Origin of the sequence: Mongoliibacter sp. (assembly GCF_007692705.1) — a bacterium.
GTDB lineage: Bacteria > Bacteroidota > Bacteroidia > Cytophagales > Cyclobacteriaceae > Mongoliibacter.
Genome location: NZ_REBN01000075.1, coordinates 1 through 43,692 on the forward strand (window position 1 = coordinate 1; position 43,692 = coordinate 43,692).

Below are 43,692 nucleotides of genomic sequence, written 5' to 3' on the forward strand. Positions count from 1 at the left end.
ATTCAAACTGCTTTGATCAGTTTTATTTTTATCCTTGGATTTTTTAGAGAAATCCCTGCTTTACAATTACCGGCTGCCTCAAGTTTTATGTTACTGCTTTCTATTTTGACTATGATAGTTGGTGCAGTGGTTTTTTGGCTACGTGAATGGGCAACTCCAGCTGTTCTGGCTACAATAATTTTGTTCAATATATTTTCAAATTCTAATTTTCTAAACAGGCCTCACTCTGCTTTTGGAATGGATTATGAGACAGAGCCTGCAGCTTACAAACTTGAAGCTATTACTCAAACACTTAAGGCTGAAAACCTGGAAGAAGACCGAAACAATACGTTGCAAATCCTTGAAAATTGGAGGTCAAAATTTCCTGAAGACAAAAAACCAAAAATGATTTTTGTGACTACCAGTGGAGGAGGACAACGTGCTGCACTTTGGACTTTAAGGGTGCTTCAGGAGGCAGAACTTGTTAGCGAAGGACAACTTACCAAGCATACTCAATTGATAACCGGGGCTTCGGGAGGTATCATAGGTGCTGCTTTTTTTAGAGAACTCTACCTTCAAAGTCATTTTGTCGAAAATATTAATTTAAATGATGGGAAATACCTAAATCAAATCTCATCTGATAACCTTAATCCCATCATTTTTACTTTGTTGGTAAATGACCTTTTGATAAGGAACCAATACTTTACATATAATGACAGGAGATATCTAAAAGATAGAGGGTATTCCTTTGAGTCACAGTTGAACCTTAACACCAAAAGAGTTTTGGATAAACCCTTGTCAGCCTACATAGAATCAGAGCAGCAGTCCTTGATTCCCATGCTCTTGATTACTCCACTCATTACCAATGACGGTAGGAAGCTCTATATATCTCCCTCGCCCGTGTCTTATATGGGGATTTCTCCAAGCAAGTCAGAAGGTTGGGATGAGAAAAGCCAGGGTGTTGATTTTCAACGTTTCTTTTCAGAAAATGATCCTGGAGGATTGAGATTTATTTCTGCTTTGAGAATGGGTGCAACCTTTCCTTTTATCACTCCTAATATCCAACTTCCATCCAAGCCAAGGATGGAAGTTATGGACTCTGGTTTGTCTGATAATTTTGGGATTCAGGATGCCTTGAAATTCATCCATGTATTTAATGATTGGATTGAGGAAAATACTTCAGGAGTATTATTATTGACCATTAGAGATTCAGAAAAGTTTGCTGAAATAGAAGAAAAACAGCCACTGACCATCATGCAGAAGCTATTCACCCCTCTTAAGAATATCTACATCAATTGGGATAATGTGCAGACGCTTCATAATGAGGTTTCTTTTACGAGAATGAATGAATCAGTGAAATTTCCAATAGAGAGAATAGAATTTGAATATTCTACTTTACAATACCTCAAAGAAAGAGGTCTTGCAGATCAAGAAGGAGCTTTTGACCCCGAAACCCAAGAGATTTTGCGCGCATCACTTAATTGGAGACTGACTGCAAGAGAAAAGAAATCCATTATAGATAACATCAATAGCCCTTATAATCAAAGATCTTTAAATCGGCTTAAGAATTATGAATTTTTGAAGTAATCTTTCCAGAAGCGGCATGTAATTGAGTAATCGTTTAATGGATTAACTGATGAACAAGCATATGACAATTCCTAACCTTTTATTTTTTGATAAAAGTTAAAATGGTTAAATGTTAAAATTTGGGGTTGTCATTGGTACAGAGTCCGGCCTTTTTCTACGGTATTTCCACCCTATTTCAATTTATTTCTACAGGATTTCTATTGTATTTCCATCAGATATCAACCTTATCTCAATCATGTATCTCAACTTCCTCTTCAAATTTTTCCAAAGCTGACGGTTTACCTACTACATAGACAACATCGCCTAATTTAAGCTTGTCGTCTCCTGAAATTTCAGAAATAGTTCTGCTTCCACGCTTGATAGCAACAATATTAACCCCAAGCTTTTCCCTTATTCCAGCCTCTTTAAGTGGGATATTGATTAGGTTTCCAAAATCTCTTTCCACTTTAACTCCCACAAAATTGATTGCTGGAAGGTCAAACTTCACCTTGCTGGCTGTACTTTCACTACCAAGTCTAAACATTTCGTAATTATGTGAACGTACTTCCTCAGTGAATTCCTCAATATCATGTCGAGGGATAAGGTATTTGGTTAAAACCCTGTTGAAAATTTCTATGGAAGTTTCAAACTCTTCAGGAACCACCTCATTGGCTCCCAATTTGTGATTTTCCTCCATTTCGTTGACATACCTCGTCCTCACTATGATATAAGGGTTTGAGGTAATATGGCGAATGGCAGTAATGATTCTTTTGGTAGCTTCCGCATCTGAGATTGCAATCACAGCTACCCTTGCCTTGTTGATATTGACATGTTCTAAAACAGCTTCATTGGCGGCATCCCCAAACATGATAGGTTCTCCCTTGAGACCCTCTTCTTTAACCGTAATGGCATTCATCTCAATGATTGAGTAAGGGATACTTGCTGCCTTTGCTGCGCGTGAAAGATTACGTCCATTGAGTCCATACCCTATGATTACCAAATGGTCTTTCATTTCTTTTTCGACAAACGCCTGGTCTGGCTGTGATTGTTTGTTTTTGTTGAGCCTTCTCTTCAACCTCTGGGGTAATGGTATCACCAAAAGTTTCCGTGTCAGGTCTTCTCTTGATTTAAGCACAAATGGTGTGACTGCCATTGTAAGAATGGAAACGGCCAGGAAATACTGGTAAGTTTCAGGGTCCAAAAGCTCAAATTTCAAACCTTCTTTTGCCAGTAAAAGAGAAAATTCACCTACTTGGAAAATCGAAAACCCAACGATAAATGCATCCTTGGTTTTTTGCCCTATTGCCTTTACAGAGACGAAGATCGTTCCAAACTTTACAACAAAGGTTAGAATGGTTAGTCCCAAAATCACCAGTATGTTGCTGAACAAAAAGGTGATATCGAATAACATCCCCACTGAGACAAAGAAAAAACTTAAAAAAACTTCTCTGAAAGGGAGTATTTTCCCCGTTGCATGATGGCTGTAATCTGATTCTGAAATAATCAAACCGGCCAAAAAAGCACCAAGACCCAGAGAAAGTCCAAGTAGACTTGTTAAATAAGCAACTGCAAAACAGATTACTATAATAGACAGTAAAAACAATTCTTCGTTTCTTGTTTTTGCGATCCTAAATAGGAGTGTTGGAATTATATATTTTGCAGAAACCAAGGTCAATATTACTACTCCTGTTCCTTTGGCTGCCATCAAAAATAATGACCAGGCAATATTATCTGACTCACCTGCCAGCATTGGTGTGAAGAGCATTAATGGGACAATAACGATATCCTGAAATATCAGTATCGCCAATGTGGTGCGACCCGAAATTGAATTAACCTGACCTGCTTCCTGTAATAATTTGAGTACAATGGCAGTACTGGAAAGTGAAAAAAGGAAACCTATAAATACAGCTACCTCCCAATCGAAACCCAAAAAGTAGGATATTAATGTGGTAATGAAGATGGTAATGGAAACCTGTAGTGCTCCTCCGATAAAAACAGCCTTTTTGATTGCCATTAAGCTTTTTAAGGAAAATTCCATTCCTATTACAAAAAGCAATAGAATTACACCTATTTCAGAGAGTATATCTACAGTAGTAGACGCAGCGACTAAAGAAAGTCCATAGGGCCCTGCCAAAGCACCTGTAAAAAGAAAGCCTATTATAGTAGGAATCTTGAACCTCATGAAAACCAAAATCACCAAAGTAGCCAGACCAAAGATCAATACAATGTCCGACAGCATGGGGATTTCCATGGAAGTTAAAATGAACTCAAGCATATAAATTTTCAGGTTAAAGTCGTTTGAAACAACTCTAAAAATACAATTAAAAAATTAAAAATTCCTTTACCATATTCAGGATGCTCATTGTCAGGAATAAAAAATACTTTACCAATCGGAATTTATTCAACCAGAAGTTTGTGAATCGATCAATACTTGAATTATATCTTTACTTCCACCTTTCCAATATTTAGCTTTTCCAAGTTATTGTGGAGGAATCCAGTTAAATTATATTAAGTTGTCAATCAGTATTTTAGGATGCCTGATCATATCAGTCAAACCTGATTTATGTAATCATTAATTAAAAACTTAATTTTTTGTTACGTCTCTTTGTAAAACACTAGTACGCCAACCCAAGCTTTTTGTAAATAAAATGCATTAACCAGGCGGGGCCAATCATCAAAAATTGTAAGTCCTTTAAAAATGAAGGCTTTTTTCCTTCAATCTTATGTCCATAAAATTGAAAAATCCAAGCTAGAATAAATATAAAAATGCTGATGGCCCATAAAGGTATAGGTGAAATTAGTGTAATGAAATTAGCCAAGGCCAGGCAAATGGCAGAAAAGAAAAACATTCCTAAGGCCAATGGTGGGGATAGTGAAACATAATAAAAGAGAACAACTATAAGTGTAATGGTTGCCCAGTTGGCAAAGCTCCCCAAAAAAGGAAGTACATTACTAATCAGATCCGAGGGGATACTGAAAATAAGTCCAACAATGCTGAAAAATATAGCAGGTACACAAATCCAATGTATGGTTTTATTTGTTTCATTTTGATGGCTAAGACCATATTCATATAACAATTCATCAATCTTTCTCATGGCTATCTTGGTGGTTTTTGTTGGATTATCTGTTTGAATTTAATAAATAGGCATGAATTATTATTCAATAAATCGTCATAATGTTAAGTTTTTGGGAAAAGAGGAGTTTTATCAAGTACGATCTTGTGATAATAGGTGCCGGAATCGTCGGTCTTTCCACAGCTATTCAATTTAAAAAAGATAATCCCCAAGCTTCTGTTTTGGTATTGGAAAAGGGAGTGTTTCCCAGCGGTGCCAGTACTCGAAATGCGGGATTTGCGTGTTTTGGGAGCTTGACTGAGATTATAGATGACCTCAAGTCTCTCCCTGTACAGGAGGTAAAAGAGCTGGTGGAAAAACGCCATCGTGGTTTGAGAGCGATCAGGTCAATTTTTGGAGATCAGGCTTTAGGGTACCAAGAAAATGGTGGATTAGAATTGATTAGTTCTAAGGAGGAGAAATACCTGGAGAGAATCGAGTATATCAATACCTTGCTCTTTCCGGTTTTTGATGATGATGTTTTCGAAGTTGAGAATCAACATGAGAAATACGGTTTTTCTGCTAAAGTAAAAGCTGTAGTGAGAAATAAATTCGAAGGCGAGTTGGATTCCGGTAAATTTCTAAATGTACTGTGGGAAACATGTCAGGTTTTTAAAATCAAAATTCTTACTGGTGCATACGTAAAAGAAATAGATCAGGAAAATAAGACCGTAACTGTGAAAGACCCAAGCCATGATTCTTTCATTAGTTTTGAAGCATTGAAAATAGCGGTATGTACCAATGCCTTTACAAGTCAGCTGCTTAAAGGGATAGATTTACAACCTGGGAGGGGGATGGTCATGGTTTCCAGTCCCTTGGTCAAAACTATTCCATGGAAAGGAGCTTTTCATTATGATATGGGGTATGTTTACTTTAGGAATATTGAAAACAGGCTTTTGATAGGAGGGGGTCGAAACCAAGACTTTGATACTGAAAAAACACTGGATCAAGGCATTAATCCCAAGTTAAAGACCTATTTGCTCGACCTTGTCCATGAGGTTATATTACCTGGACAAAAAGTTGAAATAGAACAGGAATGGTCAGGTGTAATGGCTTTTGGGCCAAATAAAAAACCTGTAATAAAACTGGTTTCCGAAGATGTAGGTGTCGCTGTAAGGCTAGGAGGAATGGGGGTAGCCATTGGTTGGCAGACTGCATCCGAGCTGGTAAAAATGCTGCAAAGGCAATGATTTTATAAAATTTTATTAATTTCAATTTTCCATAATTTTCAAAATTGATAAATGGCAGTAAGTCGCAAAGAACCCACAGTACTGGAAGCACTCTTTCCAATATTATTTTTGATAGTCCTTTTGGTAGTCAATATTTTTGTCTTCGGGACTGATGGTCTGTTAGGATCTAATCAGATGGTTTTGGTGATTTCTTCCGGTGTGGCAGGCTTGGTGGCAATTTTCCGCTTGAAAATAAAATGGGGAGCTTTGCAGGATGGAATTGTCCACAGTATCAGTGCAGCGATGTCAAGTATACTTATACTATTACTCATTGGAGCATTGGCTGGTACTTGGTTATTGAGCGGTATAGTTCCAGCCATGATTTATTATGGCTTACAGATATTAAACCCTACAATATTTCTAATTGCAGCTTGTATTGTCAGCGCTATTGTATCTATAGCAACAGGTAGCAGCTGGACGACAGTAGCCACAGTAGGAGTGGCATTGTTGGGTATTGGGAAGGCTCTTGGTTTTGGAGAGGGTATAATTGCTGGAGCAGTACTTTCCGGAGCTTATTTTGGCGATAAAATGTCCCCGCTTTCGGATACAACTAACCTAGCTCCGGCTATGGCTGGTACAGACCTTTTTACGCACATAAGGCATATGACCAAGACTACGATACCTTCTATTTTGATTACGCTGGTAATATTTGGAGTGATCGGGTTTACTACAGGTGCACAGGGTTCCGTTGGGCAGGTGAAAGAAATCTCAACAGTAATTTTGGAACAATTCAACATCAATGGCTGGCTGTTTTTAGTGCCAGTTTTGGTAATATTGATGATAGTTAAAAAAGTTCCGGCAGTTCCGGCGCTTTTGGCAGGAGCTTTATTGGGTGGAGTATTTGCTATTATTTTCCAGCCTGGAGTTATCCAGACTATTGCTAATGAAGAAGGTGTATCGTTTCTGTATATGTCATATAAAGCTGTGATGATGTCATTATATGGAGAAATAAGTATCACCACTTCTAATGCTGTTGTCAATGAATTGTTGGTCACCGGAGGTATGGCTGGCATGTTGAATACAATATGGCTGATAGTGTGTGCAATGATTTTTGGGGGTATTATGGAGGAAAGTGGTATGCTGAGGGTGCTTGCAGAGGCGATAATTGAAAAAGTTCATTCTGTGGGTTCTTTGATTGCTTCTACCGCTGCGACCTGTGTGTTTTTCAATGTTACTACGTCAGACCAATATCTGGCGATTTTGGTTCCTGGAAGGATGTATGCAGACATTTATAAGAAAAGAGGGCTTAAAGGGGAAAATCTTAGCCGGACTTTGGAGGATAGTGCTACTGTAACATCGGTATTGATTCCTTGGAATACCTGCGGGGCAACTCAGGCTTCTGTATTGGGTGTGGCTACCCTGACTTATGCACCATATTGTTTTTTCAATATCATATCCCCTTTTATGACCATACTTTTCGGGTATCTAAAGCTAGGTATCAATTATTACAATGAAGAAGAAATGGAAGAAATCAGAAAAGAATTGGCAGTATGATCCAAAAAAAAATCAGTAAAGAAGAAGTAAATGAGCTTCCTCTAGGCCAATTTGAAGGGGAAATAATTTTGGTGGAAACAGATGAGCAAATTCAGGAAGCTGCGGATGAGCTCAGTCGTCACTCCCTGATTGGATTTGACACAGAAACTAGACCTTCCTTTAGAAAGGGGGTACAATATCAAGTGTCCTTATTGCAATTGGCGACATCAGAGGTAGCTTACCTTTTTCGTTTACATCAAATTGGATTGCCACTTTCTATTAAGCGGATTCTCGAAAGTAAAAGAATAGTCAAGATCGGAGCAGCTGTTTTGGATGACTTGAGAGGTCTTAAAAAAATTTCTGTAGGTTTTCAACCCAATAGTTTTTTTGACTTGAATGATGAATTAAAAAAAGTCGGTTTTCATAACGTTGGAGTCAGGAATCTCTCTGCGATGGTGTTGGAAGTGAGAATTTCTAAATCAGAGCAGGTTTCAAATTGGGAGGCACCGGAATTGACAGAGAAACAAATGCTCTATGCTGCCACAGATGCATGGGTCTGCTTGGAAGTTTACAAAAAACTTCAATACCAGGGGTATTTGGATGATTTATTCAATAAATAAAAAACTCAATCAAAAATCTTTACATGACCTAACGCGGATAGAAGCTCGAATTTTTCCAATATTCGCTTGAAGTCACTTTCTCTGATTTCTATTTCCATAGAGCACTTTAAAGCCAACTCCTGATTTTTGATTTCAAGATCATGCTCCTTAATGATCCTCATAATTTCATTCATTTCAGGATATTCGAACTCCAGAGAAATCTGCTTGCGCACAATTTTTTCGATTATTTCGGAATGTTGAATGGCTTCTGCAGCAGCACTTTTATAAGCGTTGATAAGACCACTCACGCCCAGCTTTGTACCTCCAAAATACCGAACTACGACTATTAATATGTCTGTTAGATTAGCAGATCTTATTTGGCCCAAAATGGGGTCACCAGCGGAGTGGTTGGGCTCACCATCATCATTTGCGCGGAAGACTTCCATTTCCCGTCCCAGCATATATGCGTAACAGTAATGTCGGGCATCATAATATTTTTTCCGAAGCTCTTCAAGGCGGGTTTTGACTTCGTCTTCATCTTGAACAGGGTAAGAATAAGCCAAAAACTTACTTCCTTTTTCCTTATAGAAACCTTCCGATGGTTTCTCTATAGTGAGGTACGTATCCTTCAAATTAGGTGTTGGTCTCGTGAATATGGAAATTAAATTGCTCAAAAATAATAAAATCCCTGACCATGGGGTGCTTTTGGACCAATAACTTAAATTAGCCGAATGAATACCTCAGATACAAAACCTTGCATTGTAACATTAGAACATAAACCTGGTGAAAAGGGAAATATTACTTTTTTTGAAAGTGAACAACTGAAGACTTTTTTACCAAAAAGATTTTTCTGGCTATCCAATATCCCTGAAGGAAGTTTTAGAGGGATACATGCCCATAAGTTGGAAAACCAGGTTTTGATTTGCCTTAAAGGAGAGGTTAAAATATCCCTTGAAAGTATTTCTGGGGAGAATTTTGAGTTTAATTTGGAAAAAGAAAGCCAAGGCCTACTGGTACCTAGTATGCATTGGCAAAAAATAGAATTTGGCAAAGACGCTATCTTGCTCGTAATGGCTGACCGTGAATTCTCAGAAGAAGACTATATTAGAGATAAAAATATTTTTGATGAACTCCGTAACCAACACTGACAGCTCCTATCATTTCGCATTCCAGGAATTGGATGGAAAGGAAAGGGATTTCTTTTTATCCGGATTAAAAACAGTTGACGATGCCATCTACTACCAAGCTCAACTTTTAAAAAAAAGAAATATCAAAGCTGAAGTTCAGGTAGCCTTGTATCCGGATGGCCGGGCGGTATCAATTCCTAAAGCGCCATTCGGTGGCTTTTGGGTTTATACTGAGGTCAACTCTGAAGTCATTGTTTCTTTTTTAAATGCCTGGATTATTTTTTTGAAGGAAAAGGGAGCTAAGGAGATAATACTTACCCAGGCACCTTGTGTGTATATGCCATATACGGATAGGGTGGAATACTTTCTTCAAAAAAGAGGCTTTGAGTTACTCCATATTCTCAATCATCAGTTTTATGAAGGGAAAAAAAGGATGAAGTCTGAGCTAAAGCTATTGTTGTCAAAATACAGTCGGAAAGTAAAGACCGAAAACCTAAAAGTAAGTATTGGGAAAATTCAAAATTTCAACTTTTTGAATGAAATCCGCCTATGGAATCAGGCAAGAGGGTATCAAATTACCTTTGATGAAAATCAACTTTTAGCCCAAGTATCTACCTTCCCAGAGCGCTATTTTGTCATTTCTGTAATGCAAGAAGATACCTGTATAGGGCATGCTTTGGCTGTGAAGTTAACTTCTAATAGTCTCTATTATTTTCTATCAGCCATAGATCCCGCCACAAAAATAAAATTAGCAGGTGAACTCATAATGGTCAATCTATTAAAATTGGCAGTAGAACAGAAAGTAGCATTTCTAGACCTTGGATCATCTGAGGTAAAGGGGGAAGCGAATCACTCTTTGATATATTTCAAGTCAAAATTTTCCAATAGTTCAAGAAATAAAATCACTTGGAGGTTAAAGTTTTGAAAACAGCAGAAAAACCATTGGTATCAATTATTTGCACCTCTTTTAATCATGAGGAATTTATTGTTGAAGCACTAAGATCTATTCAGGAGCAAACTTATGTCCCCATAGAGGTAATTTTGATTGATAATGGAAGTAAGGATAGTTCGCAGAAATTACTTCAAGATTGGCAGAAAAATGCTTCAAAAAATTTAGAAGTCAAGTCTATTATTAGAAGCCAAACAATCAATTATTGCAAAAGCTTCAATGAAGGATTTAACCTTTGTAATGGGAAGTATTTTTTGGATTTTTCGACAGACGATTTCCTACTGCCTGAACATGTTTCTAATTGTGTGGAAAAACTGGAAGCTAATCCTACCTCTTCAGCGGTTTTTTCGGATGCCTATATTATAAGTCAAAATAAAAAAAAGAGTTTTTATGCAAGGTCAAGGCAAGGGGATCTCAAAATACCAGTGGCTGAGGGTTGGGTTTATGAAAAGGTAGTGGCCTCACATCATATTCTTTCATCTACAATGATGATAAGATCAGCATATTTTGAAGACCTAGGCAGATATGACGAATCTTTGGCATATGAGGATTTTGATATTATAGTACGTATGGCGAGGAAATATCCCATTGTTTTTTCGAATCATCTAGGAGTGAAAAAAAATGAGCATCCTGCATCTTTCTCAAGGGAGCAATATCGAGCCAAAACTTCCAGGATGTTGCCTTCTACATTACTGGTATGTCAAAAAATTTTTGAAATGAACAAATCTGCAAGTGAAAATAAAGCCTTAATGAAACGCGTATTTTATGAGTGGAGACAGGCTTTGATTTCTTCTAACTTTAAGGTGGCTTTTGGATTTTTGGAGCTTTCAGAAAAGTTATCTGCAAAAGGAGGTCTTCATTTATTATATAGTTATTGGACAAAATCTCAATTGGACTTATCCATGTTCTTTCCTAACAGAAAATAATTATTTCTTATCCTACGATCACCTCAACCATACTTTCATTCCGTAAATATTTCTTACCAATTCCTTGGATTTCCCTTGGATCAAAGTTCTTGATATATTCTAGTTGTCTTTCATAAAAACTGAAATCCAATCCGGCCTGATGGATACTTTTGAATCTTGAGATAAGCTCAAAAGAGGAACTGAAGTTAGATAACAAGTTGCCTATTAGGTAATTCCTGACTTTTTCTACTTCATCATTTGGGATTTCCTCCTGACATAGGATTTCGATTTCTTTATAAATTTCTTCAATGACTGTATCGGAGTGTTCTTTAATTACATCAGCCATTACTATCCAATAATCTGCGTTTTTGAGGCTTCCTATACTACTGTGAATTCCATAGGTATGACCTTTGTCTTCTCTTATATTCTTGATCAAGCGGCTACCAAAATATCCTCCTAAAAATACATTGAAAACCCATAAGCCAAAATACTCAGGATGCGTTTTGGGAATCAGATGACAGCCAATTCTAAGACTGGACTGTAAAGCGTTTTCTTTACTTTCTTTCACTCTTGATTTTCTCTGATTGATGAAGTCAGGGTTTTGGCTTTCAACTTTTATAATTGGTAAATTCCCCAAAGTTTCACAAACTAAATCAACTTCCTCATCAGTAAGGTCTCCTGCAAGAAAAACTTCAGGGTTCACCCATAACTTATCTGCATAAAAGGAAAGTAAATCTTCTCTGCTGATGGCTTCCACATCTTGTTCTTCCGCAATTTGGCCGAAAGGGTGTGAATCCCCAAAAAGCTGCTGTCTAAAAAGATTACTTGCCCTATTTCCATTTTGTTCTTTTTGGATGCTGATGCTGAGTGCTTTTTGGGACTTTCGTTTGGCTAATTCCTTTTCCGGAAAAATAGCTTCAGTCATTAATTCCCTGAAAACAGGAAGTACCGTAGCGAAATGTTTTTTTGTTGTCAACAGGCCTAGGCCATTGTGTTCAAAATTACTGATTACCTCTACTTCCGAAGCATAAGTGTCAAAAAAGTTATCCAGGTCAGTACTGCTTTTGGATAAAGTTCCTTCCAGTAGCAGGTGAAGTGTGAAATAAGAAACCAATTTTTTATCCTCCATGCCGGTGACCCTATTAGAGTCAGCATTTATTTCCAGTTTGACAGCTCCGATTTCGGGAGTGGGTATAAAATACAAATGGACTCCGTTTTTAAGAGTCCTTTTGATAGGTGAGGGGAATGTAATCTGCTCTGGAATCTGAAAACCCGGAGCAATGGTCCTGTCTAAAATCATCTAGTAGGGATATTGTATGTGAGTGAAATTCTTAAAGTCTCTGCTAAAGGATGGTTTTGAATCTGAGGAACTAGATAAGAGAAATCAAAGGCCATGGTTTCCTTGTAGAGAAAGCCTACACCCATGGTAAAGTATCTTCTTCCTCCTTTATTTGGGTTTTCATAAAAATAACCGGATCTAAGGGCAAAGACATTGTTGTAATTGTATTCCATTCCAAAGGACAACATGAGTTCCTGCATTTCTTCTCTAAATCCATCAGGAGCATCAATAAATGATCCGAATATCCCCGAAAGTAATGGTCTGTTTGGATCGAGTCCCCTTAAAATTTCAGGGTTTCCATCAGGGTCAGTTATGATAACACCATTCTCTGTTCTGTAAATGGGTGGCGAAGGAACCAATAGCTTGTTGATGTCAAAAGCGAAAGTAATCGAATTAAAGTCATTGAAATTGACTTTATATGCTGTACCTACCCTTAGGTTGGTAGGAATAAAGTCTAAATCCTCAGCACTGTTATAAGTAATTTTAGGTCCTATGTTGGTGATGGTCGCACCCCAGGAAAATGTTCCTGTTTTATCACCAGGAAATACCTCCTTGGTATAATATAGACCAACATCAGTTCCTACGCTTATGCCTGGCCTGCTTTCTGCTCCCGCTGCTGAGGTGATATTTCCAGAAAGGTTGGAGTGAATAAACCTGGCTGAAATCCCCAATCCAAGATTTTCTGAGAGTTTTCTCGAATAAGTACCTCCTATGGCTAGATCTCTCGGTGTAAATTCACCAAGAGGATTTCCGAGACCATCAGTCAATTCTATATCTCCCATATTGAAGTATCGAATATCAAATCCCCACGCTGATACATCATCTATTCTTTTATAACCAGTGAGGTAAGAAATAAACATATCATTTACCAATCTTCCCAACCAAGGAGAATAGGAAAGTGAGAAACCCATGTCATTGTCAATAAAGGAAAGCTTTCCAGCATTCCAATGGGCTGAGAATGCATCTGGGCTTGTGGCTACACCTGCATCTCCCATAGCCGAATGCCTGCTATCAGGAGCAAAATTCAGAAATGGTACTGCCGTAGTGATGACTCTTCTTTCGGGATCCTGTCCCGAAATGATGGGTGAGTTTTGAGCCATTGCACTCAAGGATATCATGTAAATACATGAAAAAATAATCGATGAGAGTACTGCTGAAGACGATATTTTCATTGAATAATAATTTTTCCGCTTTTTTGATCCGAAGTTCCGTCTTTTTCTGAATCAAGTGTTACCTCGTAAATATAAACTCCTTTTATGGGATAATTGATTTTGTCATGGAAAAAAAACCATTCCAGATCATCCAAAACAGGTCTAGCTTCCACATAACGTTTGGTGGTAGAATATATTTCACTTCCTATTACAGAATAAATTCTAAGACTGAGTTGGAGATTCTCTCCCGGTCTATTATGGTGTATCCTGAATGTACTTTGTCTATTTGCAGGGTTTGGATAAGCAATATTTTCCAGAATTTGGATATTTGAAATACCTCTAACTTCCAAATTTGTTTCGAAGGTAGAAGAGTTTCCCACATTATCCCAAGCCACAAAAGAAATTTGATTTTCACCCTCTACTAAATCTTTTAAAACTGTTAGTATTAAACCTTCCTTAAAACTGCCATCAAGTGCTTCATATTGCCTGTTTAGTACTGTTGTATTTTCTCCGTTTATGGTTAGTGTAATGTCCTGTCCAATTCCTGCTGAAGAAATATTGATTCCACTTTCATCACTAAGCAGGATTTTGACAGGCACTTGGCTACTATTGATTGGTTTTGGATTTTCCTCTAAGTCTTCACCAAAAAGTATTTTAATTTTTGGACCTTCTTTATCAAGAGAAAGGTCTTCGTTACTGCCTCCAATCGGTAAGTTTATAGCGCCTAAGGCTTCCTCCTTTCCATCTTGCATCGTGCTAAATAACCTGAGAGTTCCGAGGCCAAGAGAATAGTCTATTTGAGTAGGAACAAATATCTCTGATGTGAATTCGCCGTTTATTACCTCTCCCATGCCCCTAAAAATCAGTGCTGATTGTTCTTTGAATTCCACCGGACTGCTTTCGTCCCCTAAAGTTTTTTGTGTCAAAGCTTTGTCATAAAGGCTAATATCGTAAGTTCCATTCATACTGCTCATCGTGGAACCTGAAATAGGATCTAGGACTTTTCCTTTGACTTGAACAGCCATTTGAGCTTGAAGGGTGTCTACTGTTGTTTCCATCCCAAGATTGAAAATGTTATCAACAGTATTTTCTAAATTAGGTACAGCTAATTTCATTGAAGGATCCCCTATCAATGAAAAATTTCGGTTAAATGGGCCATTGAGGCTGTTGTTTTTGGTATGCTTAAATATGCTACCTAGGTCTCTTGCTTCACCATTTTCTTTAACAAATACATTTTCAATGAATGCTTGGTTCAACCTGAAATTTACACTGCTGAATACGGGCCTTCCCGTTGTCAATAGTCCAATTGCACCTTTTCTTGCGGCAAAAAGTAACTCCTCCGCTCCTGAACGTATGAATGGGCTGTCTTGCCTTCCGAACTCACATGTAGCAGTCACAAATAATGGTAAATATGGGTTGTCAGGGAAATCAGCCAGATCACTTACCGAAAAAACACGCTCTTCCGTCAAGGTGGTTTCGTTTCCATGTCCAATATAGTTGAATAGGAGTAGGCCTTCTTCAAGACTTTCTTTTAATGCTTCTTGGGCTTCAGGAGAGGTCTGAATTCCTCCATTGCGTATTTGTTCGTACCTATCCAGGTATAGCTTTTTTATTTCAAATTCAGGGTAATTGTTAAGTAAATGGGTGGCATGAGATTCAGCATCGTTCAGGTGAATGTTATTGTCTCCATCATCCGCAAAAAAGGCTAGGTTTCTTTTCCATTTTCCGGGTAAGTTTCCAGGAGTTTCGTATGCGATAATTTTATCAATTGCTACTTGGGCTTCCATAGTAGTAATGGCAGGGATTCGTCCAACGCCAATATCTAAGATCTCATCTCCTTCTGAATTTTCTTCCCAGACTCCTTTCCCTGTTTCCAAAAAGCCAAAAAAATCGTCTGAACTATATGTTGTCAATGGGTTTAGACTGTTTCTGCTAGTGTAAGTGGGTACGAGATTTGGTCTTCCACCTAATTTTGATTTGTGGTCAAAAGTCCCTTTCCCTAGAAAAAGAATATTCTTTATACCTGAAGATTGCTGAAAATGGAAGGCAAGAAAATTTCTAATAGCCGAAATATCTCTGCTGCCATACCCAAAAGCATCATAAGTTTCTTGGGGTGTAATTACAGTTGTGCTGATACCAAGGTTTTGCTTGTGTGCAGCTAGCCTTTTTGCCTGATTTACAAATTGTGGAGCCGAAATAATGATCAGAGAACTGTTAATGTTTTCGGTCCGCGCTTTGAGATTTGCAGGCTTAAAACCTGAAATTATTGGGGTATTCAATTTTTCGAATATTATAATTTTATCCCCTGCCTGGATTTTTGCTTGACTTGATACGATACTAGTTACACCTCTTTTATCGATGAGCCAGTTGGTTTTACCCAGAGAGGCCAGAAAAGTCGAATTCTCTTTTGTATTGATGTACTTGCCTATGGGTAAGTCGTTTGATGGATATGGAACAGCCAAGAGAGCATAGTCTAAAAACCCCACGCCATTGATGTCCGCTGTTGAGTATGTGCCATTTATGTTTAACCTGCCACCAGGATTTGAAAGAAATGAAATGAAGTGCTGTTCCCTTCCTTTGATACTGTAGATGCCATTTGGAATAGCGGAGACTTCCACACTGCCCAAAGACTGACCTGAAGCAGTAAACTCAAAAGTAGAAGATGAAAGGGATTGAGCCATGACCTTGGCTTGAAATTGCGCAGCTCCATTGTTTCCCGGAGGGATATCTATCTGCATTTCTATTCTACCTGAATTGCTTATTGGGTTGGAGTACCATTGTCTACCCGAACTGAGTATATTGTTACTTTCCCACTTTTTGACAAATACCTGAAATAAAGATGCAGAGCTGTTGTTCTGTATCTGTCCGGATTTTTCTTCAATTCGATTGCCTGCTCGTTTAGGTCCTATTAAATAAAATAATGTGTCAGCATAACTGTGATGGGTATATTTGAAACTGCCTTCCTTAAATTCAGTAAGGTTAGGACCCGTTGCATAAAAAAAAATGCTACTTTCATCAATGAATACTGGTATTTCATTCAATTGCAGTATACTGCTATCCAATGCCTGAGGTAGCATGCCATGGTGACCGAAGATGGAGATTTCTTCCATATTGGAAAAACCTAATGTAGAAAGAACGCTGGATGGTATTTGATAAACACCTTCTTCAGAAATGGGGAATTTATAATAAACATTTTCCTGTTGAGCGACCATCGGGAATGACAAGGTGCAAAACAAGAATTTAAAAAGAAATTTTATCCAATATTGAGGATGATATTTATGCATTTTTAGAACTCAAACCCTCCAAGACTGACAGCACAATATAGGAAATAATCACCAAGGGTATACCTGCCAAACCTAGCGTGACAATGCAGATCAAACCGATTAAAAGTGTCAGGTACCTAAAGACATTTTCTTTGACTGCAAATGACTTGAATTTCAATGCAATTAAGGGTATTTCCGCAACAAGTAAAAGAGACATCACAATACTCAAAGCAATAAGTGATTCAGGCCGGCTTATAATAGCACCAATAGAGTCGAATTTTTGGATAAAAAAGGGCAATGTACTGATCAAAAGAGCATTTGCTGGAGTAGGAACTCCAATGAACCTATCCGTCTGCCGGGTGTCAACATTGAATTTAGCAAGTCTCAGGGCTGAAAATACCCCAACTACCAATGTGATGTAGGGTAAGAATACAGCAGAGGAATTTTCTGCTACCATTTGAAATAGAATAAAAGATGGCAATACGCCAAAAGTTACCAAATCTGCCAGGGAATCTAGTTGTTTGCCAATTTCTGAATGCACCTTCAATATTCGGGCAACAAAACCATCAAGAAAATCGAACAATGCCGCAATAAAAATAAGGTAGGCACCCCATTCTATTTTTCCATTCAAGACAAATACAATTCCCATCATTCCACTCAATAGATTGAGAGAGGTGAGTGCGTTGGGGATGTGTTTTTTGATATTCAAAACCGGGCTCTTTTTCCTACAAAAGGATTGTTCTCTTTTTCATAACCTATGGTAGTCATAGGTCCATGTCCGGGATATACCTTGGTGTCTTCTGGCAGGGCGAACATTTCTTTTTTGATAGCATCCAGTAAAGTCTGATGATCACCACCTGGGAGGTCCGTTCGTCCGATACTTCCCTGAAAAAGTGTATCACCCCCTATACATATTTTTGAATCTTCGTGGTAAAACACCAAATGACCCGGTGCATGTCCCGGGACGAAAAGCAATTTAATTACCTCCTTACCCAATAACAGGTCTTTTTGTTCATCCAAATAATCAGTTACCTCTGCTTCCTCATAAGCGGGGAATCCATAATTTGAGGCATAAGTAATTACTGATTTCAATACAGGCAATTCTTTTTTATGAATTAGAAAAGGCACATTATATTTTCTTTTGACAAAGGCATTACCCAAAACATGGTCAATATGACAATGCGTATTAATAAGCATAGTCACTTGAAGATTTTCTTGTTCTATGAAGTTCGTCAATTCATTTTTTTCATGATTCTCATAACAGCCAGGATCCAAAATAATTGCTTCTTTCTCGTCATTATAAAGCACATAGGTATTTTCCTGAAAAGGATTGAAAGTAAAAGTTTTTAATTGCAGCATACTGAAATTTGATATTAGACTCAAAATAACGAAGAAAGAATATATTTTTGGGCATGGAAGTAGATTTTTTACTCATTGGACAAGGGCTGGCAGGTACAGTTTTGTCATTTCGGTTGATGGAAGCAAATAAGACTTTTGTTATCGTTGATTTGCCTCAGGAAAATCAAAGTAGCAGAATCGCTGCTGGATTGTACAATCCTGTAACAGGGAAAAAAATGGTAAAAACATGGATGGCTGACCAGCTTTTTCCTGAGATAGAACCTTTTTATGAAAGGATGGAAAAATTTTTGGGAAGAAAATTCCTTTATAAACGCAATATTTATAGACCTTTTTTATCAGTAGAAGAACAGAATGAATGGATGGGACACAGTGGTGATCCTGGTATGCAGCAATATTTTGAGAAAATTGTACAGAGACCCTTATTCGAAGAGGTACAGAACCCATATGGAGGGATTTTGCTTAAAAACTCGGGATTCTTAGATATTCATATGCTTTTAGATGAATATTCAGGTTTTTTGATTTCGAAAGGCTGCCTGAAGCAGGAAAAGTTTGAGGAAGAGCTTTTGGATTTAAGAAGTACTGAAGTCAAATATAAAGATATAAAAGCTAAGGCAATTATTTACTGTAATGGACTAGGAGCTTTAAATAGTAAATTTTTCAATAAGCTTCCATTTGCGCCCGTGAAAGGAGAAATATTGGATTTGGAGCAAGATTTCACACCAGACACCATCATCAACAGGGGTGTTTTTCGTATATCCTTAGAAAATGGACTTAAAAGAGTAGGTTCAACTTATTCTTGGCATGATTTGGAAACAGGGCCAACAGAAAGAGCTAAAAATGAGTTGTTGGAGAAACTGCAGAAGTTAATAAAGAAAAAAGATTCTAAAGTGATTATACACAAGTCCGGTGTTAGACCTGCCACTAAAGACAGAAAACCTTTGTTGGGAAAACATCCTGAACATGAAAGCGTTTACATTTTCAATGGTCTTGGTGCCAAAGGAGTGTCATTAGCTCCATATTTCAGTAAAATGATGGTTGAATTACTGCTTGAAGGAAATGAACCCCAAAAAGAAGTAAACATTAATCGGGTAAAATGAACATAAATAGTATTTTTAAGTATATTTAAATCCAAGCGAATACAGAGAATGAAAAGTAGGATTTTAAGTTGTCTCATCATCGGATTTTTGATTTTGGCCTCTAGTCAAGCCTTCGCTCAATTTGATGGGGAACGTTTTGGTAAAAACAGGGTTCAGCACAAAAACATTGAATGGTACCATTTTACCTCCAATAATTTTGAGGTCTATTATTATGATGGGGGCATGAACAATGCCAGAATGGCCATAGATTATCTTGAGTCAGAGTTTGATCGCTTGACACAGATGATAGGATATGTGGCTTACACCAAGCCAAAGATTTTTATCTATAATTCCAAAGAAGAAATCCGACAAAGTAACCTGAACCTAAATAAGGATGAATTCACCATCGATGGTCAGACATTTTTTAGCCGACTTTTAGGAGAAGTAGCTTTTCCAGGTAATTGGGATCAATTCAAACAGGATTTGGTTTACACAACTTCCAGAGTCATTATTGAAGAAATGTTGTACGGATCAACAATTGCAGATGCCTTTCAGTCTAACTTGATAAACAGTTTTCCTGATTGGTACCTTGATGGGGCAGCTAGATATCTCGCTTATGGCTGGGATAAGCAAATGGATGATTTTGTAAGACATTATTTTAAGGATAATAAAAATATAAAGATACATAGATTGAAAGGCAAGGAGGCCAGTCTTCTGGGCCAGTCCATTTGGACTTTTATCGTTGAAAAATATGGCAGAAGGTATGTGTCAAGTATTTTAAACCTCAGCAGAATTAATAGGAATGAAGAAAATAGCATAGCCAACACCATAGGCTTGAATTACAAAACATTTACGGAGCAATGGAGGCAGTTTTATGAAAGTACCAGTGAGCCGGTTTTTGCAAATTTCAAAGATGTCAACTTCTCCAATGAAATCAATAGCACCAATGTCAAGCATTTTGGCATAATCAATGATATAAAATTTAGCCCTGACTCCAAACATCTTGCTTATGTCATAAACAATGGAGGAAAGTATCGTATTCAAGTCAGGGAATTGTCAACAGGTACAGAAAGAACTCTTTTTTCCGGTGGGGCAAAAACAAATGATCTACCTGTCAATACCCTTTCACCTGTCATTGCTTGGAGAGATACATTGAATTTAGCGGTGGCAGCACATACAAGGGGAACTACTTCCTTGAGGATTAGGGCAATCGACGGTTCTTTTCAGGATAGAATTTTCCTAAGAAATATTACACAGATACTGAGCTTGGATTTTAATACCACCGGAAGAAATATGGTATTGTCAGCAATTGCAAATGGTAAAACTGATGTATTCACCCTCAATACCAGGGGACAGGGTAGGAGATTGACAAATGATGTTTTTGATAATCTCCATCCCGTTTTTTTAAATGACTCTACCATTATTTATACTTCAAATTTCACGGAAATAGAAGATTCACTTCTTACGCGAACACCTGATGTCAAATTGTTGCCTGATTATTTCAATCTTTTTAAGGTTGACTTGTTGGATTCTCTCAAGACAACTAAGCTGACAAACTTAAATACTAAGAATACCAAGCCGAGGGTTCTCAATTCCAACAATATCCTGATGTTGAGTGATCAGAGCGGGATCAATAACCTGATGAGGTTGACGATTTCAAATGGTATTGCAAGTCAGGTCTCTGCTTGGAACAGGAGTATTGAGGCTTTTGACTATACCTCATCGTTGAACAGAATTGCATATTCTATTCGGGATGGTAACCAAAGCCGTTTGATTGTGGAATCTTTTTCCAATGCTGATCAATTCACCCCTAGTACACCGAGGGTGCAACTTACTCAAGCCAAAAAACTATCAGAAAGGATTTCTACAAGAAGAACCGAGCAAGTACAGGAAACTGAGGGCGCTGAAACAGTAGAAGAAGCTATTGAACAATTGAGGACAAGAAGGCCGCTTAGAGGCCAAGTTGAGCAGGTTGAAGGTGAAGTTGAGCAGACTGAAAGTGAAATTGAGCAGACTGAAGGGGAAGTTGAGCAAGTGAATGAAGAAGTTGAGCAGATTGAAGAATTAATCTCGGAAGTGGGATCTGTCGTCAATGAGGAACTGCTTGAAGAAGAAACTGAAGAGCAGGAAGAAAAACTTGAATCACTTTCAGGTGAGTCTCAAGAGTTGAAAAGGGACACTACTATGCAGGTACGTTTGGAAGATTTGATGCTTGGTATGCCTCCTAGTACCCCAAGGACTGAGGCTCCAAGACAAATTCAGGAAACTCCCACTCAAACGCAAACACAAATACAAACACAAGACACTGTTCCTCCACCAAGGAGTCTTACAGGTAGTATCAACACAGAAAGATTACGTTTCGAGAGAAGCGGTGGGATAGATACAGATAATTATGTTTTTGATACCATTCCAGTTATAGCTCCGCAAACCCAACAAGCCACACGAACACAAGGTGTTTTGGGTACACGGAGTAATTTATTGGAAAATTTCAGAAGGCAAAGTTCTCAGAAGCGAGTTACTGGGCCAAGGAGAATGACACCTCAATTTATCACTACCAGTTTGAGCAACGATTGGGTAGTTGATCCACTTAGAGGGTTTGGTTTAGGGTTGTCCGGTAAAATGACAGACCTGCTGGATAATCACGTTTTCCAAGGTGGATTGATGTTTCCATTGGACTTCAGTTCGGGAAGTGATATTTATTTTGAATATGAATACAGGAAACAAAGGGTAGATGTCAGGTTAAGATTTGACAGAAGGGCGATCCGACTTTCTGAATTCCAAGATATACTTGCTCAAAGATATGTGCTCAATAAAACAGAGCTTGGGTTTTCATATCCTTTAAATGTCCATTCAAGGGTGACAGTAGCTCCTTTTGTGGCAAGAAGTCAATATTTTAACCTTAATGCTGATTCCATAATAAGAGGGCAAATACCTGAGCAAAACAGATTCGATGTGCAATATGCGGGTGGCCGTGCAGAATTTGTGATTGATAAAACAGATCAGCTAGGACTTTATATGCAGGAGGGGTTCAAAGCAAAAGTTGGATATTCTAATTTTCAAGGTTTGAACAGGGGAGAACGCTCTTTTTCAAATTTGTATATGGATGTACGGAATTACCAGAAAATCCACAAAAACATAATTCTTGCTTCCAGACTTTATGTAGGATCTTTCTTCGGCAACAATCCCCAAAACTACCTAGTTGGTGGAATGGACAATTGGCTTTTCAATCAATTTTACAACCCTCCAGCAAATCGACCGGAAGAATCTCCAGTCAGAAACCCTGGAGGTGTAGAAAATTCAAATATTCTTTTTGCTGAGTTTGTAGATTTGAGAGGCTATTCCTTTGATGAAATTAGGGGTAGAAATGTAATGACCTTTACCACTGAATTAAGGATACCTCTATTTTCATATTTGTCAAGAGGGAACATTACTTCCAATTTTGTCAAAAACTTCCAATTGGTAGGCTTCTATGACATAGGTTCTGCCTGGAATGATGCAGCGCCATGGGAGAGGGTAAATGACCAAAATACGGAGGTTATCACAACTCCAGGTTCTCCATTCACCATTACCATCAATAATTTTAACAACCCTTGGCTCCAAAGCTATGGTGCAGGTTTGAGAACAGTACTTCTTAATTACTACTTCAAGTTTGATTTGGCTCAGCCTGTCAGGAACTATACCAGAGAGGATTTGAGATTTTATGTTACCTTGGGTTATAATTTCTAAAATTAGTTTTAAAAGACATGATTAAATCAATGACAGGCTATGGGTCTGCCAGCTACGAAGATGATGAGCTACTCATTAGTGCGGAGGTCAAGACGCTTAATTCAAAATTTTTGGATTTGTCTATACGTTCCCCAAGACAATTGTCAGATAAAGAATTGGAAATCAGAAATATTGTTTCTAAGGTATTGGATAGGGGTAAAGTAAACCTTACAGTAGAATTTTTGGATAAAACAGGGCAGGAACTCCCGGTCCAGATTAACGAGGAGTTATTCGAAGCCTATATTTTCAAGTACCAAGGCTTGGCTGAAAAAGCTGGGGTAGAAGTTAAAGATTTATTTAAAATAGCATTACAATCAGCCAATGTCATTTCAAATGTAGTGGAGAAAAAATCTGACTCTGGGAATTGGGAACAGGTTAAAAAGGTAATTCATGATGCACTGGAAAACTGCGATTCTTTCAGAAAAGATGAAGGAGCTGTGTTGATGAATAAGTTTTCAGAAAATCTGGAGGTCATCAGAAATGGGCTTCATGAGATCATTCAACTGGATCCAATTCGTAAGAATCGAATCCGAGAAAGAATCAGTAATAATTTTAAAGACTGGTTAGAAGAAAATGAATTTGACAAAAACAGGTTTGAACAGGAATTGATCTATTATTTTGAGAAGATCGATATTACTGAAGAAATTGTAAGGCTTGGTACACACTTGGATTATTTTCAAAAAAATCTCGAAACAGGAATAGCTCAGGGCAAAAAACTTGGTTTCATTTCTCAAGAAATTGGTAGAGAAATTAATACTATTGGCTCAAAGGCAAACGATGCCAATATGCAGCAGCATGTAGTAGCAATGAAAGATGAATTGGAAAAGATTAAAGAACAGTCTTTGAATATACTTTAGTATAAACACTCAGTTACATCTGATAAAAGCGTATTATTGAAAGGGCCTCTCAGGGATTTACCAACTGACAGGCCTTTTTTTATGATCTCTGAAAGTTAGATTAAATAATGTATTCAATAAATCCCCGGTTTTATTACAAGGCATAACCAAATAGAATCATGATACATTTGTAGGGCTACTACTGCTTGCTCTTTTTTTGATTTGCCTTCTTTCATATGCCGAAATAGGCTCGAATTTTTCATCAATGTCAACACCTGAAAGGTAATCATTGATAAACTCACGAACCTCCTGGAAAGATAGGTTATGAAGGATTTTTCCGTTTTTCGCCAGAGAAACCTGTCCTGTTTCTTCTGAAATAATTAAAACGAGCGTTTCCGTAGCTTCAGACATTCCTATTGCGGCTCGGTGTCTTAATCCAAATTGGGCAGGTACATCTCTTTCTGTGACGGGAAGTATGCACCTGGCAGCTTTCACTTTACCATTATGAATAATGACAGCACCATCGTGTAACGGGCTGTATTTATTGAAAATGGATATCAAAAGTCTTTTGGAGACCTGAGCTTCCAAAATATCCCCACTTTCTGCATAGAATTTTAATTCGGAATTGCTTGATAAAACCATCAGAGCACCGGTATTGGTACCTGATAAACTTTTTGCAGCTTCAATTATAGGATTGATATTGAAAGCTTGGGTCTCCCGCTTTCTCCAAAACAGAAGTTCTTGAAGAAGGTTTTCATTTGACAGAAAAGAGGATCTCCCTATAATCAATAAGAATTTCCTTATTTCTGGGGCGAAAATTATAATGGCAGCGATCACACCCACTCCCATAAATTGACCAAGAATAATGGATAAAAGCTCCATTCTCAAAGCACTTACCATAAGGTAAACTAGGTAAATGGAGAGGAAGCCCAAGAAAATTTTTATGGCAACACTGCCCCTAAGCAACTTATATACTTGATAAATGAGGACACTCACCAAGGTGATGTCTATCAGATTCACAATGGAGATGTCTAAAAATCCTATTTTGAAAAGTAAGTTCAAGGGTAGAGTTGTTTGTATAGCGTTATAGTTTGTTTAGTTTCTTTTACATCATGAACCCTTAGAATATTTGCTCCCTGAATAAGGGCATACATATTTAAAGCGGTTGAGCCATTTAGCGATTCTTCAGCTGTCAAATGCAATTTTTTATATATCATTGACTTTCTGGAAATTCCCACTAACATCGGCGCCTGAATAGTCTTAAAATAAGATAAATTTTTGAGAATCCAATAGTTTTGATCCAAAGTTTTGGAAAAACCGAAGCCTGCGTCAATTATTACATCTTTTATGCCAGCTTTATAGCATTCCTGGATTTTTCCCGAAAAATAGCTGACAATTTCTAAAAGAATATTTTCATATGTCGTTTTACTCTGCATTGTCTTAGGGTTTCCTTTCATATGCATGGCGATATAAGGAACTGAAAGCTGACCTACAGTGGAAATCATATTTGAATCCAGGCCCCCAGCTGAGATATCATTTACTATATCAGCGCCTGATTTGACAGCTAATTTGGCAACCTCTGACCTAAAGGTATCGACGGATATCAGTGTTTCTGGAAAGTGAGACCTGATTGATTCTATTGCGGGAACCACACGGTCAAGTTCTTCTTGTATACTTACCTCATCAGCACCTGGACGGCTACTATATCCTCCTACATCCAGGATATTGGCACCTTCCTCTATCATTTGGTTGGCTTTTGAAAGGAGGGCATCCATATTTTTGATAACCCTGCTTTTTTCAAAAAAGGAGTCAGGAGTTACATTCAGAATACCCATAATCAATGGACTGTCTAATAAAACCAGCTTTCCTCTACAGGTGAGTGTTATTTTTGGGGGAAATACTATATCTTCGAAATCCGAAGAATTATTGAAAAGATCAGACATTAAATCAACTAGCTTTGAAAACGCAAACGGTTAGCGAATATAATCAAGTTATCAACTTTTGTAAAGAACTTTTTAAGAAGAAAACCATTGATTATGGTACAGCATGGAGAATACTGAGATTACCTTCCATTACTGACCAGATATTCATCAAGGCCCAACGTATACGCTCTATTCAGGAGAAAGGTAGCCAAAAAGTCAATGATCCTATTATAGATGAGTTTGTAGGCATTATCAACTATTGTCTGATTGCTTTGATTCAGATCAGCCTGAAGGAAGATGATAGGCTTGAACTCAGTTTTGAAGAGCTGGAACCCATGTATGACAAGTGGGTAAATGATACTAGGGGTCTTTTGGAAAATAAAAACCATGACTACGGGGAGGCCTGGAGGGATATGAGGGTTTCCTCTATTACTGATATCATCTTAATGAAACTATACCGTGTCAAGCAAATAGAAGATAACCAAGGGAAAACGATTGTTTCCGAGGGTATTGAAGCCAATTATCAGGATATGATCAATTATGCCGTTTTCTGCTTAATCAAATTAGATTACAATGTTTAGACAAACCATTCTGTTTATCATCCGGCTATTTGTCGGAGGTTTATTTATTTTCTCTGGACTTATCAAAGTCAATGATCCTGTAGGTACAGCTATCAAATTGGAAGAGTATTTTGATGTCTTTTCCAACGATATAGCATCATTCTTTTACATCTTCAAGGATATTGCACTTCCTTTGGCAGTATTCCTGGTGGTAGCTGAGGTGGTACTTGGTATCATGTTGATTTTGGGTGTCAGGTTAAGGTTTACTGTTTGGGCTTTGAGCTTAATGATTCTGTTTTTCACCTTCTTGACTTTCTACTCTGCTTATTTTAACAAAGTGACAGATTGTGGTTGCTTTGGAGATGCCATCAAATTGACACCATGGGAATCTTTTATAAAAGATGTGATATTATTAGTATTGATAGCAGTGTTATTTTTCTTTAGAAACTCATTATCCAATGATGGTCCCACATGGGCGAAGTGGACCGTAAGAGTCAGTCTGGTTTTTTCTGTAGGCTTGGCCGTCATTGCTATCAGAAACCTTCCATTTATTGATTTTAGAGCATATAAAGAAGGTGTGAATATTCCCGAAGCCATGCAACCTTCTGCTCCTTTACAATATGAATATGTGATGTCAAAAGATGGTGAAGAGTTTATTTTTGACCAATACCCTTCCGATGAATCATATGAATTTAAGGAAATGAAACTGATGAATGAAGATGCTTTACCTAAAATATCTGATTTTGCTGTTTGGAATGATGCAGGGGACTACACGGATGAAATACTTAGTGGTAGAAAAGCAGTTTTATTAATTACCTCTATAACTAAAATGAATACAAATCATTTAGAAAAAATAGATGAAGTGATGAAAGGCTTACAGGCTACACCGATTACCCCATTGGTTGTTGCAGCTTCTTCTCAAGATGAAATTGATAGATTGATTCAAGAAAGAGGATGGGAAGTAGAAGGTTATCAGGCAGATGCTACAGTTATAAAAACCATCATGAGATCTAACCCGGGTTTGATGCTACTTGATGACGGGGAAGTCTTGAAGAAATATCATGTAAGAAATACGCCTACTTCTGAAGAAGTGATAGGCATTTATGCTAAATGAGAACACCTTTAATAATTGTCTTGGTAGGAATGCCAGGTTCAGGGAAATCCACATTCGGAAAACTCTTAGCCAGGCAATTGAATTTTGTGTTTATAGATTTAGATGAAGCTATTGAGGCAGGAGAAAATAAATCTATCAAAGATATCTTTATGGATCATGGGGAGGGGCGATTTCGTGAATTGGAAACTGCCTACTTAAAAAAAGTTTTGAGAAGTGCTGAAGGCTTTGTGCTTTCAACAGGAGGTGGGACTCCCTGCTTTAATGACAATATGGAATTAATCAATGAACGCGCTGTTTCTGTTTATCTTGAAGTGTCTTGTGAAGAACTTTTGAAAAGACTTTCTAAAGATCAAACAGGCAAGAGGCCTATGTTTGCAGGCATGGATAACGGGGAGATCATTTTGAAGTTGAAAAATATTTTTGCCCAAAGAGAGCAATACTATATTAAGTCAAAAATAAAGCTCAGTGGAGATGATATTTCCACTGAGCTTTTGATATCTGAATTGATGACATTTTTTAGAAATTGAAACCTACAGTAAGCATACCATTTGTGATATTGTTCCGGATTTCTATGATAGGGCCTATTTCTTGCCCATTTTCTATCACAGAGTAGGGGTTGTAAAGCTGATCAAATCTCATAGACATTAAAGCTGCATCTACATAGAATTTCTCGAACCTTACGCCAAAACCACCAGAGAATTGTTGGGTACTACGACTAAAGGTACTACTTCTGAAAGGATCTCCATAGAAACCATATCCAGCTCTGAATCTAAATTTGTCAATCCTGTATTCACCACCTACTCTATAGTTAAAGGTTTGTCCATATAGCCTTCGTATTTCCTGATTATCATCATTAGGATTGAAATCTCTTGAATTAATCCTTCCTCTGCTGTAATCCACAAAATCAATGTCAGCTGTGATAAAACCGTTTTTACCGGCAAAGAATGTTGCTCCGCCTGAGAATCTCATAGGGGTGTTGAGGTTGTATGTTCCTAATATAATAGGCGTACTGGATTCCTCTCTTCCTAATGTGATGTCTTCTGGCTCAAAATAAAAATTATCAAACTGATTGATCATAGAGGCTTCATATTCCTCGTTGAGTCTGTACCAAGTAGGAGATTGGAAGTTGAACCCTAGATTTACTACATCTATTGGTTTATATATTACTCCAAGATTAAGGTTTGCTCCAAAACCGTTGATATTTAAAAACTCTTCAATACTAGTTACTTGTAAAGGCTCATTGAAAAATTCCTCACCATATGATTTTCGAGAAGTGTAGCTGATAGAGGTTAAACCTAATCCTGCACCGACAAACAATTTATTGTTAAAATTAGCCCCATAAGAAAGGGATGTTTGTGTAGTTCTTCCTTCAGTTATTACTGATTCATCTTGAAAGGGAAACCCTAAAACAAATGAGTCATATTCAGAAGGGTTGCTGATTGGATTTCCACTGGCATCTTCTGTTATTGGGTTAATTAGGAAGGTGTTGTAAGCCAAACCGGTTAATCCGAAATTTTCGATTTGATTTTCGGGAATTCCACTAGCATTCTGAATGAAAGCATCGATAATTGAAGTTTGCCCCTCAATGTCCGAAAAATAGCCAAAGTTTGAATTGAAGTGATTTGTTCTGTTAAAGCTGATTCCAAAAGTACCACCTCTAAAAGCTCCAGTTTCCAAAGGACCCTTAGGATTGCTGATGACCAAACTTAGATTTGGAATAGCGATATTTCCTGTCCTGTTTTCCTGAATTTGATCAAGATAATTGGTCTCAGTTGTCCATGAACCAAAAGATGGAGTAATACTGAACTCAGATCTTCTGAAAAACCCCAATCCAGCTGGGTTGGTATGTATATTGGAAATATCACCTCCCAAAGACATTTGTGCACCTCCAAGTCCTGTAACCCGAGCAGAACCGGTGGAATAAAACTGACTGAATCTCAAAGCATCTTCAAAATATCCACTTTGAGCCTCAACAAGTGACATGGAGAATAGAAGAAAAGATGCGGATAATAATAACTTCTTGATTGATATCATATAAAATCAGAATTGTTGACTGAGTATATATTTCTCAAATAATATGCCTTCTTTATTAATTGATAAGGTAAAAAAAAGGGGGGAATTAATTCCCCCTTCCTCCTCGTGATCCTCCGGAGCTCATTCCACCTCCGCCGCCTCGGCTACCGCCTCCGCTGCTGAAACCGCCACCACTGCTTCTGCTTGGTGCACTTCTCATAGCGGGTGAACTGCTTCTACTTGGTGAACTCATTGAATTTCTAGAAGGGCTCATGCTTCTGGATGGAGCCATTCTGTTATTGTTATAAGAACCAGCATTTCCTCTGTTATAAGAAGGATTAGTTCTGGTACCCATGTTACTTCTATTTGTATTTGCCCTTGCAGGAGCAGAATAAGCACTTCTGGTATTCTGTCTATTGGTATTATTGTAGGCTGGTCTTGAGTTATTCAAACCAGTTCTTGAACTTGGTCTTGTTGCAGCTGCAGAACCTGTGTTTCTTACTCCAGGTCTAGCGGAAGCATTTGCAATTCTGCTATTTTGTCTAACATATTCGTTTTGAGAAGTACCAAAATCTCTATTGGCATTTCTACTTGAAGACGAAGAAAGTCCAGATCTATTAGATCCTACTCTTGATGCAGATGTTGCTGCATCTCTTCTGGCAGCTCGGGTAGTTGCGGGCCTATTTGAAGGAGCCAAATTACCTGCACCAACACCAGTACCAGCACCTCTACCTGGTCTTGCACCTCTCACTATCTGACGGCCAGCTTCACCTGGATAACCTGGAGTAACGAAGATCGGCCTTCCGCCCCATCCCCATCCAGGACCCATCATGCCGAAGCCTCCCATGCCCATCATTGGGTTGCCCCAACCGAAGCCTCCGCCCCAGCCAAAGCCCATGTTCATGCCCCACATGGAATTCCATCCCATACCGAATCGTGGACCCATACCCCAGCCAAAACCAGGACGCATTCCAAATCCCATTCCTGGTCCCCAGAAGGGATCAAAAAACGGATCATAAAATCCACCCATCATCCATGGTGAACCCCATCCCATCATAGGAGCTCCCCAACCGAAGCCACCCATCATTGGGCCACCAAAACCAAATCCTCCCATTCCCATACCAAATCCTAGGTTAAGATTAACCCTGCTTTGGTTGAAACCTTGTCCTGGAAGTCCAGCACCTGATCCATAAAAATTATTATAAACATTTACGTTCGGATTGGACTCATCTCCCTGATTTTCGTCAAAATATACTGAACCCTCCTCTTGGTTAGAAGAGTTGGACTGGTATCTGGCTAAATACTCAGGATTAACATTTCTTGCAGAGAAATTTTCCTGATCAAATTCATCAGATGATACAGTACTTAAAGACTGGAAGTTTTGAGGGTTGTTGTTTGAAACTGCATACTCTGTAGCAATTTGAGCATCGGACGACATAAAATACAAGTCGTCAGTTTCACCACTTCTCATCGCATTGTAGCTAGTGCTACAAGAAGCTAAAAGAAGCATTGCTCCAGTTCCAAGTGTGAGGATGTAATTAAGGTTTTTCATTTTGTTCGGTTTTGCTGACTACTACTTTATACGGATCATATAAGAGAGGGTTATTAAATTTTACTTTATATTTGCCTCCCGCAGTATTGAGCGAAGATAACTAGATTTTTGAATTCAACAAAAACACTATGAGCAAAGGATTGCCAAAAAGAAGTGAGGATTACTCTCTTTGGTATAACGAATTAGTTAAAAGAGCGGATTTGGCTGAAAATTCCCCCGTAAGAGGTTGTATGGTAATTAAGCCATATGGTTATTCTATCTGGGAAAAGATGCAGGCCGAACTTGACAGGATGTTTAAAGAAACAGGTCATCAGAATGCATATTTCCCACTTTTTATACCCAAATCATACCTTTCCAAAGAAGCCAGTCATGTTGAGGGCTTTGCAAAAGAATGTGCAGTAGTCACGCACTACAGGTTGAAAAACTCTGAAGATGGAAAAAGTGTCATTGTCGATCCTGACGCTAAGCTGGAAGAAGAATTAATTGTCAGACCTACTTCTGAAACTGTAATCTGGAGTACTTACAAAAATTGGATCCAATCTTACAGAGATTTGCCATTATTGGTGAATCAGTGGGCAAATGTGGTGAGATGGGAAATGAGGACCAGACTGTTTTTAAGGACTACGGAGTTTTTATGGCAAGAAGGGCATACTGCCCATGCCTTAAAGCAGGAGGCAATAGATGAGACAGTACAGATGATGAACATTTATGCCACATTTGCTGAAGAATTTATGGCCCTTCCTGTGGTAAAAGGTGTGAAAAGTGAAAACGAGAGGTTCGCAGGTGCAGAAAATACTTATTGTATAGAAGCCATGATGCAGGACGGTAAGGCCCTCCAAGCAGGTACTTCGCATTTTCTGGGACAGAATTTTGCAAAAGCATTTGATGTCAAATTCGCTACTAAGGAAGGTGGATTGGAATATGTATGGGGAACTTCATGGGGTGTAAGTACAAGGTTAATGGGAGCTTTGATAATGGCACATTCTGATGATAATGGTTTGGTACTCCCTCCAAAATTAGCGCCTAATCAAGTTGTAATTGTTCCAATATACAGAGGAGAGGAGGAGCTAGAGAAGATTTCTGCAAAAGCCAAGGAGATTATGACAAAACTCCGTGCAAAAGGAGTTTCGGTTCATTTCGATAATAGGGATACACATAAGCCGGGATGGAAATTTGCAGAGTATGAACTGAAAGGTGTTCCGCTCAGGATTGCAATGGGACCAAGGGACCTTGAAAATAATACTATTGAACTTGCCAGGCGGGATACCCTGACCAAAGAAACAGTAGATTTATCTGAAATCGTTCTTGAAGATTATGTGGTTGCTAAACTCGATGAAATTCAGAAAAGCATCTATTCAAAAGCACTTGCTTTCCGAGAGGAAATGACTATGGAGGTGAATACTTGGGATGAATTTCAGGAAGTATTGGAAAATAAGGGAGGTTTCTTGTCTGCTCATTGGGATGGAACTGGGGAAACTGAAGATAAAATCAAAGAGCTTACTAAGGCTACGATAAGATGTATCCCTATCGATCAAAAAGAAGAAGACGGCAAGTGTATATATTCAGGTAAGCCTTCCAAAGGGCGTGTGTTGTTCGCTAAGGCATATTAAGAAGTATGAATATCCGCTTCTTTCCCAGTAGAATAGTTAAACGGCTATCATTCTGTGTAAATTTCGGATTTAAGTAAACTTCGGTCCTGCCTTTTCCAGCAGGCAGGCTTGCGTCATTCGTCTTCCTTCACGATAAACATATAAAATTAGGCTACTGGCATCATTCAGGATTTTCACATAAAATATAATATTGAGTGTCTATCGATGAGTTTTATATTTGTTTGTGTAGACTACCTTAAGTACAGATTAAAACTAAATTTTGATAGTTTAATCAACTGACAACTGGAATAGAATTTGAAAAAATCGAAAACCTCCTTCACTGGAGGTTTTTTTATTATAAAATTTTTAGTTGTTTTTATTAGCTTTGGGAGTATCAAAATTAACACTCATATGGCTTGGTTTATATTAATTTCACTCATATTAGTAGGCCTAATCCTTTTGTTGACAGAGATTATTTTTGTACCAGGAACAACAATAATAGGGATTTTGGGGTTGCTCTTTTCAATAGCTGGGGTTTATTATGGTTATATTTCTTTTGGAATAGAAACAGGCCGACTTGTATTGGGAGGCACATTGCTTGTCAATTTGGCCTTATTGGTTTATGGGTTTAGATCAGGGGTTTGGAATAAATTCTCGCTTAAGGATACGAGTACTTCAAGGTCCTTTGACGACAGGCTTTTAGGCCTTGAAGCAGGTCAAGAGGGCAAGGCGGTATCCGACATCAAACCCTTTGGAAAAGTAGAGTTTAGAGATAATATTTATGAAGTAAAATCTGAAACAGGTTTTATTAGGGTAGGTTCAATAGTAATTATTAGTAAATTGGAAGATAATAAAATAATCGTAAAATCTTAATTTATGGAAATGACCAATTCGGCATTCATTTTATTTGCAGCTTTTGCCGGGCTGATTCTTCTTTTTGTATTTCTTTATTTTGTTCCAGTTAACCTCTGGATCACCGCTATTTTTGCCAATGTAAAGGTAGGAATAGGGGAGCTCATTGGTATGCGAATCCGTAAGGTGCCACCTAGTGTAATAGTAAATTCTCTAATTACGTCTACAAAAGCTGGCTTGGACTTGACTACAAATGAATTAGAGACTCACTATTTAGCTGGAGGAAATGTGCCCAATGTGATTAGGGCTTTGATTTCTGCAGATAAAGCCAATATTAAATTGTCATTTAAACAGGCCACAGCGATAGACCTAGCAGGAAGAGATGTCTTCGAAGCAGTTCAGATATCCGTAAATCCAAAAGTCATCAATACGCCAAACGTAGCTGCTGTAGCAGCAGATGGTATTCAGCTTATTGCTAAAGCAAGAGTGACTGTAAGAGCAAATATAGCTCAACTGGTAGGGGGTGCCGGTGAAGATACAATCTTGGCGAGAGTAGGAGAGGGTATTGTAACGTCAATAGGTTCTGCCCAGAATCATAAAAGCGTATTGGAGAATCCTGATAAGATATCCAAATTAGTGTTGGAGAGAGGTCTTGACGCAGGAACTGCCTTTGAGATTTTATCTATTGATATAGCTGATATAGATGTAGGTACCAATATAGGTGCAAAATTACAAATTGATCAAGCATCTGCAGATCTGAAGGTTGCTGAAGCCAGAGCAGAAGAAAGAAGGGCAATGGCAGTAGCTCTTGAACAAGAAATGAAAGCAAAAGCAGTTGAAATGCGTGCTAAAGTAATCGAAGCTGAAGCAGAAGTCCCTAAAGCTATATCTGATGCATTCAGGTCTGGGAAATTGGGTGTGATGGATTATTATAGAATGGAGAATATTAAGTCTGATACTGATATGAGGTCTTCAATTGCCGGTACCGAACAAGGGGCATCCAGTTCGGCAGGAAGCAAAGGGAAATCAGGAGAAAATAAGTAAGATGAATAATTTATAAAAACTCTCTTAAGGCCGCTATTTTATAATAGCGGTTTTTTTTTGGCCTGTAACCCTTGGCATTGGTCAAAGTCATTCTTCTGTTTGGAGAATAAACCACCACAAAAGTGAAGATTTACTCTGCTTTTTCATACGAGAACGTATCAATTAGAATGGGAGAAGAAGATTTTTTATTTACGGCTTACCGGATTAAATGGTATAAATTTTTTAGTCAACGATGAGTGTAAGTGAGTCTACTTTTGTCCTTATCTTTAGCCACTCTTCAAACTTGATTAATTCTTGGCTGCTTGGTACGCGACCAAATTTGGCATATGCCATAAGAATGGTATCCTGTTTGTTTTCTGAAAGATTCGCAATTATTGCCCTATTTATGGAGAAATTTTGTAGTCCATTATGATTGACCCTTGCTTCTCTTGCGATATCCATCACCTGTCTATTGTTGCTGCCATACTCTTCCAATTCTCTTTCAAGTAAGGCTATACGCCTATCCTTATCTTGTATTTGAAGCTCATTTCTTTCATATAGGTCTTTTAAAATATCAGACCTAAGTATATTCAAGTCTGTGCCGGTATCGCCACTTTGTTTGATGTTCAGATAGGTGTTTGTGAGATTGAATACTGATAATTTCCTCTGTAAAATAATTATTTCTTCATCGGAAATTCTTTCTCCTATCAAGCTTATGTCAATGACAGCAGAGTCTGCATCAAAATTCAAATTTGAAGATAGTACTTGAGTATTTGGAAACTCCAGTTCTGCGGCTACAAACTGGGTTGCTGATTTTTCCCAGATAGTTCTTTTTACAATATTATAGGCCAAATAAACACTTGGAACTATGGTGAGAATAGTGAATACAGTAATATAGGTTTTAACAGTTTTTTCCCTTTTTCTATCCATAAATTCTTTTTTGGGAAATTTCATAAATCTTACGATCAGGTAAGTCGAGAGACTGATGAAAACAGAGTTGATAAAAAACAGGTAAAAGGCACCAAAAAAGTAATAAAGGTTTGCTGTCGCTAAACCATAACCCGCCGTGCAAAGAGGAGGCATCAAAGCGGTCGCAATGGCAACACCTGGGATGGCATTACTCTTTTCTTTTCTGGATCCTGCGACTATACCCGCTAGACCTCCAAAGAGTGCTATCAAGACATCCCAAATGGTCGGTTCAGTTCTTGCAAGAAGCTCAGATTGTGCATCATCCAAAGGTGTAAAAGAGAAGTAAATAGTACTTGTTAAAATTGAAATCAATACTGCAATACCCAAATTCTTCATGGATTTTTTGAGTAGCTCAAAATCATTAATCCCTGCTGCCAACCCTATTCCCATGATGGGACCCATGAGTGGGGAAATTAGCATCGCACCTATAATCACAGCAGTGGAGTTCACATTCAAACCTACCGAAGCCACAAAAATCGCGAAGATCAAAATCCACAAATTAGCACCTTTGAACTCAATATTTTTGCGGATGTAATCTATGGTTTCCAGTTCGTCTTCTTTGCCTTCATGCAAATCAAATCTGTCCCTGAAGAACAAAAGGATTTCTAAGATTCTCTTCCTTATGCTTAAAGCTTTTTTGCTCGTCTCCATATTTTTTTGAAAATATTATAATTCGGCAATCTAAATAAAACCTCAAAATTAATAATAGAAAAGTCAATTTTGATAATGTCATTTTTCATTCATGAAAAGTAATTGAAGAGTACAAATCACCCCAAAAAGACCAAGTAGGATAAATTGGTTTAAGACTGTTTTTCGGGGAGGATATGTTTAAAATTACCTTGTAGAGCAGCCTGAAAAATTTTCAATTATCAAGTTTTTTTCTTAATTAAGTATAAAATTCAGTATAGATTTGGCTTTAATCTAAATTGTGTCTGTATAGGTTAAGGTTCTGATTGTATGACTACTATAGTTGGTTTAGCCATGCCTTATACAGGGTAGGCTAAAAAATTTAGTCTTAGCTAAATATAGAATTCCGAAAGATTTATCCTCTCACCCTATCAATTGTTTTTATATTTGTGTCTTATCTGATGTTTTAAGTCGCACGGATTTTGAATGGACATAATCTAATGCTTAAAAATTATCGTTTTTAAAAACTGATTTATTTTAAAAGATTAGCGTATGATTAACAGAATTGTATTTGTAGATGATGACACCATCCAGCACATGATAAACAAAAAAAACCTATTGAGGTTAAAGCCTGAGTTGGAACTTTTCTTCTTTGAAAATCCCTACAATGCTTTGGATTGGCTGGAAGCGAATAGTACTGACCTTTTGATTTTGGATGTCAATATGCCTGAAATGAGAGGCTGGGATTTTTTAGATTTGCTTAACTCCAAAGGAATAAAAATTGAAGTAAAGATGCTTACTTCTTCTATGGATCCAGAAGACATTCAAGCAAGCATGGATTATGATTTGGTTTCCGGATTTTTGATCAAACCTTTAAAAAATGAGATCATGTCTGAAATCTTAGAAATTGAAAACTAATAGTATTTGATTAATTTTATATGCCTGGAATAAGTAATGAAAATAAGCCTTTAATAAGTAAAAAAATCGACCGGTTTTTCATTGGTCTTGCAAGTGCTTTTTCTTTTGTTAAGCGTTTCTTTCAGGAGGCATTTAAGCCTCCGTTTGAGTTCAGAGAGATCATGCGCCAATCCTATGAAATTGGGTATAGGTCATTGCCATTAATTTCCCTTACCGGTTTTATTGTTGGAATAGTTTTTACCAATCAGTCCAGGCCTTCTCTTACCGAATTTGGTGCCACTAGCTGGTTGCCTGCCCTGATATCCATAGCAGTGGTAAGGGCTATGGGTCCTTTGGTTACCGCACTTATTGCAGCTGGAAAAGTGGGGTCAAGTATTGGTGCAGAAATAGGCTCTATGAAAGTGACGGAGCAGATTGATGCAATGGAAGTTTCAGCTATCAATCCCTTTAAATATTTAGTAGTTACCAGGACTGTTGCTACCACATTCATGATCCCCATATTGGTGATGTACACAGATTTTGTAGCTTTGATGGGTTCATTTTTAAGTGTAAATGCAAATGAGCTAGTCAGTCTTTCAACTTTCTTCGTTCAAGTATTTGAAGCAATCTCTTTTCTGGATTTATTTTCATCCATTATAAAGTCTCTTGTCTTTGGGTTCACCATAGGTATAGTGGGATGTTATAAGGGATACAACTCATCTAAAGGGACAGAAGGAGTAGGAAAAGCAGCCAATGCTTCTGTAGTGATGGCAATGTTTTTAATATTCATAGAGGAATTGCTATTCCTACAAATTGTAAATGCCATCAGATATGCATAATGAAGAAAATGAAAAGGTGGTAAAAATCAGAGGCTTGAAAAAGTCTTTCGATGAAAATCATGTACTGATGGGAGTTGACCTGGATTTGTACAAGGGGGAAAACTTAGTAGTCTTAGGTAAATCCGGTAGTGGAAAGTCGGTATTGATCAAAATAATGGTTGGTCTTCTTACTCAGGATGAAGGAGATATTGAAATACTTGGTAAAAATACAGCTGGGCTTTCTTTAAAAGAGTTTAATAAACTGAGATTGAAGATTGGATTTTCATTTCAGCACTCAGCCTTATATGACAGTATGACTGTCAAAGAGAACCTTGTATTTCCTTTGACCCGAAATATCAAAGGATTGACGAGGAAGGAGATTGATAAAAAAGTAGACGAGTTGTTGGATGCTGTTGGTTTGCCTCAATCAGTCAATCAAATGCCATCTGAACTGTCAGGAGGACAGAAAAAAAGAATAGGCGTAGCACGAACTTTGATTCTCAACCCAGAAATCATGCTCTATGATGAACCTACGGCGGGACTTGACCCAATTACCTGTGGAGATATCAACAAGTTGATTACCCAGGTAAGAGAGCAATTCAATACTTCATCTATTGTCATTACTCATGACCTGACATGTGCTAAAGCCACGGGTGATAGGATGGCTGTATTGTTGGATGGACAGTTTAAAGCTGTAGGTACATTTGAGGAGGTCTTTAATAATGCTTCTGACCAAAGAGTAAAATCATTTTATGACTATAACTTCATTAAATAATGAGAAACGATAATAAAAAAACAGTCATCGTTGGCATATTCGTCCTAGTGGGAATTGCCATTTTGGTTGCAGGTATACTTACCATGGGGGGACAACAGAAGAAATTTGTCAAAAGCATTTCATTGAATGCGGTTTTTGATGATGTAGCAGGCCTGCAAGTGGGGAACAATGTTTGGTTTTCAGGTGTCAAGATCGGGACAGTAAGACGGGTTAACTTTTATGGGGATTCCCAGGTAGAGATTATCATGAATGTTGAGGAAAAGGTTAGGGAATATATCCGTAAAGATTCTAAGGCTACAATTGGATCAGATGGCCTTATTGGGAATAAAATCATTGTCATCTATGGAGGTACTACCCAAGCACCTTCTGTAGAAAATGGAGATAGGTTACAGGCAGAAATGCCTTTGGATACTGATAGGATGATGGAAACCCTCCAGGAAAATAACCTTAATCTCGTTACTATCACTGAGAACCTAAAAGTACTAACTTCAAAAATAGCTGAAGGTCAAGGAATTGTTGGAACAGTAATGACGGATAGTCTATTAGGTGAAAATTTTAAAAATACCTTAAAGAATCTCGAAATAGCCTCTGTCAATAGTAATAGAATGATTGCAGAGATGAATAAGTTTGCCCAGAATCTTAATCAGGAAGGAAATTTATTCAATGATTTGGTAACTGATAAAGAACTTTATAAAAACTTGCAGCAATCTGTCAACGAATTGCAAGCTACTGCCGCCAATGCCAATCAGATGACCAGTAATCTTTCCAAGGTTACAGAAAAATTGAACGATAAGGATAACACCCTGGGAATGATGATCAATGATCAGGAATTTGCGGAAAGGTTAAAACAAACGCTAATATATGCTGACAGTTCGGCCATGAACCTCAATAGAGGCCTTGAAGCATTGGAATACACCTGGCCTTTTAGAAGAGGTTTCAAAAGAATGGAAAAGGCCAATGAGGACGAATGATTCCGAGGAGGAGATATAGTAGAAAAAGAAAGTGAGAGATGATCTTGGATTTCATTTATTATCAAAAAAAACAGCCTGCCTTGTGCAGGTTTTTTTGTCTAGGCCTTTTGGATCTTTTCTTTTGCCTGCAGTTTTTCACTTAGTGTTGCTTTTAGGCCCTCATTATCATTTATGAAGTTTAATTTGAAATGTCCACTCATTGGGAAATGATCTGAGCCTATATCTTGATGAATTTTCAAGCTTTTCAATGTGAAATGCTTACTTACAAAAATATGATCAAGAGGCCATCTCATAAAGAAATATTTTGCGTGAAAAGTACTGAACATGCCTCTACCCCTTCGAGGATCCAGCATGCCACTGACCTTGAGGAACAATTCGCTAGTATAAGACCAACCTACGTCATTCAAGTCACCTAAGACCAAAACAGGCTTTTCAATATTTTTTATTTTTTTTCCGACTAATAAAATCTCTGCATCCCTTTCTGTACTGCTTGGGTTTTCACTTGGTACGGGAGGGGTTGGGTGTAATGCGAAAATGGTTATTTCTCCGAAATCAGGATCATTAAGTGTCACTTCTATAGAAGGAACATCTTCTTCTATCAAATAATTAATGTGTTCTTCCTTTATTTCAATTTTAGAAAAAAACAACATCCCATAAGTATTATCTTTTGGGACTTCTATGAAGAATGGATAGTCTTTTTTGAAGCCTTGGATTTGGTCAGTCCAGTTTTGATCTGTTTCAACCAATAGAAAAAGGTCAGGGTTTTCAATCTTTAACAAGTCTATTACTTTTTGAAATTTATTATTGTATTGATATACATTAATCACCATAACAGAAAGTATTTTGCCATTTTTTTCTTTACTGTTTTGGACCATTTTTTTTCCAAATGGAGTAAAAGGGAAAATTTGATAAGCCAGATAAAGCACACTTAAAATCAAGCCCATAAAGACTGCGAATTGAAGTATATTTTCTTTTATGTCAAAAAAAAGCCAAGCTATTACAATTAGAGAGCAAAGTGTTATTTTCTGAAATCTTGGGTAATCGAAGATGCGAAAAGTCCAATGGTCTTTTTTAATGACCGGAATAAAAGTAGCCAAAATCATAATAAGACTTATAATTATAAGTGCTGTTACCATAGTCTGCCTTTATAGAATTTCAAAAAACTACCTTTTTAAAATCGTATTGGCCATAATTTAAGTAAATTGAGAATTAATACGATGTGATTTCAGTTATAATTATGAATCATCTTTTTAATAAAATCCAATATTTATGAAAATTCATCCACAGGACACCCAAAAACAATTAGACTCTAAAAATGGCAAACTAAATTATTGGAGTCTTGCATCTTTACAGGAAGCTGGATATGATATTGAATCCCTTCCTTTTTCGATAAGAATACTTCTGGAAAATGCCCTTAGAAATTTTGATGACTTTGGTGTTACCAAGGAGCATATAGAAACTCTCGCCACTTGGACTCCAGATCCATCTGACAAGGATATTCCATTCAAGCCTGCCAGAGTTTTGATGCAGGATTTTACAGGAGTTCCAGCAGTTGTGGATATTGCATCTTTAAGGGCAGAGGCCGTAAGAAAAGGTAAAGATCCCAATAAAATCAATCCTCTTATACCAGTGGATTTGGTAATTGATCATTCTGTTCAAGTAGATTTTTTTGGTACAAATTATTCATATCAAAAAAATGTGGAAGTTGAATATGAGAGAAATGGCGAACGGTATCAGTTTTTGAAATGGGCGCAAAAAGCTTTTGATAATTTTTCAGTTGTTCCTCCAGGAATGGGTATTTGTCATCAGGTCAATCTGGAATACCTTGCTCAAGGTGTGATTTCAAGAGATGGTAATGTATTTCCAGACACTTTAGTTGGAACAGATTCACATACCCCCATGGTCAATGGGATTGGTGTTGTAGCCTGGGGCGTAGGAGGCATAGAGGCAGAAGCTGCAATACTGGGCCAACCTATTTATTTTATCATGCCTGAGGTAGTGGGGTTAAAACTTACTGGGAAATTACAGTTGGGTATTACAGCAACCGATATGGTTTTAACCATAACCGAATTGCTAAGGAAGCATGGTGTTGTAGGTAAGTTTGTGGAGGTTTTTGGTTCTGGCCTTGACCATCTTTCAGTTCCTGATAGAGCCACTATTGCCAACATGTCGCCTGAGTTTGGTTGTACGGTAACTTATTTTCCAATAGATGACAGGACTTTGGATTATATGGAGAAAACCAATCGTACTGGAGATCAGATTGACTTGGTGAAAAAATATTGCCAATCCAATATGTTATGGAGAGAAAACGAGGACAAAATAAAGTATAGCTCACTCTTGGAGTTGGATCTCAGCAGTGTGGAGCCAACTGTTTCAGGTCCCAAAAGACCCCAGGATAAGATCCTTTTAAGAGAGTTTAAAAATAAGTTTGGGGAGCTTTTGGAAAGTGTACATGGCAGAGAATATATCCCCATTGATAAAAGAGAGGAAGGTAGATGGTATGGTGAAGGTGGAAGTCAGCCTGGAGAAAATAGAGGTGGGGATCCAAAAGGAGTTGAATATGAAACCAAAGTCAAGGATGGACTAAAAACGGTAGTGGTTAAATTGCATAATGAGAAATTTGCCCTTCATGATGGTTCAATTGTAATTGCGGCCATTACTTCTTGTACAAATACATCGAATCCATCTGTCATGTTGGGGGCTGGCCTTGTGGCTAAAAAAGCGAGGGAAAGAGGATTAGATGTGAAGCCATGGGTGAAAACATCACTAGCGCCTGGCTCAAAAGTAGTAACAGATTACCTAGATAAATCAGGTTTATTAGATGACCTTGAAGCATTACGCTTTCATGTGGTGGGTTATGGCTGTACTTCCTGTATTGGAAATTCAGGACCTTTACCCAGGCATATTGCAAGTGCTGTGGAAGAAAATGATTTGGTAGTGAGTTCTGTCCTTTCAGGGAATAGAAATTTTGAGGCTAGAGTGCATCCGCAGGTCAAAATGAATTATCTCATGTCTCCCATGCTTGTAGTAGCCTTTGCCTTGGCTGGACGTGTGGATATAGATCTACTCAATGAGCCTATAGGGCATGACCCCAACCTTGAGCCAGTTTATCTAAAAGATATCTGGCCTTCCAATGATGAAATCAGTGAAGTGATGAGTCAGGTATTATCTCCGAAGCATTACGCCAAGAGTTACGGTGAAATTTTTGAGGGAAATGAAATGTGGAAACAACTTGAAGCACCAAAAGATAAGGTCTATAACTGGTCATCCGAAAGTACTTATATTAAAGAAGCACCGTTCTTCAATGGTATTTCAGAAGTCGTAGCAGAACCAAATGATATCGAATCTGGACGGGTTTTACTAAAACTAGGAGATTCTATTACTACAGACCATATTTCTCCTGCGGGTTCATTTGCGGAGTCCAGTCCTGCTGGGCAATACTTGATCAACCGGGGAGTAGCAAGAAAGGACTTTAATTCCTATGGATCGAGAAGGGGAAATGATGAGGTCATGGTGAGAGGTACTTTTGCTAATGTAAGGATCAAAAATCAGTTGGCAGAGCGAGAAGGAGGTTACACTCTCCATATTCCTTCAGGCGAAGAAATGAGTGTGTATGAGGCCGCTGAAAAATACTTGAAAGACAATACTCCTCTCATAGTATTGGCGGGTAAAGAATATGGAAGTGGTTCTTCAAGAGATTGGGCTGCTAAAGGTACTAGTCTTCTGGGAATCAAAGCTGTTATTGCGGAAAGTTATGAAAGGATACATAGAAGTAACCTTGTGGGAATGGGTGTTTTACCCTTACAATATGACAAAGGCGAAACAGCGGAAAGTCTGAATCTTTCAGGCAAAGAAATTTTTTCCATTAGAGGAATTTCCGAAGGACTTTCACCACTTAAGCAATTACAGGTAACTGCCGAAAAAGAAGATGGTAGCAAAGTTGAATTTGAAGTACTCTGCAGGTTAGATTCTGCAATTGAGGTTGAATATTACAAAAATGGAGGAATCCTGCATTATGTACTAAGGGATTTTCTGAAAAAATAAAATTGGAGAATATTAGAAGTGAAAAGACCGGATTTAATTCGGTCTTTTTTTGTGGATACAGCTTTTCAGGAATACCCAATAAATAAAATTTTGAGAAAAAATCAAAGAGTCCAAACCAATTGAAAATATGATGAAATAATTAACTAAATCGATTTACTAAACCAAATTAATTTTTTATTATTCGATACTTAATTAAAATTTTTATTAAATAAGTTTTTATCAGATATTTTTTTTAAT

35 protein-coding genes are annotated in these 43,692 nt (G+C 37.8%); 21 read left to right on the forward strand and 14 right to left on the reverse strand.

What is annotated here, in order from left to right; translation table 11 throughout:
• Positions 1-1,566: patatin-like phospholipase family protein (locus tag EA341_RS01765; RefSeq protein WP_293010961.1), on the forward strand; the 1,566-nt coding region annotated here is incomplete at its 5' end.
• A gap of 229 nt (positions 1,567-1,795) precedes the next feature.
• On the opposite strand, the gene EA341_RS01770 is transcribed toward EA341_RS01765, so the two are convergent.
• Together EA341_RS01770 and EA341_RS01775 are read right to left on the reverse strand one after the other, a co-directional pair.
• Positions 1,796-3,820 (reverse strand): cation:proton antiporter, encoded by a 2,025-nt coding sequence (locus EA341_RS01770; RefSeq protein WP_293010962.1) that lies wholly within the window; start codon positions 3,818-3,820, stop codon positions 1,796-1,798.
• 340 nt (positions 3,821-4,160) lie between these two features.
• Entirely contained in the window at positions 4,161-4,640 is a 480-nt protein-coding gene (locus EA341_RS01775) for a DUF962 domain-containing protein (protein WP_293010963.1), read from the reverse strand.
• A gap of 80 nt (positions 4,641-4,720) precedes the next feature.
• On the opposite strand from EA341_RS01775, the gene EA341_RS01780 reads away from it, so the two are divergent.
• The 3 genes from EA341_RS01780 to EA341_RS01790 are packed head-to-tail and all read left to right on the forward strand — an operon-like array spanning position 4,721 to position 7,980.
• Positions 4,721-5,848, forward strand: coding sequence for an FAD-binding oxidoreductase (locus tag EA341_RS01780; protein ID WP_293010964.1), 1,128 nt, complete (start codon positions 4,721-4,723; stop codon positions 5,846-5,848).
• Positions 5,849-5,899: 51 nt separating this feature from the next.
• Complete coding sequence (nhaC, locus tag EA341_RS01785) at positions 5,900-7,381, forward strand: Na+/H+ antiporter NhaC (RefSeq protein ID WP_293010965.1); 1,482 nt, start codon at positions 5,900-5,902, stop codon at positions 7,379-7,381.
• Positions 7,378-7,980 (forward strand): 3'-5' exonuclease, encoded by a 603-nt coding sequence (locus tag EA341_RS01790; RefSeq protein WP_293010966.1) that lies wholly within the window; start codon positions 7,378-7,380, stop codon positions 7,978-7,980. Before nhaC ends, EA341_RS01790 begins: the two co-directional genes overlap by 4 nt.
• A 5-nt stretch (positions 7,981-7,985) precedes the next feature.
• Here EA341_RS01790 and EA341_RS01795 read toward each other — a convergent pair whose 3' ends face one another.
• The gene (locus EA341_RS01795; RefSeq protein WP_293010967.1) at positions 7,986-8,591 is read right to left on the reverse strand and encodes a YigZ family protein; all 606 of its coding nucleotides are present in this window, start codon (positions 8,589-8,591) and stop codon (positions 7,986-7,988) included.
• A gap of 99 nt (positions 8,592-8,690) precedes the next feature.
• Here EA341_RS01795 and EA341_RS01800 point away from each other — a divergent pair, with 99 nt between their 5' ends.
• Genes EA341_RS01800 through EA341_RS01810 form a run of 3 tightly spaced genes read left to right on the forward strand, consistent with a single transcriptional unit; the run spans position 8,691 to position 10,961 of the window.
• The gene (locus EA341_RS01800; RefSeq protein WP_293010968.1) at positions 8,691-9,107 is read left to right on the forward strand and encodes an FdtA/QdtA family cupin domain-containing protein; all 417 of its coding nucleotides are present in this window, start codon (positions 8,691-8,693) and stop codon (positions 9,105-9,107) included.
• Complete coding sequence (locus EA341_RS01805) at positions 9,085-10,011, forward strand: hypothetical protein (RefSeq protein WP_293010969.1); 927 nt, start codon at positions 9,085-9,087, stop codon at positions 10,009-10,011. Before EA341_RS01800 ends, EA341_RS01805 begins: the two co-directional genes overlap by 23 nt.
• Complete coding sequence (locus EA341_RS01810) at positions 10,008-10,961, forward strand: glycosyltransferase (protein ID WP_293010970.1); 954 nt, start codon at positions 10,008-10,010, stop codon at positions 10,959-10,961. The genes EA341_RS01805 and EA341_RS01810 overlap by 4 nt, the downstream gene beginning before the upstream one ends.
• 7 nt (positions 10,962-10,968) lie before the next feature.
• Here the strand turns inward: EA341_RS01810 and EA341_RS01815 are convergent, their stop codons facing one another.
• Genes EA341_RS01815 through EA341_RS01835 form a run of 5 tightly spaced genes read right to left on the reverse strand, consistent with a single transcriptional unit; the run spans position 10,969 to position 18,052 of the window.
• The gene (locus tag EA341_RS01815) at positions 10,969-12,240 is read right to left on the reverse strand and encodes a pitrilysin family protein (RefSeq protein ID WP_293010971.1); all 1,272 of its coding nucleotides are present in this window, start codon (positions 12,238-12,240) and stop codon (positions 10,969-10,971) included.
• A complete protein-coding gene (porV, locus tag EA341_RS01820; protein ID WP_293010972.1) occupies positions 12,237-13,451 on the reverse strand; it encodes a type IX secretion system outer membrane channel protein PorV in 1,215 nt (404 codons plus the stop codon). The genes EA341_RS01815 and porV overlap by 4 nt, the downstream gene beginning before the upstream one ends.
• A complete protein-coding gene (gene porU / locus EA341_RS01825; protein ID WP_293010973.1) occupies positions 13,448-16,654 on the reverse strand; it encodes a type IX secretion system sortase PorU in 3,207 nt (1,068 codons plus the stop codon). Before porU ends, porV begins: the two co-directional genes overlap by 4 nt.
• A gap of 52 nt (positions 16,655-16,706) precedes the next feature.
• Positions 16,707-17,402: a CDP-diacylglycerol--serine O-phosphatidyltransferase gene (pssA, locus tag EA341_RS01830; RefSeq protein ID WP_293010974.1), complete on the reverse strand. Its 696-nt coding sequence runs from the start codon at positions 17,400-17,402 to the stop codon at positions 16,707-16,709.
• Complete coding sequence (locus EA341_RS01835; RefSeq protein ID WP_293010975.1) at positions 17,399-18,052, reverse strand: MBL fold metallo-hydrolase; 654 nt, start codon at positions 18,050-18,052, stop codon at positions 17,399-17,401. The genes pssA and EA341_RS01835 overlap by 4 nt, the downstream gene beginning before the upstream one ends.
• 53 nt (positions 18,053-18,105) lie before the next feature.
• Between EA341_RS01835 and EA341_RS01840 the strand changes: the two genes are divergently transcribed.
• From EA341_RS01840 to EA341_RS01850, 3 genes are read left to right on the forward strand one after another with little or no spacing between them, the layout of a single operon-like run.
• Positions 18,106-19,149 (forward strand): FAD-binding oxidoreductase, encoded by a 1,044-nt coding sequence (locus EA341_RS01840; RefSeq protein ID WP_293010976.1) that lies wholly within the window; start codon positions 18,106-18,108, stop codon positions 19,147-19,149.
• Between the two features lie 48 nt (positions 19,150-19,197).
• A complete protein-coding gene (locus EA341_RS01845; RefSeq protein WP_293010977.1) occupies positions 19,198-22,854 on the forward strand; it encodes a biopolymer transporter Tol in 3,657 nt (1,218 codons plus the stop codon).
• A gap of 17 nt (positions 22,855-22,871) precedes the next feature.
• Positions 22,872-23,750 (forward strand): YicC/YloC family endoribonuclease, encoded by an 879-nt coding sequence (locus tag EA341_RS01850; protein WP_293010978.1) that lies wholly within the window; start codon positions 22,872-22,874, stop codon positions 23,748-23,750.
• Positions 23,751-23,906: 156 nt separating this feature from the next.
• Here the strand turns inward: EA341_RS01850 and cdaA are convergent, their stop codons facing one another.
• Complete coding sequence (cdaA, locus tag EA341_RS01855) at positions 23,907-24,791, reverse strand: diadenylate cyclase CdaA (protein ID WP_293010979.1); 885 nt, start codon at positions 24,789-24,791, stop codon at positions 23,907-23,909.
• Entirely contained in the window at positions 24,788-25,672 is an 885-nt protein-coding gene (gene folP / locus EA341_RS01860) for a dihydropteroate synthase (protein WP_293010980.1), read from the reverse strand. Before folP ends, cdaA begins: the two co-directional genes overlap by 4 nt.
• Positions 25,673-25,686: 14 nt before the next feature.
• Between folP and EA341_RS01865 the strand changes: the two genes are divergently transcribed.
• Genes EA341_RS01865 through EA341_RS01875 form a run of 3 tightly spaced genes read left to right on the forward strand, consistent with a single transcriptional unit; the run spans position 25,687 to position 27,852 of the window.
• Positions 25,687-26,232, forward strand: coding sequence for a DUF1599 domain-containing protein (locus tag EA341_RS01865; protein WP_293010981.1), 546 nt, complete (start codon positions 25,687-25,689; stop codon positions 26,230-26,232).
• On the forward strand, positions 26,225-27,325 hold the full coding sequence (locus tag EA341_RS01870) for a BT_3928 family protein (RefSeq protein ID WP_293010982.1): 1,101 nt from the start codon (positions 26,225-26,227) through the stop codon (positions 27,323-27,325). Before EA341_RS01865 ends, EA341_RS01870 begins: the two co-directional genes overlap by 8 nt.
• Positions 27,322-27,852 (forward strand): shikimate kinase, encoded by a 531-nt coding sequence (locus EA341_RS01875; protein WP_293010983.1) that lies wholly within the window; start codon positions 27,322-27,324, stop codon positions 27,850-27,852. Before EA341_RS01870 ends, EA341_RS01875 begins: the two co-directional genes overlap by 4 nt.
• On the opposite strand, the gene EA341_RS01880 is transcribed toward EA341_RS01875, so the two are convergent.
• Positions 27,842-29,359 carry an OmpP1/FadL family transporter gene (locus EA341_RS01880; protein WP_293010984.1) on the reverse strand — a complete coding sequence of 506 codons (1,518 nt, stop codon included), beginning with the start codon at positions 29,357-29,359 and terminating at the stop codon, positions 27,842-27,844. The genes EA341_RS01875 and EA341_RS01880 overlap by 11 nt on opposite strands.
• Before the next feature lie 85 nt (positions 29,360-29,444).
• The gene (locus tag EA341_RS01885) at positions 29,445-30,890 is read right to left on the reverse strand and encodes a hypothetical protein (RefSeq protein ID WP_293010985.1); all 1,446 of its coding nucleotides are present in this window, start codon (positions 30,888-30,890) and stop codon (positions 29,445-29,447) included.
• A 128-nt stretch (positions 30,891-31,018) separates the two neighbouring features.
• Between EA341_RS01885 and proS the strand changes: the two genes are divergently transcribed.
• The 3 genes from proS (at position 31,019) to floA (ending at position 34,375) form a co-directional block, all read left to right on the forward strand.
• Entirely contained in the window at positions 31,019-32,500 is a 1,482-nt protein-coding gene (proS, locus tag EA341_RS01890) for a proline--tRNA ligase (protein WP_293010986.1), read from the forward strand.
• Between the two features lie 390 nt (positions 32,501-32,890).
• On the forward strand, positions 32,891-33,352 hold the full coding sequence (locus EA341_RS01895; RefSeq protein ID WP_293010987.1) for an NfeD family protein: 462 nt from the start codon (positions 32,891-32,893) through the stop codon (positions 33,350-33,352).
• Positions 33,353-33,355: 3 nt separating this feature from the next.
• Complete coding sequence (gene floA, locus EA341_RS01900; protein WP_293010988.1) at positions 33,356-34,375, forward strand: flotillin-like protein FloA; 1,020 nt, start codon at positions 33,356-33,358, stop codon at positions 34,373-34,375.
• Positions 34,376-34,597: 222 nt separating this feature from the next.
• Here floA and EA341_RS01905 read toward each other — a convergent pair whose 3' ends face one another.
• Positions 34,598-35,974, reverse strand: coding sequence for a TIGR00341 family protein (locus tag EA341_RS01905; protein WP_293010989.1), 1,377 nt, complete (start codon positions 35,972-35,974; stop codon positions 34,598-34,600).
• Between the two features lie 528 nt (positions 35,975-36,502).
• On the opposite strand from EA341_RS01905, the gene EA341_RS01910 reads away from it, so the two are divergent.
• From EA341_RS01910 to EA341_RS01925, 4 genes are read left to right on the forward strand one after another with little or no spacing between them, the layout of a single operon-like run.
• On the forward strand, positions 36,503-36,868 hold the full coding sequence (locus EA341_RS01910; protein WP_293010990.1) for a response regulator: 366 nt from the start codon (positions 36,503-36,505) through the stop codon (positions 36,866-36,868).
• Between the two features lie 20 nt (positions 36,869-36,888).
• On the forward strand, positions 36,889-37,686 hold the full coding sequence (locus EA341_RS01915) for an ABC transporter permease (protein ID WP_293010991.1): 798 nt from the start codon (positions 36,889-36,891) through the stop codon (positions 37,684-37,686).
• A complete protein-coding gene (locus EA341_RS01920) occupies positions 37,679-38,440 on the forward strand; it encodes an ABC transporter ATP-binding protein (RefSeq protein ID WP_293010992.1) in 762 nt (253 codons plus the stop codon). The genes EA341_RS01915 and EA341_RS01920 overlap by 8 nt, the downstream gene beginning before the upstream one ends.
• Positions 38,440-39,411, forward strand: a complete 972-nt coding sequence (locus tag EA341_RS01925; RefSeq protein WP_293010993.1) for an MlaD family protein — start codon at positions 38,440-38,442, stop codon at positions 39,409-39,411. Before EA341_RS01920 ends, EA341_RS01925 begins: the two co-directional genes overlap by 1 nt.
• A gap of 98 nt (positions 39,412-39,509) precedes the next feature.
• On the opposite strand, the gene EA341_RS01930 is transcribed toward EA341_RS01925, so the two are convergent.
• A complete protein-coding gene (locus EA341_RS01930; RefSeq protein ID WP_293010994.1) occupies positions 39,510-40,547 on the reverse strand; it encodes an endonuclease/exonuclease/phosphatase family protein in 1,038 nt (345 codons plus the stop codon).
• Positions 40,548-40,680: 133 nt separating this feature from the next.
• On the opposite strand from EA341_RS01930, the gene acnA reads away from it, so the two are divergent.
• The gene (gene acnA, locus EA341_RS01935) at positions 40,681-43,455 is read left to right on the forward strand and encodes an aconitate hydratase AcnA (RefSeq protein ID WP_293010995.1); all 2,775 of its coding nucleotides are present in this window, start codon (positions 40,681-40,683) and stop codon (positions 43,453-43,455) included.
• Positions 43,456-43,692 lie beyond the last annotated feature (237 nt).

Excerpts from the sequence above, each read along its gene's own strand:
- EA341_RS01895 (WP_293010987.1), top strand. The coding sequence starts at position 32,891 with ATGGCTTGGTTTATATTAATTTCACTCATATTAGTAGGCCTAATCCTT.
- acnA (WP_293010995.1), top strand. The coding sequence starts at position 40,681 with ATGAAAATTCATCCACAGGACACCCAAAAACAATTAGACTCTAAAAAT.
- EA341_RS01905 (WP_293010989.1), bottom strand. The coding sequence starts at position 35,974 with ATGGAGACGAGCAAAAAAGCTTTAAGCATAAGGAAGAGAATCTTAGAA.
- EA341_RS01925 (WP_293010993.1), top strand. The coding sequence starts at position 38,440 with ATGAGAAACGATAATAAAAAAACAGTCATCGTTGGCATATTCGTCCTA.
- EA341_RS01805 (WP_293010969.1), top strand. The coding sequence starts at position 9,085 with ATGAACTCCGTAACCAACACTGACAGCTCCTATCATTTCGCATTCCAG.
- EA341_RS01885 (WP_293010985.1), bottom strand. The coding sequence starts at position 30,890 with ATGAAAAACCTTAATTACATCCTCACACTTGGAACTGGAGCAATGCTT.
- porV (WP_293010972.1), bottom strand. The coding sequence starts at position 13,451 with ATGAAAATATCGTCTTCAGCAGTACTCTCATCGATTATTTTTTCATGT.
- EA341_RS01800 (WP_293010968.1), top strand. The coding sequence starts at position 8,691 with ATGAATACCTCAGATACAAAACCTTGCATTGTAACATTAGAACATAAA.
- EA341_RS01815 (WP_293010971.1), bottom strand. The coding sequence starts at position 12,240 with ATGATTTTAGACAGGACCATTGCTCCGGGTTTTCAGATTCCAGAGCAG.
- EA341_RS01845 (WP_293010977.1), top strand. The coding sequence starts at position 19,198 with ATGAAAAGTAGGATTTTAAGTTGTCTCATCATCGGATTTTTGATTTTG.
- EA341_RS01780 (WP_293010964.1), top strand. The coding sequence starts at position 4,721 with ATGTTAAGTTTTTGGGAAAAGAGGAGTTTTATCAAGTACGATCTTGTG.
- EA341_RS01840 (WP_293010976.1), top strand. The coding sequence starts at position 18,106 with ATGGAAGTAGATTTTTTACTCATTGGACAAGGGCTGGCAGGTACAGTT.
- EA341_RS01880 (WP_293010984.1), bottom strand. The coding sequence starts at position 29,359 with ATGATATCAATCAAGAAGTTATTATTATCCGCATCTTTTCTTCTATTC.
- EA341_RS01775 (WP_293010963.1), bottom strand. The coding sequence starts at position 4,640 with ATGAGAAAGATTGATGAATTGTTATATGAATATGGTCTTAGCCATCAA.
- EA341_RS01870 (WP_293010982.1), top strand. The coding sequence starts at position 26,225 with ATGTTTAGACAAACCATTCTGTTTATCATCCGGCTATTTGTCGGAGGT.
- EA341_RS01790 (WP_293010966.1), top strand. The coding sequence starts at position 7,378 with ATGATCCAAAAAAAAATCAGTAAAGAAGAAGTAAATGAGCTTCCTCTA.
- EA341_RS01910 (WP_293010990.1), top strand. The coding sequence starts at position 36,503 with ATGATTAACAGAATTGTATTTGTAGATGATGACACCATCCAGCACATG.
- EA341_RS01920 (WP_293010992.1), top strand. The coding sequence starts at position 37,679 with ATGCATAATGAAGAAAATGAAAAGGTGGTAAAAATCAGAGGCTTGAAA.
- proS (WP_293010986.1), top strand. The coding sequence starts at position 31,019 with ATGAGCAAAGGATTGCCAAAAAGAAGTGAGGATTACTCTCTTTGGTAT.
- EA341_RS01835 (WP_293010975.1), bottom strand. The coding sequence starts at position 18,052 with ATGCTGCAATTAAAAACTTTTACTTTCAATCCTTTTCAGGAAAATACC.
- EA341_RS01875 (WP_293010983.1), top strand. The coding sequence starts at position 27,322 with ATGAGAACACCTTTAATAATTGTCTTGGTAGGAATGCCAGGTTCAGGG.
- EA341_RS01930 (WP_293010994.1), bottom strand. The coding sequence starts at position 40,547 with ATGGTAACAGCACTTATAATTATAAGTCTTATTATGATTTTGGCTACT.
- floA (WP_293010988.1), top strand. The coding sequence starts at position 33,356 with ATGGAAATGACCAATTCGGCATTCATTTTATTTGCAGCTTTTGCCGGG.
- EA341_RS01915 (WP_293010991.1), top strand. The coding sequence starts at position 36,889 with ATGCCTGGAATAAGTAATGAAAATAAGCCTTTAATAAGTAAAAAAATC.
- nhaC (WP_293010965.1), top strand. The coding sequence starts at position 5,900 with ATGGCAGTAAGTCGCAAAGAACCCACAGTACTGGAAGCACTCTTTCCA.
- EA341_RS01770 (WP_293010962.1), bottom strand. The coding sequence starts at position 3,820 with ATGCTTGAGTTCATTTTAACTTCCATGGAAATCCCCATGCTGTCGGAC.
- EA341_RS01850 (WP_293010978.1), top strand. The coding sequence starts at position 22,872 with ATGATTAAATCAATGACAGGCTATGGGTCTGCCAGCTACGAAGATGAT.
- folP (WP_293010980.1), bottom strand. The coding sequence starts at position 25,672 with ATGTCTGATCTTTTCAATAATTCTTCGGATTTCGAAGATATAGTATTT.